Source organism: Streptomyces sp. NPDC048338 (assembly GCF_043201055.1).
Taxonomy (GTDB): Bacteria; Actinomycetota; Actinomycetes; order Streptomycetales; family Streptomycetaceae; genus Streptomyces.
Window position 1 is genome coordinate 285,676 of record NZ_JBICYQ010000008.1, and the last position, 57,671, is coordinate 343,346.

The following is a 57,671-nucleotide window of genomic DNA, read 5'->3' on the forward strand; positions in this document are numbered from 1 at the left end:
GGCCGGTCTGGTCGACATGGCCGAGGTCGAGCGGCTCGCCAAGGAGCACCGCCCCAAGGTGATCATCGCGGGCTGGTCCGCCTACCCGCGCCAGCTGGACTTCGCCGAGTTCCGCCGGATCGCCGACGAGGTCGAGGCGTACCTGTGGGTCGACATGGCCCACTTCGCGGGCCTCGTCGCGGCGGGTCTGCACCCGAACCCGGTCGAGTACGCGGACGTGGTGACCTCCACCACGCACAAGACGCTCGGCGGCCCGCGCGGCGGCATCATCCTGGCGAAGAAGGAGTTCGCCAAGAAGCTGAACTCCTCGGTCTTCCCCGGCTTCCAGGGCGGCCCGCTGGAGCACGTGATCGCGGCCAAGGCCGTCTCCTTCAAGATCGCGGCCTCGGAGGAGTTCAAGGAGCGCCAGCAGCGCACGCTGGACGGCGCCCGGATCCTGGCCGAGCGTCTGGTCCAGGACGACGTCACCGCGCACGGTGTCTCCGTCCTCTCCGGCGGCACGGACGTGCACCTGGTCCTGGTCGACCTGCGCAACTCCGAGCTGGACGGCCAGCAGGCCGAGGACCGTCTCCACGAGGTCGGCATCACGGTCAACCGGAACGCGATCCCGAACGACCCGCGTCCGCCGATGGTCACCTCGGGTCTGCGCATCGGCACGCCGGCGCTCGCGACCCGCGGTTTCGGCGACGAGGACTTCCGTGAGGTGGCCGACATCATCGCGGAGACCCTGAAGCCCGGCTTCGACGCCGTGGCGCTGAAGGCCCGGGTGACCGCGCTCGCGGACAAGCACCCGCTGTACCCCGGCCTGAAGTAGTTTCGTACCCTTTTGTTCGTACGAATCTCCGGGGCACCGCGCACACTGGACTGTGAGCGCGGTGCCCCGACCCGTGTGCCTCCCGCGCGCGATGTACCTGCTCTGTTCTGCACCACCCCGGCAGACAACGGCGTCTACCACCCACAAGGAGTCCCCCCGTGGCCATCTCGGTCTTCGACCTGTTCTCGATCGGCATCGGGCCGTCCAGCTCCCACACGGTGGGCCCGATGCGCGCCGCCCGGATGTTCGCGCGCCGCCTGAAGAACGAGGGTCTGCTCGCCCACACCGCCGCGATACGCGCCGAGCTGTACGGCTCGCTGGGAGCGACCGGCCACGGCCACGGCACCCCGAAGGCGGTCCTGCTGGGCCTGGAGGGCGACTCGCCGCGGACGGTCGACGTGGAGACCGCGGACGACCAGGTCGAGCGGATCAAGTCGAGCGGCCGGATCAACCTCCTCGGCGCGCACGAGATCCCCTTCGACTTCGACGAGGACCTGGTCCTGCACCGCCGCAAGGCGCTCCCGTACCACGCCAACGGCATGACGATCTTCGCCTACGACGCCGAGGGCGCGCCGGTCCTGGAGAAGACGTACTACTCCGTCGGCGGCGGCTTCGTGGTGGACGAGGACGCGGTCCAGGGCGAGAACCCGATCGTGCCGGAGGACACCGTCCTGAAGTACCCCTTCCGCACCGGTGACGAGCTGCTGCGGCTGGCCAGGGAGACCGGCCTGTCGATCTCCGCGCTGATGCTGGAGAACGAGAAGGCCTGGCGCACCGAGGAGGAGATCCGGGCGGGCCTCCTGGAGATCTGGCGGGTCATGCAGGCCTGCGTCTCGCGCGGCATGTCCCGCGAGGGCATCCTGCCCGGCGGCCTGAAGGTCCGCCGCCGCGCCGCGAACACGGCCCGCAAGCTCCGCTCCGAGGGCGACCCGGCGGCGCTCGCGATGGAGTGGATCACGCTCTACGCGATGGCCGTGAACGAGGAGAACGCGGCCGGCGGCCGGGTGGTCACCGCCCCGACGAACGGCGCGGCGGGCATCATCCCGGCGGTCCTGCACTACTACATCAACTTCGCGGCCCGCGGCTCCTCGCAGGAGGAGAAGGACGACGACGTGGTCCGCTTCCTCCTCGCGGCGGGCGCGGTCGGCATGCTGTTCAAGGAGAACGCCTCGATCTCCGGCGCCGAGGTCGGCTGCCAGGGCGAGGTCGGCTCGGCCTGCTCGATGGCGGCCGGCGCGCTGGCGGAGGTGCTGGGCGGCTCCCCCGAGCAGGTGGAGAACGCGGCCGAGATCGGCATGGAGCACAACCTGGGCCTGACCTGCGACCCGGTCGGCGGCCTGGTCCAGATCCCGTGCATCGAGCGCAACGGCATGGCGGCGGTCAAGGCCGTCACGGCGGCCCGCATGGCGATGCGGGGCGACGGCAACCACCTGGTCTCCCTGGACAAGGTCATCAAGACGATGAAGGAGACCGGCGCGGACATGTCGGTCAAGTACAAGGAGACGGCGCGCGGCGGCCTCGCGGTGAACATCATCGAGTGCTGAGGCGGTAGGCCCTGACCAGCGCGTCCACTTCCTTCAGCGCTGTCAGGGCCTTCCCTGCTCGTACGGCGGAGCAGCAACCGCGGCCCGCATTAACAAGAGTCTTGTTAAGCTCGCTTCATGGCTACCTCCCCGGCTCCCGGCGAAGGACCCGTCCGGCCCGTATCCGTCTCGCTCCACGAGGGCACCATCGCCGCCCTCAAGGCACGCACGGGCAAGCGAGGCATGTCCGCCTACGTCGAAGCCCTCATCCAGCGCCAACTGGAGCGGGACAGACTGCGCGAACTCATCGAAGACGCGGAAGCCGAACACGGCCCGGTCGATCAGACGGCAGTCGACGCCAAGCGAGCGCTCCTGCGCGGTGATACGGCCGACCCGGCAGACGCCGCGTGAGCGGCACGCTCGTCCTCGACTGCGAAGGTCTGTCGGCACTGGTGCGCCGCACACCCGAGATCACCGAGTGGCTGGCCGCAGCCGAAGCCGAGGACATCCGCGTCGTCATCAGCTCCGTCACCCTCGTCGAAGCCCGCGACCCCAGGATCAGCCAGGCCCGCTTCGACTACGCCGTCTCCCGCGTGAACATCATCCCGCCCACCGAAGCCATCGCCCGCCGCGCCGGCGAGCTCCTCGCCGCAGCAGGACTGCACGGCCACAAGTACGCCCTCGACGCCATCGTGGCTGCCACCGCACTCGCCTCGCCCGCCCCGGTGACGGTCCTCACGTCGGACCCCGAGGACCTCCTGATGCTCTGCGGCCCGGGCGTCCGCGTGATCAAGGTCTGACGCGCACGCCGCAGACTTCGAGAGGTCCGGCACATCGTGCATCGGGTACCTCGCCGCCCGCTCGGTCGAGCAGCCGGAGGGCGGCGTTTCGCCCGCTCGCGCCGACGAGCGGCTGCCCCGGCTCCGTTCAGACAGCCGGTCCCGGTGCGGGGCCTCCACCAGCGGCCTACAGCGTGAGCAGCGCCTCCCGGACCGGGGGGCCGAGGTCCGTCAGGGGACGGACCGCAGCGGAGCAGGGCGAGGGGGTCGTCGTCGCCCGCGATGCGGTTCGCGCTCAGCTCGCCGCAGGACAGGCACGAGTGGATGATCATCCACTCGCCGTCCGTGCGGACGGACATGCTCAGCGCCGTCATCCGCCCCCGGCACTCCGCCGCCCGGTCGCCCGGCGGCGCGACGGTACCGGGGCGGGCGCGGCCGGGGCCACCGGTTTTCGGGCGGGCCCCGGCCCGGGGTCACGCCGGGCTGAGCCAGTGCGGGTCCGGCACCACTGTGAGGACGGCGGAGACGAGCACGACGGCGGCGAGCACGCCGAGTTCCGTCCGCGCCGGCGCCTGCGCGTTCCCGCCCCGCAGCATCCGGCGCCGTGCCGTCGTCGCGAGCAGGCTGGCCAGCCCGACCAGGCCCAGCTTGACCAGCAGCACCCTGCCGTACGCCGTGCTCAGGACGAGGTCCGGCGGCAGGCGGCGCAGGGCCGAACAGGTGCCGGTGACCACGAGCGCGGCGTAGAGCCAGGCCGCCGTGCGGGCGTAGCGCGCGAGGACGGCGCGCCCGCCGCCGCGCACCCGCATGGTCCGCAGCACGTGCAGCAGGGCGCCGAACCAGAGCGAGGCGGCGGTCAGGTGCACCACGGTGAGGGCGGCGCCGATCGCCGGGCCGGTCGCCTCGGGGTGGGCGCGCAGCGCCTCGGCGAGGACGGCGACGCCGAGGGGGCCGAGCGCGAGGGCGGGCCGGCGGCCGGCGGCGCAGAGGGCGGCGAGGACGAAGGCGTTGGCCGTGACGAGCAGCAGCCGTCCTTCGCGCATGGCGTACACGGTCGTGAGGCCGAGGCCGCTGACGGCGGCGAACAGCAGCAGGAGGCCGGCCGTGGCGGCGGCGCCGAGCAGGGCGGCGGCCGGGGACCAGCGGCGTGGCAGGGGGCCTTCGCCGGCGATCCGGGCGCCGGCGAGTTCGCCGAGGTGGATCGCGAACGCGGCGAGGACGAACAGCCTCAGCAGGGTGGTGGTGCCCGCCGCGGGGATGCGCAGCTCGCCGGTGCCCGCCTGCGCCAGCGCGGCGCCGAGAACGGCGAGCGCGAGCCCGGCGAGCGCGGCGAGCGTCGCCGCGGTCAGGCGGGCCGGGGTGACCACGGGTCCGGGGGACGTCACCGGACGATCGTCACCGAGGGCCGGACGGGCGGCAACTCAACGGCGTACGCACGTGGAGCGGCGCCCGTCCTCGCCCGGCGGCTCAGGCCTTGTCGAGGTGCGCCCAGAACTCGTCCCAGGACAGCTTTCCGTCGCCGTTGGAGTCACGCTGGTTGATGAGGGCCTCGGCGACCGTCTCGGTGACGTGGAAGTCACCCAGCTGCGCCATGACGCTCTTGTACTCCGTGGCGGTGATGAGGCCGTCCCCGTCCACGTCGAACCGCTCGAATGCCTTGCGTGCCGACTCGATGTCCGCCACTGTTTCCGCCCCTTCTCGGTGCTTCTCTGACGGGGGTCAGATTAACCGGCCGCGGGGCGGCCTCCGCCCTCGCCCCATACCGGATCATGGAGGCATGAGCAGCGACGTGGCAGACATACTGGCCGACGCGGCGCGCGGGGTGTTCCCGGCGCCGGACGGGTCGACGGCCGTGGTCCCCCCGCCCAACCTGCGGGACGCCGGGGTTCTCGCCTTCACCGCTCATTCGGTGGTCTTCACGGACGAGGACCCGGACTGGGTGCGGGCGGAGCTGGCGGCGACTCCGGGGGATCCGCTGGCCGCGTCGATGAACCCGCGGTTCCTGGCCGCGCTGCTCACGCGCACGGGCCGGCACATGAACACCATCGACCTGCTGACGGTCGCCGACGCCCTCCCCGGCGCACCGGGGCTGCCGCTGCGGGCGATCGAGGACCAGGACCATCCCCGGGTGGTGCGGGCGAGGAAGTACCGGGACGACGTCCGGGTGTGGGCGGCGGACGGCGGGGTCCTGATCCTGGGCCGGGGTGTGGCCGGCCGCTGGGAGGCGGCGATCGAGGTCGACGAGGAGGTCCGTCACCGCGGCCTGGGACGCGCCCTGGCGCGGGCCGCCCGGCATCTGACGCCGGACGGGGTCGTCTGGGCCCAGCAGTCGCCGGGCAACGCCCGCAGCGTCCGGGCGTTCCAGGCGGCGGGCTACCGTCCGGTGGCCTCGGAGGCGCTGCTGATCGCCGGCTGAGGCCCGGCGTCGCCGCGCCCCGCGAAGACCGGTGCCCCGGGAGGGCCCGCGGCGGGGGCGGGCCGGGGGGCCGCCCTCGCCGCCGCGGCCTCTCAGCGGAAGACGCCGGTGTGCCCCAGGGAGTAGCGGCCCGGCTGGGGGTAGACGGCCAGGCCGTGCGGGCCGCCGCCGACCGGGATGCGGGCCAGCTGCTTTCCGGTGCGGGTGTCGATCGCGTAGACCTCGGAGTCGTAACGGCCCGACAGCCAGAGCACCTTGCCGTCCGCGGAGACGCCGCCCATGTCCGGGGATCCGCCGTCCGGCAGCCACCACTTCTTGGTCAGCTTGTTCTGCCCGAAGTCGAAGACGGAGACGGAGCCCTCTCCGCGGTTGGGCACGTACATCTCCTTGGAGTCGCGGGAGACGTAGAGGCCGTGGGCGCCCTTGCCGGTGGGCAGGAGGGTCGGCTGGGTGAAGGCGTCGCCGTCCAGGACCCACATGCCGTGGGCCATCATGTCGGCGATGTAGAAGGTCCTGCCGTCCGGGGAGATCTTCACGTCCTGGGGCATCGCGCCCTGGAAGGGCAGCTTCTGCTGTCCGATGACCTCCATCTTCTCCGTGTCGACCTTCAGCAGTTCGCCGGAGAACTCGCAGGAGACGACGAAGTAGCGCCCGTCGGCGGAGAAGTCGGCGTGGTTGACGCCGTAGCAGGAGACCGGGACGGTCTTCCTCTTCTCCATCGTGTGCGGGTCGCGGAAGACGAGTTCGCGGTCGAGGGACGCCATGACGACGGCGTACCGGCCGTTGGGCGTGAAGTAGAGGTTGTACGGGTCGTGGACCTCGACCGGCTTGCCGGCGACACCGGTGGCCGGGTCGATCGGGGTGAGGGTGTGGCCGCGGTTGTTGTTGACCCAGAGCGTCTTCAGGTCCCAGGAGGGGACGACGTGCTGCGGCTGGACGCCGACCGGGATCGTCTCGACGACCTTGTAGGTCGCCGGGTCGATGACGGAGACCGTGTTGGAGTTGGTGTTGGGCACGTAGACCCGGCTGGGGAAGTCCTTGACCACCGGCGAGAGCCGGTTCGGCCGGTCGGCGGCGTAGACGTCCTGGGCGTCGAGGACCGGCGGCATGCCCGGGAGCCCGGCCGGGGCGGTCTTCTTCGGTGCGGCCGGGGGTGGGGCGGCCTCCTTGCGGGGCCCGCCGTGGGCTTCCTCCGACGTCTTGCCGGGGGTGCCGCAGCCGGCGAGCGCGGCCAGCAGGGCGGCGGCGAGGAGGCACGTCGATCGTGTGGTGAGAGGCGGCATCAGGTCAGCAGCTCCGTGGTCGTCACCGCACGCAGGCCGCGGCGGTCGAGGTCGGCGAGGAGTCCCGGCAGCGCGGCGACGGTGTCCGCGTAGCCGAAGTGGAGGCTCACCACGGATCCGTTGCGGATCCGCCCGGCGACCTGCGCGACGACGGCGGCGGCTCCGGGCGAGGTGAAGTCGAGGGAGTCGACGTCGTACGACAGGACGTGCGGGTAGCCGGCCCGGCGGGCGGCCCGCTGGACGGCCGGGGCGGCGTGCCGGGTGCGGGAGGGGCGGAACCAGGTGCCGACGGAGCCGGTGAGCCGGCGCAGCCGCTCGGCGCAGGCGGCGATCTCCCCGTATGCCTGCTGTTCGGTCATCGCGTTGACGTCGAGGTGGCGCTGGGTGTGGTTGCCGAGGTCGTGGCCGCCGTCGAGGATCCGCCGGGCCATGTCGGGATGCCGGTCGAGCCATTCGCCGACGGCGAGGACGGTGACGCGGGCGCCGGCCCTCTCGGCCTCGGCGAGCAGGGAGCGCGCGACGGCGGGGTCGCCCTGCCCGTGGAACGTGAGGGCGACCCGGGGACGGTCGCGGGGGCCGGTGGCGATCTCGGCGGGCAGTCCCGGGAAGCGGCGGGGCGCGGGGGCGGCGGCGGGCGCGGCGGCGGGGCTCCGGCCGGGGGCCGAGAGCTCGGGGGACCCGGAGGGCCCGGGGCGGGGGGCGTCCGTACCGCAGGCGGTGGTGAGCGCTCCCGTGAGGGCGACGGCCGCACCCGCCCGCAGTGCGCCGCGGCGGTCGGTCAGATGCACGAGACCATTTAAGAGGCGTTCTGTCCGAATTATTACGATTGAGCCAATTCAGGACGTTTGCAGGTCGCGATCATGAGCGGCTCGAACCGTGTCGCTCATGGAAACAACCGATGAACACCATACTTATTCACCATTTACAAGGTGAGTGCTCAGCATCACCAACGATTCACCGTCGAAACGTCCCTATAGTGCCCGATTTATCCGGGTAGGGACTTTTGGCGGTACGGCTCCCCGTCTGCCATAGTCGGGGACACGACCCCCATTGACCCGGGCCAGGTCGCCTCAGCCGCCGTGGATACACACCCCTCCGATCCACGGCGCTCCTCACAGAAGCCCCCACGCGCCCCACCACGGCGGCCGGGGGCTTTTGTGCGTCCGGGGCGGGCGGCCGCACCGGCGGCGGTCGAGGCGTCGGACGGGGCGCAGGCGGCCGGAACGGTGTCAGCGGTCGGCGACGCGCATCTCGAACCACGTGGTCTTGCCGCGCGGCTGCAGGTCCACACCCCAGCGGTCGGAGAGCTTGTCGACCAGGAAGAGCCCGCGGCCGCTGACGTCCAGCTCGTGCACGGGCATGAGGCACGGCAGCCCGCGCGAGGGGTCGCGCACCTCGATCCGGATCCAGCCGCGGCGGCGCAGCAGGCGAAGTCCGAAGACGCGCGCGCCGGTGTGCCGGACGGCGTTGCCGACGAGTTCGGAGACGAGGAGGACGGCGTGCTCGGCGATCTGCGGGGTCAGTCCCCAGTGACGCAGGACGACGCACTGCGTGAGCCTGCGGGCGATGGCGGCGGACTCGGGGCGGGACGGCAGCCGGACATCCTCCTCGGCCGGATTGCCGTACAACTCCATTGCCTTCAGGGCCCGTTCGTCCTCGACGGCCGGGACCCACCGAGCGGCGGTCGCACCCCCGTGCTGCCGCGGTTGTTCCGTACCCTCCAGGCCCGCCATGCCCCCCATCATGGCCGGACCGGGCCCGGCGCGGGGGCCGTTCCGGCGTAATCGCTCGTCCGGAATCGACAATCACGGGGATTTCGATCGGCATGTGCCAGAGGCAGGCGGGGGCGCATGAGGGGCGCGCGAAGCATGTGCGCCGCGCGCCCCCCACCGGGTCGAACTCAGACGAACTTGGCCTTGCCCGGGCCCTCTTCGACGAAGCTGCGCATGCCGCGCTCGCGGTCCTCGGTCGCGAAGAGGCCGGCGAACCAGGTGCGCTCGATGGCCAGGCCGGTGTCGATGTCCGCCTCCAGGCCCTGGTCGATCGACTCCTTGGCGGCGCGCAGCGCGATCGCCGGACCCTGGGCGAGCTTCGCGGCCCAGGCGTACGCCTGCTCGTAGACCTCGGCGGCCGGGACGACGCGGTCGACCAGACCGAGTCCGAGCGCCTCGTCCGCCTTGACCATCCGGCCGGTGAAGATGAGGTCCTTGGCCTTCGAGGGGCCGACGAGACGGGACAGCCGCTGGGTGCCGCCCGCGCCCGGGATCAGGCCGAGCAGGATCTCGGGCTGGCCGAGCTTGGCGTTGTCGGCGGCGATCCGGTAGTCGGCGCACAGGGCCAGCTCGCAGCCGCCGCCCAGGGCGTAGCCGGTGATGGCGGCGACGACCGGCTTGGGGATGCGGGCGATCGCGGTGAAGGAGTCCTGGAGGGCACGGGACCGCTTGACCATGGCCGCGTGGTCCATGACCTGCATCTCCTTGATGTCCGCACCGGCCGCGAACACCTTCTCGCCGCCGTACAGCACCACGGCCCGCACGTCGTCGCGGTCGGTCGCCTCCTGGGCGAGCTCGCGCAGCCGGTCCTGGGTGGCGATGTCCAGGGCGTTCATCGGAGGGCGGTCGAGGCGGATGACACCGACGCCTTCGGCGACTTCGAGGTTCACAGTCATGGAGGGAAGGTTAGCGGCCGTTAACGACGCGGGACCCGGTGCCGTTGGTCACAGCACCGGGTCCCGCGGTCGGCTGACGCCGTCGGTGGACTACGCGGTCCACTCCGACCAGGCCAGGTTCCAGCCGTTGAGGCCGTTCTCCGGCTGGATCTGCTTGTCCTTCGAGTTCTTCACGATCACGACGTCGCCGATGATCGAGCTGTCGAAGAACCAGGCCGCCGGCGTGGAGCTGTCGCCCGCGCCGCGCGCGTCGCGCAGGCCGACGCAGCCGTGGCTGACGTTGGCCGAGCCGAAGGTACCGGCCGAGGCCCAGTAGTTGCCGTGGACGAAGGTGCCCGAGGTGGACAGGCGCATCGCGTGCGGCACGTCCTTGATGTCGTACTCGCCACCGAAACCGACGGTGGCACCGTTCATCCGGGTCACCTTGTACTTCTCGCTGATGACCATCTGACCGTTGTACGTGGTCGTCGACGGGGCGCCGGCGGTGATCGGCAGGGTCTTGATGATCCGGCCGTCGCGCTCGACCTTCATCGTCTTGGCACTCGCGTCGACCGTGGACACCTGACGGCGGCCGATGGTGAAGGTGATCTTCTTCTTCTGCTTGCCGTAGACGCCCGGGCGGCCCTCGACACCGTCGAGGTTGAACTCGACGGTCACCTTGGTGCCCGCGGCCCAGTACTTCTCCGGGCGGAAGTCCAGCCGGTCGTTCCCGAACCAGTGACCCTCGATCTCCACCGCCGGCTCGGCCGTCACCTTGACGGCCTTCTCGACGGCCTCGGGGTTGGTGATGCCCCGGGTGAAGTTGATCGAGACCGGCATGCCGACGCCGACGGTCGAGCCGTCCTCGGGCGTGTAGTGGCCGATGAAGGTGTTCTTGGGGACCAGCGTGGTGAAGGAGGTGTCCTTCGCCGACTCGCGGCCCTCGGAGTCCTTCGCGACGGCGTGGACCTTGTACTGGGTCGAGGCGGCCAGGTGGCCGACCGGCTGCCAGCTGGCACCGTCGGCGGCGATCTTGCCCTCGACCTCGGTGCCCTTGGAGTCGGCGACCGTCACGGTGGTCAGCTTGCCCTGCTCCGCCGTCACCTTGAGGACGCCGCTGGTGGCGACCGCGTCGGCGCCGTCCTTCGGAACGATCGTCACGACCGCCTGCGAGGCCGCGTTCCCCTGCTTGCCACCGCCCTGCGAGCCCGCGTCCTCCCCGCCCTTGCCGCCGGCGGGGTCACCGCCGCCGCACGCCGTCAGCGCGAGCAGCAACGCCCCCACCGCCAGCGCCTGCAGGCGTCCCCCACGCCGCCGGGCCGGCGGCCGTCCCGCGGTTCCGGCCGATGCCCCCGATATCGGCTGCCCGTTCAATGGTCGTCTCCCCTCGCACGGCCTGGCCACGCCACGCCCGCACCCCCGCGCGCATCGTTCCGCGCGCACGGCGCTAGATAACCACACCGTCGGACACGAAAGATCCTCGTGAATGTCACCGTTCAGTCCCAGTTGTGCCCGGAGGACCGTACGGAAGGCGCAGGTCGGCGAGGGGAGAGTGGCTCAGCGCAGGGTGGAGCCAGCCCTCCACTCCGCCCAGTCCATGTTCCATCCGCCCAGGCCGTTGTCGGGAGCCACCTTCCGGTCACGGGAGTTGACCACCTCGACCACGTCGCCGATCAGCGTCCGGTCGAAGAACCAGCCCGCCGGGGAGTCGGGGCTGCCACCCTTGTCGTCCCGCAGGCCCACACAGCCGTGGCTCACGTTGGCCGAACCGAACGTGGACTCGTCGGCCCAGTAGTTGCCGTGCAGGAAGGTGCCGGAGTCGGTGAGCCGGATCGCGTGCGGCACGTCCTTGATGTCGTACTCGCCGCCGAAGCCGACCGTCCGTCCGTCCATCCGCGTCACGTCGTACAGCTCCGTGACCACCATCTTCCCGTTGTAGGTCGTGGTCTTCGGCGCCCCCGCCGTGATGGGCACCGTCGCCAGCACCGCGCCGTCCCGGCGCACCACCATGGTGTGCTCGGCCGCGTCGACCACGGAGACCTGGGACCGCCCGATCGTGAAGCCGACCGTCTTGTCCTGGATCCCGTACACCCCCGGCGCGCCCTCGACGTCCCGCAGGCGCAGGTCGACGGTCACCTCGGTGCCGGGCTTCCAGTACTCGGCGGGCCGGAAGTCGAGTCGCTCCTTGCCGAACCAGTGCCCGACCACCTCCACCGGCGGGTCGGAGGTGATGCGGATGGCCCGTTCGACCGCCTGCCGGTTCTCGACCGGCCGGTTGAAGCCGAAGGAGACGATCATCCCGGTGCCGACCGTGGACCGGTTCTCCGGCTTGAAGTAGCCGATGAAGCGCCGCTCGGGGACGACCGTGGTGAAGGTGGTGTGCCGGGCCGAGCGCCGGCCCTGCCCGTCGACCGCCACCGCGTCCACGCTGTACTTGGCGGACAGCGTGAGCCGGGCACCACTGCTGGGCCGCCAGCGCAGCCCGTCCGCGCTGATCTCACCGGGCACCTCCGCCCGCTGGGCGTCCTCGACCTGAACGACACTCACCCGTTCGAGCCGGCCGCTGTCCACCTTCACCTCGATGGGCCCGTCCGCCGGTACGGCCCGGCTGCCGTCCTCCGGGCTGATCCGGATGACGTCACCGGGCGCCCGCGCCTTCCCCGGCACGGACACACCCGTGCCCCCACCGCCGCCTCCACCACGGCCGTCGCCGTCCGTCTCGGTGCAGCCCACCAGCCCGGCCACCAGTCCTGCCGCCGCCAGGGCGAGCACCGTACCGGCCCTCGCCCGCTTCAGTACGTGTTTCACGCCCGGCCCAACGACGGCCACCCTCCAGGGGAAACGTGCGTGCGGGTCATGTTGGGAGTGCGGCACTTCGGGCAGAACAGGTGGGAGGACCACGTGCGGGAAGCCGCGGCCGGGACGCCGCATGCCTTCTCGGACACGGGGCCCGACGAGCCGCGGGAGGCCGGACAGGTGTCGAGCGCAGCCGAGCAGGAGGCGGTACGGGACGGGGCGCGCGCCGAAGCGCGGCCCGCTGCCGTCGTGGAACGGCGCGGGCCGTCGGTGTGGCCGGGCACACCGACACCGCTGGGGGCCCGCTGCCGGGTCGGCCCGGACGGGGTGGCGGGCACGAACTTCGCCCTGTGGGCCGGCGGGGCGGAGGCCGTCGAGCTCTGTCTCTTCGACGCCGACGGCACCGAACGGCGGCTGCCGCTGACCGAGCTCACCCACGAGATCTGGCACGGCTTCGTGCCCGGGGTGGGCGCGGGCCAGCGGTACGGCTACCGGGTGCACGGCCGCTGGGACCCGTGGACGGGTGCCCGCTGGAACCCCGCGAAGCTGCTCCTGGACCCCTACGCGCGGGCGGTGGACGGCGACTTCGCGCTGCCGCCGGAGGTGTACGGGCACGTACGGGACTGGCCCCAGCAGCAGGTGGCCGACACCGTGCGGGACGAACGCGATTCGGCGCCGCACGTGCCGAAGGGGGTCGTCGTCCACGACGACGGTCCCGACGACGAGTGGCGGGACGACCGCAGGCCCAAGACCCCGTGGCCGGACTCGGTCATCTACGAGCTGCACGTGAAGGGCTTCACCCGGCTCCATCCGGGCATCCCGGAGAAGCTGCGGGGCACCTACGCCGGGCTGGCGCACCCGGCCGCGATCGAGCACCTCGTCCGGCTGGGGGTGACGGCGGTCGAGCTGCTGCCGGTGCACCAGTTCGCGCACGAGGACCATCTGCTGAGACGCGGGCTGCGGAACTACTGGGGCTACAACTCCATCGGCTACTTCGCCCCGCACGCGGGCTACTCGTCCTCCGGGTCGGCGGGCGGTCAGGTCGGCGAGTTCAAACGGATGGTGCGGGCGCTGCACGAGGCCGGCATCGAGGTCATCCTCGACGTGGTCTACAACCACACCGCGGAGGCCGGCGAGCTGGGCCCGACGCTGTCGCTGAAGGGCATCGACAACCGCGGCTACTACCGGCTCCAGTCCGACGCCCGCCGCTACGCCGACTACACCGGCTGCGGCAACACCCTGCACGTGGTGCAGCCGCAGGTGCTGCGGCTGATCACCGACTCGCTGCGGTACTGGGTGACGGAGATGGGGGTCGACGGCTTCCGCTTCGATCTGGCGGCGGCGCTCGCCCGCTCGATGCACGACGTCGACATGCTGTCCCCGTTCCTCGCGGTCATCGCCCAGGACCCGGTGCTGCGCCGGGTCAAGCTCATCGCGGAACCCTGGGACGTGGGGAACGGCGGCTACCAGGTGGGCGCCTTCCCGCCGCTGTGGACGGAGTGGAACGACCGCTACCGCGACGCCGTGCGCGACTTCTGGCGCGGCGCCCTGCCGGACGTCCGCGACCTCGGCTACCGGCTGTCCGGATCCAGCGACCTGTACGCCTGGGGCGGGCGCCGGCCGTACGCGTCCGTCAACTTCATCACGGCCCACGACGGCTTCACGCTGCGCGACCTGGTGACCTACGAGCACAAGCACAACGAGGCCAACGGTGAGGGCAACCGGGACGGCACGAACGACAACCGGGCCTGGAACTGCGGGACCGAGGGCGAGACGGACGATCCGGAGACCGGCGCCCTGCGGCTGCGTCAGCTGCGCAACCTGCTGACGACGCTGCTGCTGTCGACCGGGGTGCCGATGCTGGTCGCGGGCGACGAGATGGGCCGTACGCAGGGCGGCAACAACAACGCCTACTGCCAGGACAACGAGACGAGCTGGCTGGACTGGTCGCTGCCGGAGGACCCCGGGCGGCGGGGGCTCCTCGACCTGACCCGCCGGCTGCTCGCCCTGCGCCACCGCCATCCGGTGCTGCGCCGCCGCGCCTTCTTCTCCGGACGCCCGCAGGCCGCGGACGGGCTGCGGGACCTGGCCTGGTTCACGGTGGACGGCGAGGAGATGACGGAGGGCGACTGGTACGCCCCGGCCGCCACCCTCGGCCTGTACCTGTCGGGCCGCGACATCCCGGGCCGGGACGCGCGGGGCGCCCAGGTCACCGACGACAGCTTCCTGGCGATCCTGCACGCCGGGACCCGCCCGGTGGACCACCTCCTGCCGGGCCCGCCGTGGGCGGAGTCGTACGAGCTGGTCCTGGACACCTCCCTGGACGACCAGACCCGCGCCCCGGGCACGGTGCACCGGGGCGGCGAGCGGGTGCGGGTGGAGGGCAGGTCGGTGGTGCTGCTGCGGGTCGGGGCGTGAAGCGGGTCAGGACCCGGCGGTGCGCGCCGGCCTCGTGGAGGGCGTCGAGGATCGGGGCGCAGGGATCCTACGGGCCGGTCACGACACGGCCGCCCCCGTACCGGCCACCGCGGCGCGACGGCGGTGGCCGGTACGGGGGTGGGGTGGTGCTTCCCCCTGCGGGCCGGGAGCCGGTCCGCACGCCTGGGGCACCCGCACGCGAACCGCTCGACCGTCCCCCGTGGACGGACCGCGTGCCCGACCAGTGTCGGCGGCCTCGTCCGCCGCCGTCGTTGGCCGGGAGCGCACACCTCATTGACGCTGGGCGCACTCCCGGTACTCGCTCGGCGAGCAGCCGTAGGCGGCCCGGAACGCGCGGCTGAAGGCGGCGGGGTGGCGGAAACCCCAGCGGGCCGCGATGTCGTGGACCGGGGTCCGCCGCTGGGCCGGATCGGCGAGGTCGCGGCGGGTGCGGTCCAGACGCCGGTCGCGGATCCATCCGGAGACGGTGACCCCCTGCTCCTGGCAGAGGCGGTGCAGGTAGCGCACCGAGATGTGGTGGGCGGCGGCGATCGTGCGCGGGGTGAGGTCGGGGTCGGCGAGGTGCCGGTGCGCGAAGTCCTGGACGCGCAGGAAGAGGGCCCGTCGGCGGCTCTCCGGCTCGGGGGCCGCCCGCGCGTCCAGCCGCTGGGCGGCGGTCCCGGCCAGCAGGTCGAGGAGCACGGTCGTCAGGCGGGGCGCGTCGGACGGGCCGAAGGAGGCGCCGTCGGTGGCGAGGCGGACCAGGAACTGGGCCAGCATCGCGCCGAAGCCGGAGTCCGCGGCCATCCGCAGGGCGACGAGCCGTTCGGCCTCGCGCGGGGGCAGCGGCAGCAGCGCCTTGGGGAACTGGGCGACGATGTGCCCGAGCCGGCCGTCGTCGATCCGCGTCACGCCGTGGAAGGGCTGCGAGGAGTCGTAGACCAGCAGGTCCCCCGCGGTCAGGGCGGTGTCCCGGCCCGCCTGGGACAGCCACATCTCGCCGCTGAGGGTCAGCGAGAGCTGGAAGTAGCCGGGGTCGGCGCGGCGGATGAGCCGGCTGGTGCGGTCGATCGTCATCGACGGGTACCGCATCGCGGTGACCTGGACGTCTCCCAGGTCGAGGACGTGCGCCTCGGCGTGGAAGTCCGCCGCGTGGTCGCTGCGCATGACGGTCGGGATGAGGGCCGCGGCCGTCATGTCGTGCCACCGGCCGAAGCGCTCGGCCGGGTCCAGTGCGTCGGTGCTGAAGTGGTGGACGTCCATGACTCCCCCGAGTCGCGTCGCACGTCGGTCAGTTGCGGCCCAGGATCCCTCGGTCGTACGCCACGGCCACCGCGGCCGCCCGGTCCTTGGCCCCCAACTTGCCATAGATGTGCGTCAGATGGGTCTTCACAGTGGCTTCGCTGATGAAGAGTTCGGCGGCGATCTCCCGGTTGGAGGTGCCCTTGGCGACGAGTTCGAGCACCTCACGTTCCCGTCCGGAGAGGGTCTCGTCGACGGGGGCGACGGGGGTGCGGACCCGGGAGATCAGCCGGGAGGCGACGGCCGGCGAGAGGACGGTGCGGCCCTCGGCGGCGGCTCGGACGGCGGCGAACAGCTCGTCGCGCGGCGCGTCCTTGAGGAGGTAGCCGGTGGCGCCCGCCTCGATCGCGGGGAGGGTGTCGGTGTCGGTGTCGTACGTGGTGAGCACCAGGACCCGGGCGCGGGATCCGCGCGCGGCGAGGGCGGCGATGGCGTCCACGCCGCTGCCGCCGGGCATGCGCAGGTCCATCAGGACGACGTCGGGGTCGAGGCGCAGGGCGAGGTCGACGGCCTCGACCCCGCCGGACGCCTCGCCGAGGACGTCGAAGCCGGGGGCGGCGGTGAACATGCCGCGCAGGCCGTCGCGGACGACGGGGTGGTCGTCGACGATGAGGAGGGTGATGGTGTCAGCCATGGCGCACCAACGGTACGCGGGCGGAGAGCGCGGTCCCCTCGCCGGGACGGGTTTCCAACGACAGTGATCCGGCCAGGCGTTCGGTGCGGGCGCGCATCCCGTCCAGTCCGAAGCCGCCCGTCCCGCCGCGGGCGGGCAGGGCCGCCGGGTCGAACCCTCGGCCGTCGTCGCGTACGTCGAGGGTGATCTCGTCGCCCATGTAGGAGAGGGTGACGCCGGCCCGCGAGGCGGCGGAGTGGCGTTCGGCGTTGGCGAGGGCCTCCTGCGCGATCCGCAGCAGGGTGGCGGCGACCTCCTCGTGCAGAGGTTCCTCGGTGCCGGTGACGGTGAATCGGGTGGTGATGCCGGTGCGTTCGGACCAGCCGGCGACGGTCTTCCTCAGTGCCTCGGGGAGCGGGTCGTGTTCCAGGGCGACCGGTCCGAGGTTCTGCACGGAGCGGCGGGCCTCGCCGAGGCTGTGCCGTGCCAGGTCGGCGGCGCGCTGGAGGTGGACGCGGGCGACGTCCGGGTCGGGTGCGGCGGTGACGACCTGGAGCTGGGTGATGATGCCGGTGAGTCCCTGGGCGATGGTGTCGTGGATCTCGGCGGCCAGCCTGCGCCGCTCGTCGGCGACCCCGGCCTCGCGGGCCTGGAGCAGCAACTGGGCCTGGAGGGCGGCGTTCTCGGCCAGGGCCTGTTCCAGGCGGGCGTTGGTCCGGGCGAGTTCGGTGATGGTGGCGGCGCGTTCGGCTGCCTTCTCGGCCTCCTTCTCGCCGAGGTGGGCGAAGACCAGGACGAGGCAGGCGTTGAGCGCGAACAGCCCTCCGAAGGCGACCCAGTTGAGGAGGGAGGCCGGCGGCAGGCCGCCGGACTGGGAGCCGGCCATGATGACGGCGGTGGCGAGGAACCCCGCCCGGTGCAGCCGGTGGGGCAGGAGGTGGGCGGCGTCGAAGTAGCCGATGCAGGCGTAGACCGCGAAGAAGGGGTTGAGCCAGGTCAGCGCGAACGCGAGGGCGGTGCGCAGCACGAAGTACCCGAGGGCGGCGGCACCGGGGACGACCGCCGGGGCGGCGGCGTCGGCTTCGGGTGCCTGCGCGGCGGGCGCCTCGGCCGGGGCGGCGGGACCGGCCGTTTCGGGACCCGCCGCGCGGCCGGCGCGCCGCCGGTGGGCGTCCCAGCCGAGCTGGAGGACCGCGGCGGCGACCACGAGCACGGCGGCCACGGCCGCCTCCGTACCGCTCATGACGGCCTCGGCCGCGGCCCCGGAGAGGACCGTGGCCACCGCCAGCAGGCCGTACGGGCCCCAGCGGAAGAACTGCTGCCAGCGTTCCTCGACCGTCGTCGGCATCACCGCTCCCTCCCCACCGCCCGTCACTCCCAGCGGAACCGGCGGACCGCCGTGGCGATCAGCACGACCGCCCACACGGCCATGACCCCGAGCGCGGCGCCGCCGGGCCCGCCGCCGGCCGTGGCGGCGTCGAGCGCCTGAGAGGCGGCCCCGTACGGGGTGAACTGGACGATCCGTTGCAGGGTATCCGGCATGGCCTGGACCGGGACCCAGACGCCGGCCGTGAACATCGTCGGGAAGAAGACGACCGAGCCGATCGCGGTGGCGATCTTCTGGTTCCGCGAGACCGCGCAGACGGCGGTGCCGAGGGCGAGGCCGCATGCGACGGCCGACAGGAGCGCGAGGGCGTAGCCGGCCGGGTTCTCCGGCAGCCGGACGCCGAAGGCGAGCCGGCCGACCGCGATGACGAGGAGGGCGGAGACGAGCGCGGCGACGGCGTGCAGCACGATCTGGGCGGTCAGGAGCGCCGCGGGGCGGACCGGGGTGGTGGACATCCGGCGCAGGACGCCGCGTTCGCGGTAGCCGGCGAGTACCGGCGGCATGGCCTGGAGGCCCGACATGATCAGGGCGAAGAGGACGGAGACGGGGACGTAGAGGTCGATGACGCGGCGGCCGCCGAGGTCGGCGGACGCCTCGCGGAAGGAGGGGATCAGGCCGAGGATGACCAGCAGGACGGTGGGCGACACCATCACCCAGAACAGCGCGCCGGGTTCGCGGGCGAACAGCCGGGCCTCGGTCTTCAGCACCATGGTGGTGGCGCGGGTGCTCATCGGTCGTCGGCTCCTGTCAGGTCGAGGAAGGCGTCGTCGAGGGTGGCGTCGGCGACGCGCAGCTGGTGGGCGGTGACGGCACGGCGGGCGAGCAGCGAGACGAAGGCGGCGACGGTGGCCTCGGTGCCGCTCACGACGGTCCGGCCGTCGCGGGTCTCCACGGTGGCGGCCTGCGGCAGGGCGTGGAGCTCGGCGGGGTCGAGCGGGGTCTCGGCGGCGAAGGAGATCTCCTTCGAGACGGCGGCCCGGCCGATCAGTCCGGCGGGGGTGTCGAGGGCGGCGACCCGGCCCTTGTCGATGACGGCGATCCGGTCGCAGAGGCGCTGGGCCTCCTCCATGAAGTGGGTGACGAGCAGGACGGTCACCCCGCCCGCCCGGACGTCCTCGATCAGGGACCAGGTGTCGCGGCGGGCCCGGGGGTCGAGCCCGGTGGTCAGCTCGTCGAGGACGACGGCCCGGGGGTTGCCGACCAGGGCGAGCGCGATGGAGAGTCGCTGCTTCTGGCCGCCGGAGAGCTTCCCGAACCGTGCGGTCAGCTGACCTTCGAGGTCCAGCCGCTCGACAAGCCCGCGCCAGTCGGCGGGCCGCTCGTAGAAGGACGCGTACAGCTCCAGGGCCTCGCGGACGGTCAGTTTGGGCTGGAGTTCGCTCTCCTGGAGCTGCACCCCGAGGATCCGGGTGACGTCGGCGTGCTGGGCGACGGGGTCGAACCCGCCGACCCGCACGGTCCCGGCGTCGGGGACCCGGAGCCCCTCGACGCACTCGACCGTCGTGGTCTTGCCCGCCCCGTTGGGGCCGAGGATTCCGAAGATCTCCCCCTCGGCGACCTCGAACGAGACGCCGTCGACGACCTTCCGGCCGCCGTAGGCCTTGCGCAGGCCCCGAACTTCGATCGTTGGCATGCCCCCAGCGTGGCCGGGGGCGTGCCCGGCGGGCATCGGCCGTCCCGCTCGAATCGCGGTCAACCGATCGGTTGACCGCGCCTACGACTCCGGGGCGCCGCGGGCCGGGCGGGGGCGGGGGGCGGACAGCGCGCCGGGCGAGAAAAACCGGATGAGTGTTGTCAGTGGTGAACCCTAGGCTCGGACCTGATGCCCGGAGAAGATGCAGTTGCCAAGGATTCCCCCGACCGATCGGCCGTGCGGACGCTGTCGCGTCTGTGGCCCTATGTGCGACCGGTGCGGGTGCGCTGGTTCGCCGCCGCCGTCGTCGCGATAGTCGCCTCCTGTCTGTCGCTGGTCATCCCGCTCGTCCTGAAGTGGATGGTGGACGGGCCCGTGGCGGAGGGCGATCCGGGCGGCGTGTGGCTCGGCGCGCTGTACCTGCTCCTCCTCGGGATCGCGGAGGCGGTGCTCTTCGGCTTCCGGCGCTGGCTGGTGGCCCGGCCGCTGGCCGGGGTCGAGGCGGGGATGCGGGCCGACCTGTACCGGCACCTGCAACGGCTGCCGATCGCCTTCCACGACCGGTGGGCCTCGGGGCAGCTGCTCTCCCGCGGTACCACCGACCTGATGCTGGTCCGGATGTTCCTGGCCTTCCCGCTGACCTTCCTGCTGGTCAACGGCGTGACGATCCTGGCCGGCTACGTCCTGCTGCTGGGCCAGGACTGGACCCTGGGCCTGGTGCTGCTCACCCCCGTCGTCCCGCTCGTGATCCTCTGCTCGCTCTTCGAGAACCGGTACGCGGTCGTCGCCCGCCGGTCCCAGGACCAGGTCGGCGATCTCACCACGGTCGTGGAGGAGAGCGTGCTCGGCATCCGGATCGTCAAGGGCTTCGGCCGCCACCGCAGCCAGGCGCTGGCCTTCCGGGACCTGGCCGAGCGGCTGCGCGGAACGGAGCTGGTCAAGGCCCGGCTGCTGGCCGGGATCTGGGCGCTCATCACCGTCATCCCCGAACTCGCCATCGGCGCCGCCCTCGTCCTGGGCGTCGTCCAGGTCGCGGACGGCGAGCTGTCGGCGGGCACGCTGGTGGCCTTCCTGTCGACCGCGCTCGCGCTCCGCTGGCCGGTGGAGTCGATCGGCTTCCTGCTGGCGATGAGCCAGGAGGCGGCGACCGCGACCGAGCGGTACTTCGAGGTGATGGACGAGCCCGAGGAGACCTCGCCGACGGCGGACGCCATGGCGCGGGCCGCGACGGCCGCCAGGGAGGCGTCCCCGCCCCGTGACGGGGTGCGGTTCGAGAACGTCTCCTTCCGTTACCCGGACGCCCCGGCCGACGCGCCCGCCGTGCTCGACGGGATCGACCTGCACATCCGGCCCGGCGAGACCCTCGCCCTGGTCGGCGGCACCGGCTGCGGAAAGACGACGCTCACCGCGCTCGTACCGCGCCTGCACGACGCCACCGGGGGCCGCATCCTCCTCGACGGCGAGGACATCACGCTCATGCCGCGCGAACGGCTGCGCGAACTGGTCTCGGTGGCCTTCGAGGAGCCGACCCTCTTCTCGGCGAGCGTCGGCGAGAACGTCCTGATGGGAGCGGGGAACGCGGCCGGCGGACCGGAGCTGCGGCGGGCGCTCGGCGTGGCCCAGGCCGAGGGCTTCGTCGACGCGCTGCCCGAGGGCGCCGCGACCCAGGTCGGCGAACAGGGTCTGAGCCTGTCGGGCGGTCAGCGCCAGCGCCTCGCCCTGGCCCGCGCCGTGGTCGGCAGGCCCCGCTTCCTGGTGCTGGACGACCCGCTCTCCGCGCTGGACGTGCACACCGAGGCCCTGGTGGAGGCGGCGCTGCGCGAGGTCCTGCGCGACACGACGGCGCTGGTCGTGGCGCACCGCCCGTCGACGGTCATGCTCGCCGACCGGGTGGCGCTCCTGTCGGAGGGCCGGATCGCGGCGGTGGGCACCCATCAGGAACTGCTGCGCGCACACGCCGAGTACGCCTGGCTGATGTCCGGCGCGGAGCCCGGGCCGGGCGCGTTCGGCCCGCCCGACATGCACGACGATCACGACGACGGCGCCGGCGACCGGAACGCGGGCGGCCGGCACGCGGAAGGGAGCACGCGGCGATGACGGAGCCGACGACCGCGACGCCGGAGACGGCCACCCCGGGCACCGGGACTCCCGGCGCCCCGACGCCGCCGGAGCCCGGTCCGCCGGCGGGCCGGGCGGCCGGGACCGCGGCGCCTCCCGGGACCACCCCGGCCACCGGTACCACCTCGACCACCGGGACCCCGCCATCCGGCGCCGGGGGCGAGGACGGCGACCCGTTCGACCGGGACGACCTGCCCTCGGCCGCCGGCGCGACCGGGGCGCTGCTGCGCTCCCTGCTGGCCGCCCACCGGGCCCGGGTGGCCGTCGCCGCGCTGGTCCTGCTCCTCCAGCAGGCCGCCGTGCAGGCCGGACCCCTGCTCGTCGCGTACGCCATCGACCGCGGCGTGCCCGCCTTCCGCGCGGGCGACCACGGCCCGGTCGTGGCCGTCGCCGTCGGCTACCTGCTCTGCGCGGCCGGGGCGGGGCTGCTCCAGTACGTCTTCGTCCGCGCCGCCGCCCGGATCAACCAGGACGTGCTGCTGGACCTGCGCGGGCGGATCTTCCGTCACGCCCAGGCGCTGAGCGTCGACTTCCACGAGCGGTACACCTCGGGCCGGCTCATCTCCCGCTCCACCACGGACGTGGAGTCGCTGCGCGAGCTGCTGTCCGAGGGACTGCAGGAACTGATCGCCGTCGTCCTCGCCTTCGTCTACATCTCGGCGATGCTGCTCTGGCTGGATCTGGGCATCGGAGCGGTGGCCGTCGCCTCCTTCGTGCCGCTGTACCTGCTCGTTCGGCTCTACCAGCGGCGCGCGGCCCTCGTGTTCGACGAGCGGTCGACGGCCATCGCCGGGGTGATCGTCAAGTTCGCCGAGACGATGAACGGCATCCGGCCGGTCCGTGCCTTCCGGCGGGAGCGGGCCAACGACGGCGAGTTCGCGGTCCTCAACCACCGGCACGAGCGGAGCAACGGCGACGCGCTCCTGGAGATGGCCCGGTACGTCGTCGGCTCGCGGCTCGTCGCGAACACGGCGGTGGCCGGAATGTGTCTCTGGGGGGCCTACCGGGTCGCCGGGGGGACCCTGGCGCTCGGCGTGCTCGCGGCGGCCGTACTGTACATGCGCCGGCTGTACGACCCGATCGACCGGCTCGGCATGTTCCTGAACTCCTACCAGTCGGCCGCCGCCTCCCTCGGCAAGATCGCCGGGCTGCTGGCCCAGGAGCCCGGCGTGCCCGAGGCCGTGGCGCCGCGCGCGCTGCCGGCCGCCCGGGCCGGGACCCCGGGCCGGGAAGTCGTCTTCGAGGGCGTGCGGTTCGCCTACCGGACGGGTGGCGAGGTGCTGCCACGCTTCGACCTTACGATCCCGGCGGGGCAGACGGTCGCCGTGGTCGGGTCCACGGGCGCGGGCAAGTCCACGCTCGCCAAGCTCCTCGCCCGCTTCTACGACCCGACCGAGGGCCGGGTGCTGCTCGACGGGGTCGACCTCACCGAGCTGGCCACGCCCGAACTGCGGCGGGGCGTCGTGATGGTGACCCAGGAGGCGTTCCTGTTCTCCGGGACGGTCGCCGAGAACATCGCGATCGGGCGGCCGGACGCGACGCGGGAGGAGATCGAGCAGGCGGCGAAGGCGATCGGCGCGCACGACTTCATCGCGGGACTGCCGGACGGCTACGACACGGACGTCCGCAAGCGGGGCGGCCGGATCTCGGCGGGCCAGCGCCAGTTGGTGGCCTTCGCGCGGGCGCTGCTCGCCGACCCGGCCGTGCTGATCCTGGACGAGGCGACCAGTTCGCTGGACGTGCCGGGGGAACGGGCCGTGCAGCGGGCGATGGACACCGTCCTCGCCGGCCGGACGGCGGTGGTCATCGCCCACCGCCTGTCCACGGTCGAGATCGCGGACCGGGTGCTCGTGATGGAGTCGGGACGGGTGGTGGAGGACGGCACGCCGGCCGCGCTGGTGGGGGGCGAGGGCCGCTTCGCGACCCTCCACCGCGCCTGGCGCGACAGCCTGGTGGGCTGAGGTAGGGCACCCGTCCCCGGGCGCCCGGGTCCGCGTGCTCCGGGAGGCCGCTCCGGGACGCCCGCCCGGACCCGGTGCCCGGCGCACTGCCGCGCTGTCACGGGGCCTGCCGGCCCCGCAGCAGCGTCAGGGCGACCGCCGCCGCCGCGACCGCGACCACCGCCGCGCCCGTCGCGGCCCCGTTCAGCGCCGATGCGAAGGCGGACCGCGCCGCCTCCAGGACGGGCCCCGGTGAGGCCACGGCGCCGCCGAGGGTCTCGCGCGCGGCGGCCGGGGCGGAGGACGGCATGGCGTTCGTGTAGATCGCCGCGCCGATCGATCCCAGGATCGCCATCCCGAGTGCGCCGCCGAGCTCCTGTCCGGATTCGAGTACCGCCGCCGCCGAGCCCGCGCGCTCCGGCGGAGCCGCGCCCAGGGCGAGTTCGTTGGCCAGCGTCATGGCGGTGACGAGCCCGGCCGCGTAGACCGCGGACGCGACGAGCAGGACCCACAGGGGGGTGGCGCGGCCGATCACCGCGAGCCCTCCGAAGCCCGCCGCCGCGACGAGGAAACCGCCGCCCATCACGAAGGCCCGGTCCACGCTCCGGGCCAGCGCGGCGCCCGTCGGCGCGGCGACCATGACGCCCAGCGAGGGCACCAGACTCCACAGGGCCGCCTCGAACGGGCTCTGGCCGAGGACGGACTGGAGGTACTGGGTGAGGAAGACGGCGAAGCCGACGATCGCGACCATGGCGAGCAGGTTGGCCAGCACCGAGCCGCCGTACGCGCGCCGGCGGACCAGCTTCAGGTCGACCATGGGGTGTTCGAGGCGGGCCTGGCGGCGGACGAAGACCAGCGCGAGCAGCAGTCCGAGCACGATCCCGGCCGCCGGCAGGGGCTGCCGCACGTCCTTGGCGAGCTCCTTGACGCCGTGGATCAGCGGCAGCAGCGCGGCCAGCGACAGCAGGGCGCTGACCAGGTCGAAGCGGCCGTGCGCCGTACCCCTGGAGCTCGGCAGCAGCAGCGGTCCGAGAACCAGCAGCAGCGCCATCGCGGGCAGGTTGACCAGGAAGACCGAGCCCCACCAGAAGTGCTCGACGAGTGCCCCGCTGACGACGGGACCGAGCGAGATCCCGCTCGCCATCACGGCCGTCCACAGGGTGACCGCCTTGGCCCGCTGCGCCGCGTCGCGGAAGAGGGTGCGGATCAGGGCGAGCGTGGACGGCATCAGGCAGGCGCCGGCGACGCCGAGGAGAGCGCGGGCAGCGATGAGGGTGGCCGGGCTGTGGGCGTACGCGGCGGCCAGCGAGGCGACACCGAAGAGCGCCGCGCCCGCGAGGAGCAGCCGGCGGCGGCCGACGCGGTCCCCCAGGGCGCCCATGGTGATGAGGAGTCCGGCGAGCACGAAGCCGTACATGTCGAGGATCCACAGCTGGGCGGTGGCTCCGGGCCGCAGGTCGGCGCTGATGGCGGGGATGGCGAAGTAGAGGACGGAGACGTCCATGGAGACCAGGAGCAGGGGCAGCATCAGCACGCCGAGGGCGGTCCATTCGCGGCGGCCGGCGCGGTCGCCGGTCGTGTCGGGACCGGTGGCCGGGGTGGGGTCGGTGGGCTCGGCGGGCTCGGTGGTCCGAGGCGGGGTGAGCGTCATACGGGGAGCGAAGCAGCCCTCTCGCGTACACCGCCCTCCCCGCCCTAGTGCACCCCTGCCACACCTCGCATCGGCGCAGCTCAGGAGGGTGTACGGGGCATCAGCCGCACTAGTACACTCGCCGCCCGTGACGACGCCGCCGCCCTACCTCGCCATCGCCGCCGAACTCCGCCGCCGGATCCGGTCCGGCGCCCTCGGCCCGGGTGACCGCGTCCCGTCCACCCGGGCGATCACCCGCGAGTGGGGGGTGGCGATGGCGACGGCCACGAAGGCGCTGGCCGTGCTGCGCCAGGAGGGCCTGGTCCGTCCGGAGCCGGGCGTGGGGACGGTCGTGACCTCGCCCGCCGCGCCACCGGCCGCGCTCAGCCGCGAACGGATCGTCCGGGCGGCCCTCGAACTCGCCGACGTCGAGGGGCTGTCGGCGCTGAGCATGCGCCGGGTGGCGACCGCCCTGTCGACGTCGACGATGGCGCTGTACCGCCATGTCCCGGGCAAGGGCGAGCTGGTGCGGCTGATGAGCGACGCGGCCTGCGCCGAGGTGCCGTTGGGGCCGGTTCCGGACGACTGGCGTACGGGCCTGGAGAGGGCGGCCCGCTGGATGTGGCAGGTCCACACCCGGCACCGCTGGATGGCGCCGGCGATGGCCGCCATCACCAGGCCGATCGCCTCGCCGCACGCGATGGCCTACACGGAGTGGGTGCTGACCGCGCTGCGCCCGACGCCGCTGAGCCCCTTCGACAAGCTGCACGTCCACCTGATGATCTTCTCGTTCGTCCAGGGGCTGGCCATGGCGGCGGACCTGGAGGAACAGGCGCAGCAGGACAGCGGGATCTCGGACGGCGAGTGGATGGCTCGGAACGAGCCACGCTTCGAGGCGATCTCGGCGGCCGGTTCGTACCCTCTGCTCGACGGACTGACCGGGAGCGCGGATTTCGAGTTGAGCCTCGACACCCTCTTCGAATTCGGGCTCGGGCGAACGCTGGACGGCATCGCGATCATGATCGGGGAAACGTCCGCTTAACGAACACGACTCTGCGGGCACCGGACGATTTCCGGCCAACTTGTTGACGCGCTCCTGACAGGTGCCCGCCACTCCTGCGACTCTCTCACCGGTTGTTCGCACCATCGTTCGTGCCTCACAAGTACGCGTACCGAAGCTCTGTTTGCTCTGCCCGGTCGAGCCCACCCAGTCGGCCGGTACCCCCCTCGCAAAAGGAGTTCGCGTGAGATCCACGCCCAGCCGTCGCGCCACCGCGACCGGCGCTCTGATAGCCGCCGCAGCCATGCTCGCCGCCGGCGTGCAGACCGGCTCCGCCACCGCGGCGAACACCCCCTGGACCGTCGCGCCGAAGGCCCAGGCCGTCGGCAAGGCCAACCCCGGTGAGCTTCCGGCCGACCTCTCCCCCGCCCAGCGCACCGCGCTGATCAAGGCGGCCGACGCCGACAAGGCGGCGACCGCCAAGGCCCTCGGCCTCGGCGCCCAGGAGAAGCTCGTCGTCCGTGACGTGGTCCAGGACCGGGACGGCACGACCCACACGCGCTACGAGCGCACCTACGCGGGTCTTCCCGTCCTCGGTGGCGACCTGATCGTCGAGGAGACCAAGGCCGGCGCCACCCAGGGCGTCACCAAGGCCTCCCGCGCGGAGCTGAAGAACGTCGACACGACCGCGACGGTCGCCCCGGCCGCCGCCACCCGGCAGGCCCTCGGCGCCGCGAAGGCCGAAGGCGCCGGCAAGGCCGAGACCAACCGCGCCCCGCGCAAGGTCGTCTGGATGGCCCAGGGCGCGCCCGTCCTCGCGTACGAGACCGTCGTCGGCGGCCTCCAGCACGACGGCACCCCGAACGAGCTGCACGTCGTCACCGACGCCAAGACCGGCGGCAAGCTGTACGAGTGGCAGGCCATCGAGACCGGCACCGGCAACACGATGTACAGCGGCCAGGTGACCCTCGGCACCGCGCCCTCGTACACGCTGACCGACACCGGCCGCGGCAACCACAAGACGTACAACCTCAACGGCGGTACGTCGGGCACCGGCACGCTCTTCAGCAACACCACGGACGTGTGGGGCAACGGGACCCCGTCGAACAAGGAGACCGCGGGTGCCGACGCGCACTACGGCGCCGCGCTCACCTGGGACTACTACAAGAACGTGCACGGCCGCAGCGGCATCCGCGGTGACGGCGTCGGCGCGTACTCCCGCGTCCACTACGGCAACGCGTACGTCAACGCGTTCTGGTCGGACAGCTGCTTCTGCATGACGTACGGCGACGGCTCGGGCAACTCCAAGCCGCTGACGTCCATCGACGTGGCCGCGCACGAGATGACGCACGGCGTCACCTCCAACACCGCCGGCCTGCAGTACAGCGGCGAGTCCGGCGGCCTGAACGAGGCCACCTCGGACATCTTCGCGGCGGCCGTCGAGTTCTACGCCAACAACGCCCAGGACAAGGGCGACTACCTGGTCGGCGAGAAGATCGACATCCGCGGCAACGGCACCCCGCTGCGCTACATGGACAAGCCCAGCAAGGACGGCTCGTCCAAGGACGCCTGGTACTCCGGCATCGGCTCGATCGACGTCCACTACTCCTCGGGCCCGGCGAACCACTGGTTCTACCTGCTCTCCGAGGGCAGCGGCGCGAAGACGGTCAACGGCGTCAACTACGACTCGCCGACCTCCGACGGCCTGCCCGTCACCGGCATCGGCCGGGACAAGGCCGCGCTGATCTGGTTCAAGGCGCTCACCACCAAGTTCGGTACGACCACGAACTACGCGGGTGCCCGCACCGGCACGGTCGACGTCGCCAAGGCGCTGTACGGTGCGACCAGCCCCGAGGTCACGGCCGTCGAGAACGCCTGGGCCGCCATCAACGTGGGCACCCGTCCCGGCGGTGGCAACCCCGGCGGCACGGTCTTCGAGAACACCGCCGACGTGTCCATCCCGGACAACGGCGCCGCGGTGACCTCGACGGTCAACGTCACCGGTGTCACCGGCAACGCCCCGAGCAACCTCGCGGTCGGCGTGGACATCGTCCACACCTACCGCGGTGACCTGGTCGTCGACCTGGTCGCGCCGGACGGATCGGTCTACAGCCTGAGCAACCGCTCCGGCGGCAGCGCCGACAACATCAACCAGACCTTCACCGTGAACGCCTCCAGCGAGGTCGCCAACGGCGCCTGGAAGCTGCGCGTCCAGGACAAGGCCTCGATCGACACCGGCTACATCAACAGCTTCAAGCTGACCTTCCCGTAACCCCGGCCACGGAGTGACGGCGGTCTGACGGACGCCCGGAGGGACTCGGTCCCTCCGGGCGTCCGTGCGTGCCGGCGCCGATCGGCGCCGGCCTGCCGTCAGCGCAGCAGCACGCCCGCGTCCGGGCTCCTCGTGTCCGCCGGCAGCGTCACCAGGCCCAGCTCCGCGGACGAGGCCAGCAGCCGGTGGGCCGGCAGGACGCGGACCGTGCAGCCGAACGGGCCCGTACGGTCCAGGGTCAGCGTGCCCTCGTAGGGCCAGTGGCCCTCCAGGTCCGGGCCGCCGGCCGGCTTCAGGGCGCAGGTGCGGGCGTCGCCGATGGCGTCGTCCGCGTCGACGCGGCCCGCGACCGCCTGCACCTCGACGTCCTCCGGGCGGAGGTCGCCGAGCGCCACCCTGACCCGGACCGCGAGCGTCGCGCCGAGTTCCGCGTCACCCAGGTCCTCGCCCGCCTCGACGTGGTCGACGGCGACCTTCGGCCAGCCGGCGCGCACCCGCGCCTTCCAGTCGGCCAGGTCGCGCGCGGTGTCCGGTGCGAGGGCCCGGTGGGCCCGGGCAGCGGGCGCGTAGAGCCGCTCCACGTACTCCCGCACCATCCGGTCGGCCAGCACCTTCGGCCCGAGGCCGGAGAGGGTGCCGCGGACCATGGCCGTCCAGCGGGCCGGGACGCCGTCCGCGCCGCGGTCGTAGAAGCGGGGGGCGACCCGGCGCTCGATCAGTTCGTAGAGCGCCGCGGCCTCCACGTCGTCGCGCCGCTCCTCGTCCGCGGCCGCCGCGCCGTCCGCGGTGGGGATGGCCCAGCCGAAGTCGGGATCGAACCACTCGTCCCACCAGCCGTCCAGGACGGAGAGGTTGAGGCAGCCGTTCAGGGCGGCCTTCATCCCGCTGGTGCCGCAGGCCTCCAGGGGGCGCAGCGGGTTGTTGAGCCAGACGTCGCAGCCCGGGTACAGCCGGCGGGCCATGCCCATCCCGTAGTCGGGCAGGAAGACGATGCGGTGCCGGACCCGCGGGTCGTCGGAGAACCGCACGAGCTCCTGCACGAGCCGCTTGCCGCCGTCGTCGGCGGGGTGCGCCTTGCCGGCCACCACGAGCTGAACGGGCCGTTCCGGGTGGAGCAGCAGCGACCGCAGCCGGTCCTGGTCGCGGAGCATCAGCGTGAGCCGCTTGTACGAGGGGACGCGGCGGGCGAAGCCGATGGTGAGCACGTCCGGGTCGAGCACCGAGTCGGTCCAGCCGAGTTCGGCGTCCACGGCGCCCCGCTGGCGCCACGAGGCCCGGACCCGGTCCCGCACCTCGGCCACGAGCTGTTCGCGCAGGGTGCGGCGCAGCTCCCACAGGGCCCGGTCGTCGGGCTCGTCCCCGTCGCGGCCCGGCCCGTGCCGGCCGACCTCGGGCGCGGTCCAGGTCGGCGCGTGGACGCCGTTGGTGATCGAGGTGATCGGCACTTCGTCGGCGTCGAAGCCGGGCCACAGCCCGGCGAACATCGCCCGGCTGACGGCCCCGTGGAGGGTGGAGACGCCGTTGGCCCGCTGGGCCAGGCGCAGCCCCATGGCGGCCATGTTGAACAGGCCGGGTTCGCCGCCGAGCGGGGTCTCGTCGCCGAGGGCGAGGATCCGGCCCACGTCGACGCCGGGGAGCTCGCCGTCCTCGCCGAAGTGGCGGGCGACCTGCCCGCGGTCGAAGCGGTCGATGCCGGCGGGCACGGGGGTGTGCGTGGTGAAGACCGTCCCGGCGCGGACGGTCTCCAGTGCGGCGTCGAAGGCGAGCCCGTCGCCCGCCAGTTCGCGGATGCGTTCCAGGCCGAGGAAGCCGGCGTGGCCCTCGTTGGTGTGGAAGACCTCGGGGTCGGGGGTGCCGGTGAGCCGGCAGTAGGTGCGGACGGCGCGGACGCCGCCGATGCCGAGGAGCATCTCCTGGAGCAGCCGGTGCTCGCTGCCGCCGCCGTACAGCCGGTCGGTGACCTCGCGCTCGCCGGGCGCGTTCTCCTCGACGTCGGAGTCGAGCATGAGCAGCGGGACGCGGCCCACCTGCGCGATCCAGATGTGGGCGTGCAGGCTCCGGCCGCCGGGCAGTGCGAGGGTGACGCGGGCGGGGGTGCCGTCGGTCTCGCGCAGCAGCTCGACGGGCAGCTCGCCGGGGTCGAGGACGGGGTAGTGCTCCTGCTGCCAGCCCTCCCGGGAGAGGGACTGGCGGAAGTAGCCGTGACGGTAGAGCAGGCCGACGCCGATGAGCGGGACGCCGAGGTCGCTGGCGGCCTTGAGGTGGTCTCCGGCGAGGATGCCGAGACCGCCGGAGTACTGGGGCAGGGCGGCGGTGACGCCGAACTCGGGTGAGAAGTAGGCGAGGGAGGAGGGCAGCTCGCCGCCGGGCTCCTGGTGGAGCTGGTACCAGCGGGGAGCGTGCAGGTAGTGGTCGAGGTCCTCGGCGGCGGCCCGCAGCCGGGCCAGGAAGTCCTGGTCCGCGGCGAGGGCGGCGAGGCGGGCGGCGGAGACGGAGCCGAGCAGCCGGACGGGGTCGGTGTCCTCGCTGCGGCGACCCGGCGCGGTGCCGGGGTCGACGGAGGCGAAGAGTTCCCGGGTGGGCTCGTGCCAGGACCAGCGCAGGTTCCGCGCCAGATCGCTGAGGGGTCGAAGGGTGTCGGGGAGGACGGGGCGCACGGTGAATCGACGGATTGCCTTCACGTGTTCCACCTTCGCAGGGGAGTACGGAGCGGAGTGGACGCACCACGCTGTGCATCCGGCTGTGCACCCCACAGACGGTAGGTCACGTCGTCCTTCCGGGCCACGGCGCGCGGGGGTCGTGCCGTGGCCCGGACGGGGCGTCAGCGAGTCACGCCGACCGGGATATCGCCCGTTCGGGTGTCGTAGGGCGAGCCCTGGTTGACGGCGACGGGGTCGAAGGCGCCGGTCGCCGCGTACCGCGCGGCGATCTCGGCCAGCTCCGGGGCGGGAATCACCTGGTGGATGTCGGTGAAGCCGTGCGGGGCCCGCTGGTGCGCCAGATTGATGACGACCTCGGGGCCGAGGCGCCGGTTGGCCTGCTGGAGCGCGGTCATGGCGGGCCTGCGGGCCGCCTCGTACGCGGCGAGTCCCTCCGTGGGGTCCCGGTGCAGGGCCAGGGCGTGGGCGAGCGCGCGGGCGTCGACGACGGACTGCGTGGCCCCGTTGGAGCCGATCGGGTACATGGCGTGGGCCGCGTCGCCGATGAGGGTGGTGCGGCCGTGGCTCCACCGGTCGAGGGGGTCGCGGTCGACCATGGGGTACGCGTGGGCGGTGTCGGCGGCGCGCAGGACCTCGGGGACACTGACGCCGCCGAACTCCCAGCCCTCGTAGTGGTGCAGGAAGGAGTCGACGTCGACCGGCCGGTTCCAGTCCCCGCGGTGCCGTTCCTCCGCGCTCTCGGCGGGCCGGGCGAGGGCCCAGTTGACGAGGACCTCGTCGTCCGGGCCGGAGGGGCTGGTCATCGGGTAGACGACGGCCTTCTGGCGGTCGTCGCCGGCGATGAACATGAAGGATCCGACGGCGCGGGCCGGCAGGCGCGAGACGCCGCGCCAGACCAGCGTGCCGTTCCAGGGCGGGCTGCCCTCAGCGGGGTTGAGCGCGGCGCGGACGGTGGAGCGGATGCCGTCGGCGCCGATCAGCACGTCGGGTTCGAGGGAGGCCCGGCCGCGGGTGGCGCCGTCGCGGTGCTCCAGCTGGATGCGCGGGCGGCCGTCGGGCAGGATCTCGACTCCGGTCACCCGGACGCCGGTGACCAGGGCCGCCGGGCCGAGCCGTTCGCGTACCGCGTCGGCGAGGACCTGCTGGAGCCGGCCGCGGTGGACGGACAGCTGGGGCCAGCGGTAGCCGGCGCCGAGTCCGCGCGGTTCGCGGGAGATCAGGGCTCCGCAGCGGTGGTAGTAGCGCAGTTCCCGGGTGCGCAGGGCGCCGGCTTCGAGGCGGCTCTGGAGGCCCAGCGCGTCGAGTTCGCGGACGGCGTTCGGCATGAGGTTGAGGCCGGCGCCGACCGGGAGGCTGGTGCGGACCGACTCGACGACGGTGACCCGGCCGAATCCCGCGGCGTGCAGGGCGAGCGCGGCGGTCAGGCCGGCTATGCCGCCGCCGGCCACGACGATGTGCAGGAGTCCGAGGCCGGGCAGGTCGCGCCCGCCGTCCGGCAGGACGTCGTGCAGCCCGTCGTGGATCACGTCGTGCGGTCCGCCGCGCAGGACGTCGTGCGGTCCGCCGCGCAGGACACCGTGCAGCCCGTCGTCCGGTCCTCCGTGCGGCCCGTCCGCCGTGCGGATCGGGTCCGTCGGGCCGGGCAGGTCTGTCAGGTCGATCGCGGCGGGACCCGGCACATCTGTCAGGTCCGGCAGCAGACGCGGGTAGGGGGTGCGGAGGTTCATCGGGTTCTCCTTCAGACCGCCGACGAGCCGGCACGGGCAGCGGGCGCGCCGGACCGGGGCCCTGGGCGCCCGCTCGTGGCCTGGCGCACCAGGGTCTCGTTGTCGCGGGTCAGGTCCAGGATGGAGCGGAGCAGGGCGACGGGCGCACCACCGCTGCCCTCCTCGTACAGCCGGAGGTCGTCGCTGTACGCCTTGCGGGCGATGACGATGTGGCGGGCGCGGAAGGTCTTGAGGATCTTCAGGACCCGGCCGAGCGCGAGCGCGGAGGCGGCCAGCTCCCGGGGCAGCCGTTCGGCGTTCTCCCAACTGAGGGCCGCCGAGAGCTTGCTGACGGCGGAGACACCACCGGCGTACTGCTCGTGGAACTCGCGCCAGGACGGCAGGCTGTACGGCAGCGACTCAGCGAGGAAGGTGTCGTAGGCGGCGTCCGAGCGGTCGCACTGCCACAGCGTCAGGTCGACCAGCCAGAGCGGGACCTGGGCGGCGGCGGGACCGAGGTAGGAGCGCCCGGCGACGTCGACCTCCTCGAAGTAGGGGCGCAGGGTCAGCGCGAAGAACTCCGGGGAGATGTTCGAGGCGGTGAAGTCGATGGAGTCGACGATCGACCGGACGTGGTGGGCGGTCCGGTCGAGGGCGGTGGCGAAGCCGGGGTCGTACGGTTCGAGGCAGGCGACCCGCGCGCAGGTGTCGAGGGCGGCGACGAGGCCGGGGAACGCCATCCGGACGGCTTCCTGGAGGTCCGTCTCCATGGGGTGGCCGGTGTAGGTCCGCCGGCGCGGGCCGGCCGGGTTCCAGGTGGTGTAGTGGTGCACGGTGTCACGGGGCACCATGTCGGTCCGCCGGCCGAGCAGTTCGAGGATCGGCACGACGTCGGGGACGGCCTCGGCGGGCTGGACGCCGTGACGTTTCAGCGAACCGAGCACGATGCCGAGGTCGCGCATGGCGGCGAGCGCGGCCACCACGTTCCACTCGGCGGCCCGGTCGTGGTCCGGCAGGAGGGTGCGCAGCGCCACCGTGAGCGCGGCGACGTCGGCGTCGGCGTTCATCGCGGGCAGCGCGGCCAGGAGGGCGTCGGCGCCCAGCGGGTCGGCGGCGCATATGTCGGCGATGCGGTAACGCGGGTCCCCACGTTCTTCGAGACCGGGCGCGACGAGGTCGTACAGGGTCAACGGAATGCCCCTCTGTGTTTTGTTGGACTCGGTCCGCCGCGGGGGCGCCCGGTGGGTGCGGCGACGCTCGGTCTCCGCACCCGCGCGCCCCGCGGCTCACGCGCCGAGGTCACATGCGGTCACCCACGTGGTCACCGTGGGTCGGACACCCTGTCCCGGGGCCTGGGCGCCGGGGCGGGGGCGGGCAGGCGGAGCCGTGCCGCGAGCAGCGCGGCCGACGCGGCGAAGGCGGCGCCGACGAGCAGCGCGGCCCGGAATCCGGGGGTCTGGGCCGCGGCGGCTTCGGTGCGGCCGGCGGCGATCGCCACCAGGACGGCGAGACCGAGCACCGCGCCGAACTGCTGGCTGGTGTTGACCAGCCCGGAGGCGATTCCGGTCTCCTCGGGGCCGGCCTCGGCGGTGGCGGCCACGTTGGTGGTGACCATGACCAGCGGCAGCGCGACGCCGAGAAGCAGGCTCGGTGCGAGGACGGTGGTGGCGAAGGTGCCGTCGGGGTCCAGCGCGAGGGCCAGCCACAGGGTGCCGGCGCACAGCAGCACGAAGCCGAGCACCATGGTCCGGGTCAGGCCGATCCGGAAGATGAGCCGGCCGGTCTGCGGGGCGACCGCGACGACGACCACCGACAGGGGCAGCAGGCCGAGCCCGCCGCCCAGCGGCCCGTACCCGAGGACGCTCTGCAGGTAGAGGCTGACCAGGAAGAACATCGGGAACATCGCCATCTGGCCGAGGGCACCGAGGGTGTTGGCCAGACGCAGGGCCGGGCGGGTGAGCACGGCCGGTGGGACGAGCGGGACGGCGGTGCGCGCCTCGATGACGGCGAAGGCGGCGAGCAGGGCGAGGCCCGCGCCGCCCGTGCCGAGGGTCCGGCCGGAGAGCCATCCGGAGTCGCCGGCGCCGACGAGCGCGTACGCGACGAAGCCGAGCCCGGCGGTGGCCGTCAGGGCCCCGGCGAGATCGAAGCCACCGGGAGCGGGCACGCGCGGGCGGGCGGCGGCCGGGGGCAGGACGCGCGGCGCCAGCACGCCGAGCAGGACGGCGACGCCCACGTTGAGCCAGAACGTGGAGCGCCAGCCGAGGAGGTCGGTGAGGACCCCGCCGAGCACGGTCCCGAGCACGCCGCCGAGCCCGCCCATCGCGGCGAAGGCGCCGAGCGCCCGGTGGCGGGCGGGTCCGTCGGGGAAGAGGACGAGGAGCAGGGCGAACGCGGCCGAGGCGGCGAGGGCGGCCCCGGCCCCCTGGACGGCCCGGGCGGCGACCAGCACGTCCGGGTGCGGGGCGAGGGCGCCGGCGGCGGAGGCCGCGGCGAGCAGCCCGAGGCCGGCGAGGTGGAGCGTGCGGTGGCCGAGCAGGTCGGCGGCCCGTCCGCCGAGCAGCAGGAGCCCGCCGAAGGTGATGAGGTACGCGTTGGCCACCCACGACAGGCCGGCCGAGCCCGCGCCGAGGTCGTCCCCGACGGAGGGCAGCGCGACGTTGACGATCGCGGTGTCCAGGATCAGCAGCAACTGCGTGGCGGCGAGCAGGACGAGCGCGCCGCGCGAGGATCGCCCGCCGCTCACCGCGCGCCTCCGCGGACCGGCGGGCGGGGGCCGGGGCCGGCGGTGGTCTCGGGCCGGCGCGGCCGCCCGCGGGCCGGCCGGTCCCCGGGGGTCCCGGTGGCGGGGCGCCGGGCGCCGGCGGGACCGGCCCGCCGGGTGGCCCGCCGCCCCGCCCGGGGCGCCCGTGGCCTCACCGCGTGGTCCCGAGGTCGTAGCCGTCCAGACAGGCCTGGGCGAGCGACGTGCAGTCGTCGGCCGCGCCCGCCCAGGTCTGCATCGTGAGGTAGACGTGCGGGGCGCCCTGGTAGAAGCGCTCGTACTGCTCGTGGCGGCCGGCGAACTCCGAGCCGAGCGCGTCCCAGGCGAGCTTGAGCAGCTTGAGGCGGTCCTCCGCCGGGTGGCCGGGGGTACGGAAGTACCGGTGGACGAGGGGTCCCAGTTCGGGGTGGAGCAGATCGCGGCCGGAGGCGGGCTGCTGGATGATCGCCCCGCCCGCGAGCAGCTTGATGTCCTGGACGGCCCGGGGATACAGCTCGCCCGCCATGATCCGCTGGGCGAAGGAGATCTCCTGCCCGGGCCGGACGCCGCCCCGCCCCTCGTCGACCGGCTCCCACGACGCCTCCGCCGCGAGCACGAAGGCCTTGGCCTGGGCGACCATGCCGAGGAGCCGGCCGATCGCCTGGGTGACGGCCGGCACCCCGTCGGTGCCGTTCGAGCGTGCGACGAGGATGGCCAGGCCGGTGAGGAACTCCAGTTTGGTCCAGAAGCGGGTCGCCGACTGGTGCACGAAGTTCAGGTACGCGGGGGTGCGCCACCACATCGCGGCGGTCGCGTCCACGTCCCGGTACGTCAGCACCCGCTCCCAGGGGACGAACACGTCCTCGCACACGAGCATCGCGTCGTTCTCGTCGTAGCGGGCGGACAGCGGCTGGTCGAAGACGGAGCGCGCGCCCGCCTCGTAGGAGGTCCGCGAGATCAGCCGGAGTCCGGGCGTGTCCGCCCTGATCGAGAAGCTCAGCGCGCGTGCGGTGTGCTCGGGGGCGAGTGGTTCGATCGTGCCGACGAGGATCTCGTCGGCGAACACCGCACCGGTGCCGATGGTCTTGGCCCCGCGGACGACGATGCCGTCGTCGCGCTCCGCCACGACCCGCACCGTCAGGTCGTCCTCGCCCTGTCCGGAGGCCGGGTCGGTGAGGGTGAAGGCGCAGTGGAGGTCGCCCTCGGCGAGCCTGCGGTGGTACGCGAGGGCGTTCGCGGCCCCGTCGAAGCCGTCGGTGGTGAAGACCCCGGGCAGGGCGGCGAACCCGGCCGCGCCGGAGGCCATGTAGTCGGGGGTGCGGCCCAGGAAGCCGTAACCGGCCTCCGCCCACACCTTGTACGCCCGTCGGCGGGCGACCAGGTCCTCGTACGAGCGGGGCACGGCGTACGCCCGGTGCACCCCGCCCTGGACGAGCAGCGGGGTGTGCGGGGAGTCGTGGGCGAGGTCGTAGAGCCCGGCGAAGGAGGCCGCGGTGGCCCGGAAGGCGGGATGCGTGGTGACGTCCTTGATCCGCTCGCCGTCGAGCCAGATCTCGCGCCCGTCACGCAGCGCCTCCAGATACTCGTGCCCGGACCTCGTCACCGCTTGTCGCCTCTCATCCTGTGCCGCCGCTGTTGCCGTCCCGAGCCTGTCCGGCCCGGGGCACCCGGGCAATGAACGTCCGTCCAGCGGTCCTTAAGAACCGGCCAGCCGAATGCGGCGAATGCGGTTTTCGTACCGCATCGGGCGTGGCCGGACGGGGCGGCGGCCGTCAGGCGGCGTGGTCGTAGCCGGAGCGGTACTCCCCCGGAGTCATCCCGAACCACTTGCGGAAGGCCAGGTGGAAGCCGACCGCGCTCTGGTAGCCGACGCGCGGCGGCACGGCGGACTGCGGGATCGAGGTCTCGGTGAGCAGCCGGGCCGCCTCCTGCATCCGCCGTCCGGTGAGGTGCCGGGCGGGGGCCTCGCCGACGAGCTCACGGAAGGCCGCGGTGAAGGCCGAGCGGGACATGCCGACCTCGCGGGCCAGGGACTCGATCGTCCACGGTTCGGCGTACCGGGTGGCGATCATCACCATCGCGCGGCTGATGCCGGGATGGCGCAGCACGGGCAGGGTGGCGGGGTTGTCGGCGAGTTCGCGCAGCAGCGGGCGGAGCGCGAGCACCAGGGCCATCTCGAAGGCGCGCAGGGTGATGAGACGGTCCCCGGGGCCGACGGGCCGGTCGGGCGCGGCCAGCAGCCGCAGGGTGTCGCGCAGCAGCGGTTCGCGGTCGACCTGCGCGCCGTCGAGGACGAGTGCCCAGGGCAGCGAGGTGTAGAGGCCGGTGGCGGCGCTGGCGTCGTAGTGGAGTCCGGCGCAGAGCAGCCGGCTGACGGCCCCGTCGCCCGATATGACGATCTCGCCCGAGGTGCCGGGCTGGCGCTCGGGGAGGACGGCCTTGAGCGGCACGCCCTGGCGGTCGGGCCGGTCGGAGAGCCGGTGGGCGATGCCGGTGGGAAAGACGATCAGGTCGCCGGCGTGCAGCTCCAGCGGCGCCTGGCCGTCGCCGGTGATCCAGCAGCCGCCCTCGACGATGTAGTGCAGGACGGCACAGCTCTGCTCGGCGTCGCCCTCGATGGCCCACGGGGCACGGACGTGCCAGCGGCTGTCGAAGACCCCGGTGAGCCGGAGCGGTTTCAGCAGTTCGCTGAGCAGGTCGTCCCGTTCTTCGTCGCAGCGGTCCCCGCGCCGTTCCTCGCACGGGGTGCGGCGGCGTTCCCGGCCCTGCTCGCGGGGCTGGTCGGTGCCCCACTCGTCGCGCTGGTCCTCACGTCGGTCGTCACGATCGGTTCGCACGTTTTCCATGGACGATCCTTCAACTTCCGCCCCGGTTTGTTAATTGAACGGCCGAAGCCGCCGCCGCCAGCCTGAGAGTGCCGTCACGGCAGCCGTCACAGCCTATCGAAGGGCCCTTCACACACATGTCCAGTCACATTCCGATGCGGGTCGCCGTCGTGGGAGCGACCGGTTTCCAGGGCGGCGCGGTGGCTCGCCTGCTGACCGAGCGGCACCACAAGGTGCGTACCCTGACCCGGCGTCCGGCCGGCGACCGTCCGCCGCTGCCGGGCGCCTCCTTCGTCGCGGGCGACCTGGCGAGGCCCGCCGACGTCCGCCGGCTCTTCGACGGCATGACGCACGCCTCGGTCGTGCTGCCGCTGGTGTACGAGCCGGAACGCGTCCGCCTGTACGCCCGGAACATCGCGCACGCGGCCGTCGAGGCGGGCGTCGTGCGGATGGTCTACAACTCCAACACCCGTATCCCGCAGGGCCCGACGTCCGTGGCCGCGTTCGAGACGCGGCGGATCGCCGAGGAGGTGTTCCGGGAGAGCGGGATCCCGCTGGTCGTCGTCCGGCCGCCGGTGTACCTGGACAACCTCTTCTCGCCGTGGAACGGCCCCGCCCTGGTCGACGAGGGCGTCCTCGCCTATCCGCTGCCGGCGTCCGCGCCGACGGCCTGGCTCTCGCACCGGGACCTGGCGGGGGCGGTGCTCGCCGCGCTGACCACGGACGGCCTGGAGGGGCGGACGTTCGACATCGGCGGCGCGCACTCGCTGACGGGCGCGGAGCTGGCCGCCGCGTTCGGCCGGGGGCTCGGCAGGTCGGTGCAGTACCTGCCGCTGCCGCCCGACGTCTTCGAGCGCGGCCTGGCCCGGCTCCTGGGGCCGGCCGCGGCGGCCGGAGTCGCGGGGATCTACCACTACATGGCGACGGGCGCCGACCCGCTGCTGCTCGCGGACGACGACGGGGTCTCCGCTGAGGTCCTCGCGGTGGAGCCGGCCCCGGTGGACGAGTGGGTCATGCGTCAGCCGTGGCAGGTGTGGTCCAGCGACACGGAGGAGCAGTCGGCCTCCCCGCAGGGCTGACGCGGACGCGCCGGAACGCCGCGACCCGGTACACCCCGCGCGCCGGACACCGCGCGCCGCACCCGCACTTCCGCGCGCCCCCGGCCCACCGGCCCCGCCCCACAAGGACGGGGCCGGTTTCTTGTGGGCGCCGTGTGCTTGTCCGCACGGCTACGTCCTAGTAGTTAACAAAGCGCCGGATTGCCCACCCGAATCCAGTGGAAGGCTCCTCCGGTACAGCCCGTAGATCCGCCATCCGAGTGAACGCGGACAGGAGCGGCCATGCCCGCAACCCGCCAGCCGTCCACGGAGCTACAAAGAGCGCACAACCACCCGCACCCCCGTAACCCCTCAGGTGATGCTGTGAATCCGCTCATGGGACGTATTCCCGTACTGGACGTCCGCCCGCTGGTCGACTGCGGTCGCCGGCCCGCGAAGGCGGTGGTCGGAGAGACCTTCGAAGTGTCGGCCACCGTCTTCCGCGAGGGCCACGACGCCGTCGCCGCCAACGTCGTCCTGCGCGGCCCCTCGGGCCGCCCCGGACCCTGGACCCCGATGCGCGAGCTCGCGCCCGGCACCGACCGGTGGGGCGCCGAGGTCACGCCGGACGCCGAGGGCCCGTGGACGTACACCGTCGAGGCGTGGAGCGATCCGCTCGCGACCTGGCGCCACCACGCGAAGATCAAGATTCCGGCCGGGATCGACACCGAACTGGTCCTCTCCGAGGGCGCGGAGCTCCACGAGCGCGCCGCCAAGGGCGTCCCCAAGAAGGGCGGCGGACGGGAGGCCGTGCTCGCCGCGGCCGACGCGCTGCGCGACGGGTCCCGGCCCGCCGCGGCCCGCCTGGCCGCCGCGCTCGCCCCGCGCGTGACCGGGACGCTCGACCGTCACCCGCTGCGCGAACTGCTCAGCGCCTCGCCCGCGTTGCCGGTCCAGGTGGAGCGCGAGCGGGCGCTGTTCGGCAGTTGGTACGAGTTCTTCCCGCGCTCGGAGGGCGTGAAGAAGGTCCGGGGCCGGACCGTTCCGGGGACGTTCCGCACCGCGGCCGAACGGCTGCCCGCGATCGCGGCGATGGGCTTCGACGTCGTCTACCTGCCGCCCATCCACCCGATCGGCACCACCCATCGCAAGGGCCCCAACAACTCGCTCTCCGCGAGCCCCCAGGACGTCGGCGTGCCGTGGGCGATCGGTTCGCCGGAGGGCGGCCACGACGCGGTCCACCCGGACCTGGGCACGATCGAGGACTTCGACGCCTTCGTGGCCCGGGCCCGCGAACTGCGGCTGGAGATCGCGCTGGACTTCGCGCTCCAGTGCTCGCCCGACCACCCGTGGGTGGAGAAGCACCCGGAATGGTTCCGCCATCGCCCGGACGGCTCGATCGCGTACGCCGAGAACCCGCCGAAGAAGTACCAGGACATCTACCCCATCGACTTCGACGCGGCCAGCGACGACATGGACGGGATCGTCGCCGAGACCGTGCGGGTCCTGCGGCACTGGATGGACCACGGCGTCCGGATCTTCCGCGTCGACAACCCGCACACCAAGCCGGTGGTGTTCTGGGAGCGGGTCATCGGCGAGATCAACCGGGCGGACCCGGACGTGATCTTCCTGGCCGAGGCGTTCACCCGGCCGGCGATGATGCGCACGCTCGGCGCGGTCGGCTTCCAGCAGTCCTACACGTACTTCACCTGGCGCAACACCAAGCAGGAGCTGACGGAGTACCTCACCGAGCTGTCCGGGGACGCGGCCGCGCACATGCGGCCCAACCTCTTCGTGAACACCCCCGACATCCTGCACGCCTACCTCCAGGGCGGCGGCCGGCCGGCCTTCGAGGTGCGTGCGGTGCTCGCCGCGACCCTCTCGCCCACCTGGGGCGTCTACGCCGGCTACGAGCTGTGCGAGAACACCGCGCTGCGGGACGGCAGCGAGGAGTACCTGGATTCGGAGAAGTACCAACTGCGGCCCCGTGACTGGGAGTCGGCGGAGCGGTCGGGGGCGTCGATCGCCCCGCTGATCACGACGCTGAACCGGGTCAGGCGCCGGCACCCGGCCCTGCGCCGGCTGCGCGGCCTGCACTTCCACGCCACCGACAACGACGCGGTGATCGCGTACAGCAAGCGCTCGGGCTCGAACACGGTTCTGGTGGTCGCAAATCTCGACCCTCACCACACCCAGGAGGCCACGGTCTCGTTGAACATGCCGGAACTCGGCCTCGACTGGCACGAGACCGTACCGGTGCGCGACGAGCTCACCGGCGAGACCTATCACTGGGGCAGGGCCAGCTATGTGCGCCTCGAGCCGGGTGTCACGCCCGCGCACGTCCTCGTCCTGCGACCGTCCCCGCAGACCGGAGGGTCACCCATCTCATGACTGTCAACGAGCCCGTCCCCGACACCTTCGAGGACACCCCCGCCAAGGACCGTGATCCCGACTGGTTCAAGCGGGCGGTGTTCTACGAGGTCCTCGTCCGTTCCTTCCAGGACAGCAACGGCGACGGCGTCGGCGATCTCAAGGGCATCACGTCCAAGCTGGACTACCTCCAGTGGCTGGGGGTGGACTGCCTCTGGCTGCCGCCGTTCTTCAAGTCCCCGCTCCGGGACGGCGGCTACGACGTCTCCGACTACACGTCGGTGCTGCCCGAGTTCGGCGACCTGGCCGACTTCGTGGAGTTCGTGGACGCGGCGCACCAGCGCGGCATGCGCGTCATCATCGACTTCGTCATGAACCACACCAGCGACCAGCACCCGTGGTTCCAGGAGTCCCGTTCCGACCCGGACGGGCCCTACGGCGACTACTACGTCTGGGCCGACGACGACAAGCAGTACCAGGACGCCCGGATCATCTTCGTCGACACCGAGACGTCGAACTGGACCTTCGACCCGGTGCGCAAGCAGTACTACTGGCACCGCTTCTTCTCGCACCAGCCGGACCTCAACTACGAGAACCCGGCCGTGCAGGAGGAGATCCTGTCCGCGCTGAAGTTCTGGCTGGACCTCGGGATCGACGGCTTCCGGCTGGACGCGGTCCCGTACCTGTACCAGCAGGAGGGCACCAACTGCGAGAACCTCCCGGCGACCCACGGCTTCCTCAAGCGGGTCCGCAAGGAGATCGACGACCACTACCCCGACACGGTGCTGCTCGCCGAGGCGAACCAGTGGCCGGAGGACGTCGTCGACTACTTCGGCGACTTCACCGCGGGCGGCGACGAGTGCCACATGGCGTTCCACTTCCCCGTGATGCCGCGCATCTTCATGGCCGTGCGGCGCGAGTCCCGTACCCCGGTCTCCGAGATCCTGGCCAAGACCCCGGCGATCCCGGACGGCTGCCAGTGGGGCATCTTCCTGCGCAACCACGACGAGCTGACGCTCGAGATGGTCACGGACGAAGAGCGCGACTACATGTACGCGGAGTACGCCAAGGACCCCCGGATGCGGGCCAACATCGGCATCCGCCGGAGGCTGGCACCCCTGCTCGACAACGACCGCAAGCAGATGGAGCTGTTCACCGCGCTGCTGTTCTCGCTCCCCGGTTCGCCGGTGCTGTACTACGGCGACGAGATCGGGATGGGCGACAACATCTGGCTCGGCGACCGCGACGGGGTGCGCACCCCGATGCAGTGGACACCCGACCGGAACGCAGGCTTCTCGTCCTGCGACCCGGGCCGGCTGACCCTGCCGGCCATCATGGATCCGGTCCACGGCTACCAGGTCACCAACGTGGAGTCGGGGATGGCCTCGCCGTCCTCGCTGCTGCACTGGACGAAGCGGATGATCGAGATCCGTAAGCAGAACCGGGCCTTCGGGCTCGGCTCCTACACGGAGCTGCCCTCGTCCAATCCGGCCGTGCTCGCCTTCCTGCGGGAGTCCGCCCCCGAGGAGGGGATGGACGCCGATCTGGTCCTGTGCGTGAACAACTTCTCGCGGTTCGCGCAGCCGACGGAGCTCGATCTCCGCCAGTTCGAGGGAATGCATCCGGTCGAACTGATCGGCCAGGTGCGCTTCCCGCCCATCGGCCAGTGGCCGTATCTGCTCACTCTCGCAGGTCACGGCTTCTACTGGTTCCGCCTGAAGAAGAGCCGCCGCGCGATCGGCTGATCACCGACCGTCAACTGACCGGGGTGGGGCGGGTTTCCCCCGCGCCACCCTGGGCACTGTGTCCCACACACGGTCGATTCAGGTCCATACGGGCCTTCTTGTCGGGCCCATACGGATCTTCCCCACCCGACACGTCCCGCACAGCCGGACAGTTCATGCTGCAATCCGGGACACTCTGCGCATTTGAACTCCCACGTGCGCCCCCCGGGGAAAGGACGCGATGCCATGCCGGAGACCGCATCCACCACCCGGGCCCCGGCCGCCCTCCTTCCGTCACTCGCTCCCCTGCTCCATGAATGGCTGCCACGGCAGCGCTGGTTCGCGGGCAAGGGCCGCCGGGTCACCGGATTCACCTTGGAAGCGGCCACCGAGCTGCTGCCGCTGGACGGCGCGGGACCCGGTCTACTGCACCTGCTGCTACGGGTCGAACAGCCCGGACGCCCGGCCGGTCAACCCGCCGACTGCTATCAACTGCTGCTCGGTGTCAGGACCCAACTGCCGCCACGCCTGGCCCCCGCCCTGATCGGGCGGATCCGGCAGGGGCCCCTGGCCGGCCGGGCCGTCTACGAAGGGCTGCGCGACCCGCGGCTCGCCGGACTGCTCTACGAACGACTGCGCACCCCGGGCCGGATCGGTCCGCTGCGCTTCTGCGGCACCGCCGCCCTGCCCGCCTCGCCGGCCCCCCGGGTGCTGGACGCGGAGCAGTCCAACTCCTCCCTGGTGTACGGCGACTCGTACATCCTGAAGATCTTCCGCCGGGTCAGTCCCGGCGCCAACCCCGACCTGGAGCTGCCGCTCGCGCTGGCCCGGGCGGGCTGCGAGCGGGTGCCCGAGCCGGTCGCCTGGTTCGAGTCGGGCGCCAGCACGCTCGGGGTGCTCCAGCCGTACCTGCGGGACTCCCGCGACGGCTGGCGGCTGGCGCTGGACGCGCTGGCCGAGGAGCGCGAGTTCACCGAGGAGGCGCACGCGCTCGGCCGGGCCACGGCCGAGGTGCACCTCGCCCTGGCGACCGCGCTGCCCACCGAGCGGCTGCGTCGGACCGAGACCGAGCACCTGGCCCGGGAGATGGACCAGCGCCTGGCCTCCGCCGCCCAGGCGGTGCCGGCGCTGCTGCCGTACGTCCCGGGGCTCCGGGCCGTCTTCGCGGCGGCCGGCGGCACGGTCGGGGCCGGGCAGCTCCAGCGGATCCACGGCGACCTCCACCTGGGGCAGACGCTGCGGTCCGCGGACGGCGGCTGGGCGGTGATCGACTTCGAGGGGGAGCCCGCGAAGCCGCTCACCGAGCGCTGCCGCCCGCAGCCCGCGGTCCGGGACGTCGCGGGCATGCTCCGCTCCTTCGACTACGCGGCCCGCACCCACCGGCCGTGGAACGCGGACTGGGCGGCCCGCTGCCGGGACGCGTACTGCGCGGGCTACGCGGCCGCCTCCGGGACCGACCCCCGCGCGGATCCGGCGCTGCTGCGCGCCTACGAGACGGACAAGGCGGTCTACGAGGTCCTCTACGAGGCCCGCAACCGGCCGGACTGGCTGCCGGTGCCGATGGCCGCCATCCATCGTCTGGCGGGGGCGGAGTGACGGCGCACCCGCGTCACCTCCCGACCGTGCCGCCCGGCCGGGCGGGACGGCCCCGCACCCCGCGGCCGGTTCCCTCCCCCGGCCGGTCCGCGCCGCCCCCGAGGATCCCCCGTTCGGCGCACCGCACGGCGCGGCGCCGGGCGGACCGGGGCCCGGACCGGGACGCGATGCCCATTCGGCGGAGTGTCCTGTGCGGCGCGGCCGCCGTTGCGGTTGCGTGGGAACCGCCGCATCTCCCTCACCCCATCCTTCCGATTCCGCTGCTGGAGGCATACCCGTGACCGCCCGATCCGCACGCAAGACGGCCCGAACGACGACCGACGAGGTGCCCCCGGCGAAGAAGGCGGCCGCCCGGACGCCCGCGCCACGGGCGGAGGCCGAGCCGGACCGGACGGTCGCGCGGCCGGCGCCGCCGCTCGACGCGGGCGACCGTGCCCGGCTGCTCGCGGGCGAGCACCACGACCCGCACGGCGTGCTCGGCGCCCACCCCGTCCGCGGCGGCGTCGTGGTCCGGGTGCTGCGCCCGTTCGCCCGTGAGGTCGCGGTCCTCGCGAAGGGCCGGCGGACCGTGCTGCACGACGACGGGGACGGCTTCTTCTCCGGGGTCCTGCCGCTGCTGCGCAAGGTCCCCGCGTACGAGCTGCGGGTGCGCTACGACGGGGACGAGCTCGCGGTCCAGGACCCGTACCGCTTCCTGCCCTCCCTCGGCGAGCTCGACCTGCACCTGATCGGCGAGGGCCGGCACGAGGAGCTGTGGAAGGCGCTCGGCGCCCGGCCGATGACGCACCAGGGCGTGACCGGCACCCGCTTCACCGTCTGGGCCCCGAACGCCCGCGGCGTGCGGGTCACCGGCGACTTCGTCCACTGGGACGGCACCGGCCTGCCGATGCGCTCGCTGGGCTCCACCGGGGTGTGGGAGCTGTTCGTGCCCGGTATCGCCGTGGGCGCGGTCTACAAGTACGACATCACGCGTCCCGACGGCTCCCACACGGTCCGCGCCGACCCGATGGCCCGCCGGACCGAGTGCCCGCCGAACACGGCCTCGATCGTGACCGACTCGGCCTACGCCTGGGACGACGCCGAGTGGATGGCGAGCCGCGGTGCCCGGCCGCACCACGAGGCCCCGCTGTCCGTCTACGAGGTGCACCTGGCCTCCTGGCGGCCCGGTCTGACGTACCGGCAGCTGGCCGAGCAGCTGCCCGCGTACGTCAGCGACCTCGGCTTCACCCACGTCGAGCTCATGCCCGTCACCGAGCACCCGTTCGGCGGCTCGTGGGGCTACCAGGTGACCGGCTTCTACGCGCCGACGGCCCGGATGGGCACGCCCGACGACTTCCGGTTCCTGGTCGACGCGCTGCACCGGGCGGGGATCGGGGTCCTGATGGACTGGGTCCCGGCGCACTTCCCGCGCGACGACTGGGCGCTCGCCGAGTTCGACGGACGCCCGCTGTACGAGCACGAGGACCCGCGGCGCTCGGCGCACCCCGACTGGGGAACGCTGGAGTTCGACTACGGCCGCAAGGAGGTGCGGAACTTCCTGGTCGCCAACGCGGTGTACTGGTGCGAGGAGTTCCACATCGACGGGCTGCGGGTGGACGCCGTCGCGTCGATGCTCTACCTCGACTACTCGCGCGAGCACGGGGAGTGGCTGCCGAACGAGTTCGGAGGCCGGGAGAACCTGGACGCGGTCGCGTTCCTCCAGGAGATGAACGCCACGGTGTACCGGCGCTGCCCGGGGATCATCACCTTCGCCGAGGAGTCGACGGCCTGGGACGGGGTGACCCGGGCGACCGACCAGGTCGGTCCGGGCGGCTTCGGCGGCCTGGGCTTCGGCATGAAGTGGAACATGGGCTGGATGCACGACTCGCTGGGGTACGTGTCCAAGGAGCCGGTGCACCGCAAGTACCACCACCACGAGATGACGTTCTCGATGGTGTACGCGTACAGCGAGAACTACATCCTGCCGATCTCGCACGACGAGGTCGTGCACGGCAAGCAGGCCCTGGTCTCCAAGATGCCCGGTGACTGGTGGCAGCAGCGTGCCAACCACCGCGCCTACCTCGGCTTCATGTGGGCCCACCCGGGCAAGCAACTGCTCTACATGGGTCAGGAGTTCGCGCAGGGAGCGGAGTGGTCGGTGGACCACGGCCCGGACTGGTGGCTGCTGGACCCCTCGTACGGCGCGGAGGCGGACCACCGCGGCGTGCGCGATCTCGTGCGCGAGCTGAACACCGTGTACGGGCGGACCCCGGCCCTGTGGGAGCGGGACACCTCGCCGGAGGGGTTCGCGTGGGTCGCGGGCGACGCCGCCGAGGACAACGTCTTCGCCTTCCTGCGCCACGACGCCGAGGGGGCGCCGCTGCTCGCGGTCTGCAACTTCTCGCCGGTGGTGCGCCACGACTACCGGCTGGGGGTGCCCGAGTCCGTGGCCGCCTGGGCGGAGGTCCTGAACACGGACGAGACGCGGTACGGCGGCGGCGGGGTGGGGAACCCGGACCCGGTGAAGACCGAGTCGGTGCCCTTCCACGGCCGTTCGGCGAGCGTCCGGATGACGCTGCCGCCGCTGGCGACGGTCTGGCTGCGGCCCGCCTGACCGCACGGGGGCCCCGCCCAGGGGCGGGGCCCCTCCGGACAGACCTCAGGCGGGCGTCGCGGCGTCCGCGCGGCGGATGACGCCGAGCCGCTGGGTGGCGCGGGTGAGCGCCACGTACAGGTCGTTGACGCCGTGCGGGGCGGCGGCCCGGATGGTGTCGGGATCGACGACCAGGACCGTGTCGAACTCCAGGCCCTTGGCCTGCCGGGGGTCGAGCAGCACCACCGGGCGGGTCAGGTCAGGCGCCGGCCCGTACGCGGCCTCCGGCAGCGCGGCCGTCAGCGCGGGGTGCAGGGCGGGCGGCGCGACGACGGCCAGGCGCCCCTCGGCACGCAGTTCCACCGCGACCGCGTCGGCGGTCTCCTTCACCGGGTCCTCCACGGTCCGCTCCCAGGGCTCGACGCCGGTGGAACGGACCGAGCGGGGCGGCTCGAACCCGGGGTCGGCCTCGCGCCGGACCGCGGTGGCGACGGCCATGATCTCGGCCGGGGTGCGGTAGTTGACGCCGAGCCGGACGAGTTCCCAGCGGTCCGCCACGTACGGGGAGAGGATGTCCTCCCACGAGCCGACACCCGCCGCGTCCCCGGTCTGGGCCGGGTCGCCGACCAGGGTCATGGAGCGGGTCGGGGTGCGGCGCATCAGCAACCGCCAGGCCATCGCGGACAGTTCCTGCGCCTCGTCGACGATGATGTGTCCGAAGGCCCAGGTGCGGTCGGCGGCGGCGCGTTCGGCGGCGCTGCGGTGGTCGGCCTCCTCGTGGCGTTCGGCGAAGCGCTCGGCGTCGATGATGTCGTGCGCGGACAGGACCTCGGAGGCGTCCTTGTCCTGCTCCTCCTTGTCCTCGAACTCGTAGGTGCGGGAGGCGTAGGAGACGTCGAGGACGCCCTGCGCGTACTGGATCTGCTTCTGGCGTTCGGCCTCCTCGGCCGCGCGGGCGGCCGAGTCGTCCTCGCCGAGGAGTTCGGCGGCCTCGTCGAGCAGGGGCACGTCGGCGGGGGTCCACGGGCCGGACGGGCGGCGGACCGCGGCGGCGTCCTCCTCGGGCAGGTGGGTCGGCTCGGCGAGGTAGTCGGCGAGGAACGCCTCGGGGGTGAGCGCCGGCCAGAGGGTGTCGACGGCGGCGTGCACCTCGGGATTGGCGGCGACGCCCTTGGCGAGCAGGGCGATGTCGTCGGGGCCGAGGAAGTTGGGGCCGCCGTAGGGGTCGGCGCCGATGCGGTCGGCGAGCTGCTCCGCCAGCGCGTCGAGGATCCGGAACACGAAGTAGGGCCGGGCGAGGTTGTGCGGCAGGCGGGTCTCGCGCGCCTTGTGACGGGCTTCGAGGGCCATGTCCCAGTCGATGACGAGGTCGCCGTCGTCGTGCGGGACGATCAGCGGCTCGCCCCGCTCGGGGACCTGCTGGCGGTCCCGTACGGCGGCGGCCAGCGCGTCGGCCATCGTGGCGGCGCCCTTGACCGCGGCGGCGCGGGGGGTGTCCGTGCCGGTGGCGCGGACACCCGGGTACAGCTCGCCCGGTGTGGCGAGCAGGACGCCGGTCTCGCCGAGGGACGGCAGGACGTTGCCGATGTAGCCGAGGAAGGCGGGGTTGGGGCCGACGATCAGCACGGCGCGCTTGGCGAGCTGCTCGCGGTGCGCGTAGAGGAGGTACGCGGCGCGGTGCAGGGCGACGGCGGTCTTGCCGGTGCCGGGGCCGCCCTCGACGACGAGGATGCCGCGGTGCGGGGAGCGGATGAGTCGGTCCTGCTCGGCCTGGATGGTCTGCACGATGTCGTGCATGCGTCCGGTGCGGGCGGCGTCGAGCGCGGCGAGCAGCACCTCGTCGGCGTCCCGGTTCTCGTGGCCGGTGCGGGTGCGGTCGGCGAGGTCCAGGACCTCGTCGTGGAGGGCGGTGACCTCGCGTCCCCGGGTCGTGATGTGGCGGCGGCGGCTGAGCCCCATCGGCTCGTGGCCGGTGGCGAGGTAGAACGGGCGGGCGACGTCGGCTCGCCAGTCGACGACCAGGGGGGTGCGGTTCGGGTCGTCCTCCCGGATGCCGATGCGCCCGATGTGGTGGTCCCGCCCGTCCTGGAAGACCAGTCGCCCGAAACAGAGCCCGGTCTCCCCCGCGTCGAAGGCGGCGAGGAGCCCGGACTGCTCGGCGACCGTGACGTCCCGTTCGAGGCGCGCCTGGGCACTGCCCTCGCCGGGGGTGGCGAGGGCGCGGGCGACGCCCGCCTCGGCCTGGTCCCTCAGGTCGTCGAGTCGTGCGTAGAGCTGAGTGATGAATTCCTGCTCATTCCGAAATTCCTCGGTTGACAATTCGACTCCCGGCGCGATACAGTGCGTTTATTGAACTTCCCCGCGTCTTCCTTTATGTGCAGACACGGAATCCAAGAATATACGCGAAGCAATACCCCGACTGTCAATTTACCCGTCGGGGTATTTTTGTGCGCCCGTGAGGACGATCCGGGCGCGGGGACACACGGATCGGAACCTGGTGCCGGGACCGGGCGGCGAGCACCGCATAATCCCGTGCGGCCCGGACACGGCGCTGCTAGCGTCCCCTCCATGAAGCGCGCTGCCGTCCTCACGACGACGCCGGAGAGTGTCCCGGCGCGCTGACTGCTGACCAGCGACGAAGCCCCGGGGCGAGTGCCCCGGGGCTTCGTCGTACGCGCCGGGCGCTCGCTCCTCCCGCAATCCAGAGGAGACCGCCATGAACGCGCCCGCACCCCACGACCACCGCCGGCTCGGCCGCGAGCTGGGCCTGTTCGACACCGACCCGCTGATCGGAGCCGGGCTGCCGTACTGGCTGCCCGACGGCGCCGTCGTCCGGCACGCCCTGGAGGAGTACGTCCGCGACGTCGAGCGGCGGGCCGGGTACCGCCACGTGTACTCGCCGGTGCTCGGAAAACGCGAGCTGTACGAGATCTCGGGGCACTGGGAGCACTACAGCGACGACATGTTCCCGCCGATGGAAGTCGGCGGCGAGCAGGTCGTCCTGCGGCCCAGCCTCTGCCCGCACCACGCGGTGGTCTACCGCTCGCGGTCCCGCAGCCACCGCGAACTCCCCCTGCGCGTCGCCGAACTGGGCGGCATGTTCCGCTCCGAACCGTCCGGCGTGGTCGGCGGGCTGACCCGCGTGCGGGCCATCCAGCTCAACGACGCACACGTCTTCTGCACCCTCGACCAGGTCGCGGACGAGGCCGCGGCCGCGCTGGAGCTGATCCGGCGGGCGTACGAGGTGCTCGGCATCGAGCCCGTCCGCCACCGGCTCTCCCTGCCGGGCCCCGGCGGGAAGTACGTCGCCGCCCCCGAGGCGTGGGAGCGGGCGACCGCCCTGCTGACCGAGGTGCTCGACCGCTCCGGGCTGCCCTACGAGGCGGCCGAGGGCGAGGCGGCCTTCTACGGGCCCAAGATCGACGTCCAGGTGGCCGACGCGGCGGGCCGTGAGTCCACCCTGTCCACCGTGCAGATCGACTTCCACCAGCCTGAACGCTTCGACCTGCGCTACGTCGGCGCGGACGGCGCCCGGCACCGGCCGGTGATGATCCACCGCAGTGTCGTCGGGAGCATCGAGCGGGCCGTCGCCCATCTCGTCGAGCGGCACGGCGGCGCCTTCCCCGCCTGGCTCGCCCCCGTCCAGCTGGCGATCCTGCCGGTCTCCGACGCCGAGTCGCCGGAGGCCGAGGAGCTCGCCGCGCGCTGTCTCCGGCTCGGCCTGCGGGCCGAGGTCGCCGAACCCGGCCGGGGAACCCTGGGGGCCCGGATCCGGGCGGCCCGCCTCGTCCCGTACCAGGCGGTCGTCGGCCCGAAGGAGGCCGCCGAAGGCCTGGTGGCGCTGCGGCTGCGCGACGGCCGCCGGCTCGACCCGCGGCCGGCCGGCGAGGTCCTGGCCCGGGTGGAGGACCTGGTGGCGGCCCGCAGCCCCGAGCTGTGGCCGGCGGGCTGAGGGCTGCCTGGTCGATCAGGGCGCCGGGAGCCCGGCAAGACCGGCAAGGCGCCCCCTGAAGCGTGTTGCGGAACGGCCGGTCCTCGGGTCCCGGGGACCGGCCGGGCGCTGCTCAGGACGTCAGCACGTCGTCCAGTTCCTGCAGGAGCCGCCGCTTCGGGCGGGCGCCGACGATCGACTTCACCGGTTCGCCGGCCCGGAACACCATCAGCGTCGGCGTGGCCAGGACGCCGTAGCGCACCGTGATGCCGGGGTTCCGGTCCACGTCCAGCTCCACGATCTTCAGCCGGTCCGCCTCCTCGCCGGCGATCGCGCCGAGGACCGGGCCCAGTTGCCGGCACGGCCCGCACCAGTCCGCGGTGAACTTCACCAGCACCGGCCGGTCCGCACCCAGGACCTCCGTGTCGAAGTCCGACTCCGTCACCTCGGTGACACCCTCACTTCGCATCGCTGCCTCCTCCTCCGAGTTCGCACGTGGGTTCCGGGCCGCCGGGCAGTTCCGCCTCGGCCCGCAGCAGCTGCGCGGCGACCTGTGCGCGCACCGCCTGGAGCTGCTCGACGAGCACGTCCAGCTCCGCGAGCTTCCTGCGGTACACGTCGAGCGACGCCGGGCAGGCGTCGCCCGCCGGGTGTCCCGCCTGCAGGCACTCGACGAACGGCCGTGTCTCCTCCAGCTCGAACCCGAAGTCCTGCAGGGTCCGGATCTGCCGGATCAGGCGCAGGTCGTCCTCGTCGTAGGTGCGGTAGCCGTTCTCCGTCCGCCGGGCGGCCAGGAGGCCACGGGACTCGTAGTACCGCAGAGTCCGCGTGGTGGTTCCCGCCCGCTCGGCCAGTTCGCCGATGCGCATGTCTCCGAACGTAAGCCTTGACGCCGACGTCAAGGCAAGCAGGGACGGCACGGCGCCCTCAGCCGACCGCTCGCGACGACGGGACGGCCGGCCCCTCCGGGTACGCGGCGTGCGTGGGCGGTTCGTCGCGGAGGCGGGCGCACGCGACGCGCGGCGCGCCGGGATCCGCCTCGACGGGGCGGTACGGGATGAGGGGTGCGGCATCCGGCCGGGCGCCCCCGGGGAGAGGGAGCGCCCGTTCCCCGGAGGGGTCGCCGGGCGGGCCGGCGTGGGCGCGGAAGCGATGGGTGGTTCGTGCGGTGGACTGGAGAGGCAAAGCCCGTCCCTACTGCTCTCGTGCCTCCATGCCTCCGCTTTCGAGCGCGGACCGGCACGCGACGTGAGTGCCTCCATCCGAACCGGACGGCCGCGCCGGTGTCAAGGGCGGTGGGCGTCGGGCGGCAGCAGCGGTTTCCGCTCCACCGGGGAGGAGAGCACGATGGACGTCGTGGTGCGGCCGAGGGCGGAGGTCTGCTCCAGGATCTCCTCGAGGTGGAGCGTGTCGGTGACGGCGACCTTGAGGAACCAGCAGTCCTCGCCCACCACGTGGTGGGCCTCCAGGATCTCGGGCCGGCCGGTCAGTTCGAGGGTCCGCGGGCTGCGCAGGGTGTAGCCGCCGTGCGGGTCGACCCGGATGAACGCCTGGATGCCGTAGCCGAGCCGGGCCGGGGAGACGTGCGCGCCGTAGCCGGTGATCGCGCCGCACGCCTCCAGCCGGCGCACCCGTTCGGTGACGGCCGCCGGGCTGAGCCGCACCCGGCGGCCGAGCTCGCTGAGCTTGATCCGGCCGTCGCTCTGCAGGAGGTCGAGGATCTGCCGGTCGATGGGGTCGAAGGCCGCTGCCGAGGTTCCGTCGGCAGCGGACCGCATGTGCCGTGGTTCCTTCGGTGCGGCGGCCGGTACTCCCATGATTCCCCCTTCAGGCGGCGCGCGGACAACGTAACACTTGTCCCATCGCACAAGGGAGTTGGAATTCGTGGACGTTCTGGTCATCGGTGGGAACCGCTATTTCGGAAAGCGGCTGATCACGCTTCTCCGGGAATCGGGGCATCGGGTCACGATGCTCAACCGGGGTTCTTCCCCGGCCCCGGACGGCGTCGGCAGGATCGTCGCCGACCGCGACGACGAGGCCGCCCTGGAGAACGCCTTGAAGGGGCTTTCCTTCGACGTGGTCGTGGACCAGGTCTGCTACACGCCACGCCAGGCGGAGATCGCCCGGCGGGTGTTCGCGGGGCGCACCGGGCGCTATGTGATGACGTCGACCGTGGAGGTGTACGCGTACGAGGACTCGGCCGCGCCGGTCGCCGAGGACGCCCTCGACCTGGACACGGTGGTCGTCGACACGGAGCTGCCGTGGCACGACCCGGAGTTCCGCGAGGCGCACTACGGAGAGGGGAAGCGGCAGGCCGAGGCGGTGTTCGCGGCCGGATCCGCCTTCGCCTGGACCTCGGTGCGGGTCGCCCACGTGCTGGGTGGCGCGGACGACTTCACCGGCCGGGTCGAGCACTACGCGCGGCGCGTCCGGGCGGGTGAGCCGATCCGGGTGCCGGTGCGGAACCGTCCGGCGACCTACGTGTACGTGGAGGAGATCGCCGCGTTCCTCGCCTGGGCGGCCGGGGCCGGCTTCACCGGACCGGTCAACGCCCATTCCCACGGCCCTCTCGGCACCGCGGACATCTGCGCCGAGATCGTCCGGCAGACGGGCGGGCGGGCCGTTTTCCAGGAGGTGGAGGTCGGCGAGGTGTCGCCGTTCTCCTTCGCCCGCTCGTACGGAATGGACAACGCCCGTGCGACCGGTCTGGGATTCACGTTCCGGCATTCCTCCGAGTGGCTTTCGCAGGCCCTTTCCGAGACCCTCGGGGCGCTCTGATGCGCTCCCTGACGCTGGGTGACGTACGGGTCGGCGCGGTGGGGTTCGGCACCATGCCGCTCTCCATCGAGGGCCGCCCCGAGGAGGCCCGGGCCGTGGCCACCGTGCACGCCGCCCTCGACGCGGGGGTCACCTTGCTGGACACCGCCGATTCCTACCATCCACCCGACGGCGAGCCGGGCGAGGGCGAGCGACTGGTGGCCCGGGCCCTGGCCGCGTACGGCGGCCGGACCGACGACGTACTGGTGGCGACGAAAGGCGGCCGCGGCCGTACCGGCGACGGAGGCTGGACGGTCGACGGCCGGCCGGGGCATCTGCGGCGGGCCGCAGAGGCCTCGCTGAGGCGCCTGGGGGGCGAGGCGATCGGGCTGTACCAGCTCCACAAGCCGGACCCCGCCGTCCCCTATGCCGAATCCCTGGGCGCGATACGCGAGTTGCTGGACGCCGGAACGGTCCGGCTGGCCGGGATCTCCAACGTGGACACCCACCGGATCCGCCTCGCGCGGGAGATCCTGGGCGAGCGGCTCGTCTCCGTGCAGAACCGGTACTCGCCCGCGGTGCGCTCGGGCGAGGCGGAGCTGCGGCTCTGCGCGGAACTCGGCCTCGCCTTCCTGCCGTGGAGTCCGCTGGGCGGGATCTCGCGCAGCGCGCTGGACGGCGCCTCGGGCCAGGCGGAGGACCCCGCCTTCGCGGCCTTCCACCGGGTGGCGCGGGCCCGTGGGGTGAGCCCGCAGCGGGTCGCGCTGGCCTGGCTGCTCGCGCGGCCGGGCACGGTGCTGCCGATCCCGGGGGCGAGCCGTCCGGAGACAGTGCGGGATTCGGCCGCGGCGGCCGAACTCGTTCTCACCGAGCAGGAGTTGGCCGAGCTGGGTGTTCAACAGCCGAAGACACCGGACCCATTGACGGGATCGGTGTCTCCAACTACAAAAGCTCCCTGAGAGCGCTCTCAGCACGCGGGCACCACCCGCGTGCCCCCCCTCGCACCCCCCGCGCACCATCCTTCCCGGAGGTGTTCTCCTTGAGCCGCGTCAGACCTACCCCCCGCACCCGCCGCACCCCGGTGCTCGCCTCGCTGCTGGCCGCCGCGCTGGCCGCCGGCGCCCTGCTGGGCCTGGGCGGCGGAGCCGGCAGCGCCAGCGGCGCCGTCCCGCCCGCCCCCGGCTGGTCGCTCCGCTGGAGCGACGACTTCGACGGCCCCGACCGCTCCCTCCCGAACGCCGCCGACTGGCAGATCGACACCGGTCACGGCTATCCCGGCGGCCCCGGCAACTGGGGCACCGGAGAGATCCAGAACTACACCGCAAGCCCCGACAACCTCCGCCTCGACGGCACCGGCAACCTGCGCATCACTCCGCTCCGGGACGGCGCGGGCAACTGGACCTCCGCCCGGATCGAGACCAAGCGCGCCGACTTCAAGGCCCCCGAGGGCGGCACCCTGCGCATCGAGGGCCGTATCCAGATGCCGAACGTCACGGGCGACGCCGCCCTCGGCTACTGGCCGGCCTTCTGGGCACTCGGCGCGCCGTACCGGGGCAACTACTGGAACTGGCCCGCCATCGGCGAGTTCGACATCATGGAGAACGTCAACGGGCTCAACTCCGTCTGGGGCGTGCTCCACTGCGGGGTGAACCCGGGCGGCCCGTGCGGCGAGACGACAGGCATCGGCGCCAGTCGCGCCTGCCCCGGGGCGACCTGCCAGTCGGCCTTCCACACCTACCGCTTCGAGTGGGACCGCTCGGTCTCGCCCAACGCGCTGCGCTGGTACGTGGACGACCAGCTCTTCCACAGCGTGGACGAGAACCGGGTGGGCGCCGCCGCCTGGGCCGACATGACCAGCCACGCCGGCTACTTCATCCTGCTCAACGTCGCGATGGGCGGGGCGTTCCCCGACGCCCTGGCCGGGAAGACGCCGACCGCGGCGACCGTGCCGGGCCGGCCGATGCTGGTCGACTACGTGGCGGTCTGGACCCGGGGCGGCACGACGACGCCGCCGACGACTCCCCCGACCACTCCGCCGCCGTCCGGCTCCTCCCAGCTGTACCTGCGGCCGGGCGGCGGGGCCGGGGACGCGACCACGGCTTCGACGGTGACCCTGGCGTCGGCGGGCGGAGCCAACCACGACGGGACCCCGGCCAGTCCGCAGGTCTTCACCTCGGGCCCGATCACGCGGACGTACAACGGCGGTTCCACGCAGTTCGACCTGTTCGTGGACGCCGGGACGGTGGTGGCCAACGGCCAGCAGGTGCGGGTGAGTTACGACCGCACCGGCGACGGGACCTGGGACCGTACGGAGACCTACCAGTACTTCGCCACCGATCCGGTGCCCGGCGACGAGCACTACACCCAGGCGCGCGGTCTGAAGTCGGCGACCGGGACGCACGGGAACCTGGTGAACGGCCGGGTCCGGGTCGAGGTGTGGAACGCGATCGGCAACGGGCCGAGCACGCTGGGGATCGGGAACCGCTCCCTGGTGACCGTCCCCTTCTCCTGACCCGCCCGCGACGCCCCGACACGGAGGGAGGACCCCGGCCCGCGAGCGGGCCGGGGTCCTCCCTCCGGGGCTGTCCCGTCATCCCCGGCGGGCGCACCAGGACCACGGAACAGCCCCTACCCGAGGCCCGGATCCGGCTCAAGGCCCGGGACCCGGGATCCTCAGACGCCGGCGCGCGCCTTCTCGTCGCCCTCGTCGGCCGCCTCGGCCCGCTGGTCCGGGACCTCCGCGACGGCGTGGTCGTCGACGAGCGTCTTCTCGTCGAACGGGACACGGCCGGCGAGCACCTCGGACACCCGGGCCTTGTCGATCTCCTTGGTCCAGGTGCCGACGAGAACGGTCGCGACCGCGTTGCCCGCGAAGTTGGTCAGGGCGCGGGCCTCGCTCATGAAACGGTCGATGCCGACGATCAGGCCGACGCCGTCGACCAGCTCGGGGCGGTGCGACTGCAGGCCGCCCGCGAGGGTCGCCAGACCGGCGCCGGTCACGCCCGCCGCGCCCTTCGAGGCGATCACCATGAAGACGAGGAGGGAGACCTGCTCGCCGAGCGAGAGCGGGTTGCCCATCGCCTCCGCGACGAAGAGCGAGGCCATCGTCAGGTAGATCGCCGTGCCGTCCAGGTTGAAGGAGTATCCGGTCGGCACGGTGATGCCGACGACGGGCTTGC

At 73.0% G+C, this 57,671-nt stretch carries 44 protein-coding genes and 1 pseudogene (2 of these 45 only partly in view); 19 read left to right on the forward strand and 26 right to left on the reverse strand.

Features of this window, described 5'->3' with window-relative positions:
- From glyA to ACGFZF_RS20620, 4 genes are all read left to right on the forward strand, one after another.
- Nucleotides 1-814, forward strand: the 3' portion of a protein-coding gene (glyA, locus tag ACGFZF_RS20605; protein ID WP_356775404.1) for a serine hydroxymethyltransferase. Its footprint begins 446 nt before the window's first position; only the last 814 of its 1,260 coding nucleotides appear in the window; its start codon lies off the left edge, out of view; the stop codon is at nucleotides 812-814.
- Nucleotides 815-972: 158 nt separating this feature from the next.
- Nucleotides 973-2,358, forward strand: coding sequence for an L-serine ammonia-lyase (locus tag ACGFZF_RS20610; protein WP_393556018.1), 1,386 nt, complete (start codon nucleotides 973-975; stop codon nucleotides 2,356-2,358).
- A gap of 117 nt (nucleotides 2,359-2,475) precedes the next feature.
- The gene (locus ACGFZF_RS20615) at nucleotides 2,476-2,748 is read left to right on the forward strand and encodes a hypothetical protein (RefSeq protein WP_393556020.1); all 273 of its coding nucleotides are present in this window, start codon (nucleotides 2,476-2,478) and stop codon (nucleotides 2,746-2,748) included.
- Nucleotides 2,745-3,137, forward strand: a complete 393-nt coding sequence (locus ACGFZF_RS20620; protein WP_393556022.1) for a type II toxin-antitoxin system VapC family toxin — start codon at nucleotides 2,745-2,747, stop codon at nucleotides 3,135-3,137. Before ACGFZF_RS20615 ends, ACGFZF_RS20620 begins: the two co-directional genes overlap by 4 nt.
- A 166-nt stretch (nucleotides 3,138-3,303) precedes the next feature.
- On the opposite strand, the pseudogene ACGFZF_RS20625 reads toward ACGFZF_RS20620, so the two are convergent.
- The 3 genes and pseudogenes from ACGFZF_RS20625 to ACGFZF_RS20635 form a co-directional block, all read right to left on the reverse strand.
- Nucleotides 3,304-3,523 (reverse strand): annotated as a pseudogene (locus ACGFZF_RS20625) (RNHCP domain-containing protein); the annotation flags it as partial.
- Nucleotides 3,524-3,589: 66 nt separating this feature from the next.
- Nucleotides 3,590-4,501, reverse strand: coding sequence for a CopD family protein (locus ACGFZF_RS20630; protein ID WP_393556024.1), 912 nt, complete (start codon nucleotides 4,499-4,501; stop codon nucleotides 3,590-3,592).
- Nucleotides 4,502-4,583: 82 nt separating this feature from the next.
- Entirely contained in the window at nucleotides 4,584-4,799 is a 216-nt protein-coding gene (locus ACGFZF_RS20635) for an EF-hand domain-containing protein (protein WP_393556026.1), read from the reverse strand.
- 94 nt (nucleotides 4,800-4,893) lie between these two features.
- Between ACGFZF_RS20635 and ACGFZF_RS20640 the strand changes: the two genes are divergently transcribed.
- Entirely contained in the window at nucleotides 4,894-5,532 is a 639-nt protein-coding gene (locus tag ACGFZF_RS20640) for a GNAT family N-acetyltransferase (RefSeq protein ID WP_393556028.1), read from the forward strand.
- A gap of 92 nt (nucleotides 5,533-5,624) precedes the next feature.
- On the opposite strand, the gene ACGFZF_RS20645 is transcribed toward ACGFZF_RS20640, so the two are convergent.
- From ACGFZF_RS20645 to ACGFZF_RS20670, 6 genes are all read right to left on the reverse strand, one after another.
- Nucleotides 5,625-6,815 carry a YncE family protein gene (locus tag ACGFZF_RS20645; RefSeq protein ID WP_393556030.1) on the reverse strand — a complete coding sequence of 397 codons (1,191 nt, stop codon included), beginning with the start codon at nucleotides 6,813-6,815 and terminating at the stop codon, nucleotides 5,625-5,627.
- Nucleotides 6,815-7,603, reverse strand: coding sequence for a polysaccharide deacetylase family protein (locus ACGFZF_RS20650; protein ID WP_393556032.1), 789 nt, complete (start codon nucleotides 7,601-7,603; stop codon nucleotides 6,815-6,817). Before ACGFZF_RS20650 ends, ACGFZF_RS20645 begins: the two co-directional genes overlap by 1 nt.
- A 441-nt stretch (nucleotides 7,604-8,044) precedes the next feature.
- On the reverse strand, nucleotides 8,045-8,548 hold the full coding sequence (locus tag ACGFZF_RS20655; RefSeq protein ID WP_393556034.1) for an ATP-binding protein: 504 nt from the start codon (nucleotides 8,546-8,548) through the stop codon (nucleotides 8,045-8,047).
- Nucleotides 8,549-8,715: 167 nt separating this feature from the next.
- Entirely contained in the window at nucleotides 8,716-9,483 is a 768-nt protein-coding gene (locus tag ACGFZF_RS20660) for an enoyl-CoA hydratase/isomerase family protein (RefSeq protein WP_147979749.1), read from the reverse strand.
- A gap of 90 nt (nucleotides 9,484-9,573) precedes the next feature.
- Nucleotides 9,574-10,836: an Ig-like domain-containing protein gene (locus ACGFZF_RS20665; RefSeq protein ID WP_356608555.1), complete on the reverse strand. Its 1,263-nt coding sequence runs from the start codon at nucleotides 10,834-10,836 to the stop codon at nucleotides 9,574-9,576.
- A gap of 183 nt (nucleotides 10,837-11,019) precedes the next feature.
- Nucleotides 11,020-12,270 (reverse strand): Ig-like domain-containing protein, encoded by a 1,251-nt coding sequence (locus ACGFZF_RS20670; protein ID WP_393556036.1) that lies wholly within the window; start codon nucleotides 12,268-12,270, stop codon nucleotides 11,020-11,022.
- Between the two features lie 168 nt (nucleotides 12,271-12,438).
- Between ACGFZF_RS20670 and glgX the strand changes: the two genes are divergently transcribed.
- Entirely contained in the window at nucleotides 12,439-14,676 is a 2,238-nt protein-coding gene (glgX, locus tag ACGFZF_RS20675; protein WP_393556038.1) for a glycogen debranching protein GlgX, read from the forward strand.
- Nucleotides 14,677-14,967: 291 nt separating this feature from the next.
- Here the strand turns inward: glgX and ACGFZF_RS20680 are convergent, their stop codons facing one another.
- From ACGFZF_RS20680 to ACGFZF_RS20700, 5 genes are read right to left on the reverse strand one after another with little or no spacing between them, the layout of a single operon-like run.
- Nucleotides 14,968-15,939, reverse strand: coding sequence for a helix-turn-helix domain-containing protein (locus tag ACGFZF_RS20680; RefSeq protein ID WP_393556040.1), 972 nt, complete (start codon nucleotides 15,937-15,939; stop codon nucleotides 14,968-14,970).
- Nucleotides 15,940-15,967: 28 nt separating this feature from the next.
- On the reverse strand, nucleotides 15,968-16,612 hold the full coding sequence (locus tag ACGFZF_RS20685) for a response regulator (protein ID WP_393556042.1): 645 nt from the start codon (nucleotides 16,610-16,612) through the stop codon (nucleotides 15,968-15,970).
- Complete coding sequence (locus ACGFZF_RS20690; protein WP_393556044.1) at nucleotides 16,605-17,939, reverse strand: sensor histidine kinase; 1,335 nt, start codon at nucleotides 17,937-17,939, stop codon at nucleotides 16,605-16,607. Before ACGFZF_RS20690 ends, ACGFZF_RS20685 begins: the two co-directional genes overlap by 8 nt.
- Before the next feature lie 23 nt (nucleotides 17,940-17,962).
- Nucleotides 17,963-18,709, reverse strand: a complete 747-nt coding sequence (locus ACGFZF_RS20695; protein WP_393556046.1) for an ABC transporter permease — start codon at nucleotides 18,707-18,709, stop codon at nucleotides 17,963-17,965.
- Nucleotides 18,706-19,611, reverse strand: a complete 906-nt coding sequence (locus tag ACGFZF_RS20700) for an ATP-binding cassette domain-containing protein (protein WP_393556048.1) — start codon at nucleotides 19,609-19,611, stop codon at nucleotides 18,706-18,708. The genes ACGFZF_RS20695 and ACGFZF_RS20700 overlap by 4 nt, the downstream gene beginning before the upstream one ends.
- Nucleotides 19,612-19,800: 189 nt before the next feature.
- Between ACGFZF_RS20700 and ACGFZF_RS20705 the strand changes: the two genes are divergently transcribed.
- On the forward strand, nucleotides 19,801-21,708 hold the full coding sequence (locus tag ACGFZF_RS20705; RefSeq protein WP_393556050.1) for an ABC transporter ATP-binding protein: 1,908 nt from the start codon (nucleotides 19,801-19,803) through the stop codon (nucleotides 21,706-21,708).
- Nucleotides 21,705-23,690, forward strand: a complete 1,986-nt coding sequence (locus ACGFZF_RS20710; protein WP_393556053.1) for an ABC transporter ATP-binding protein — start codon at nucleotides 21,705-21,707, stop codon at nucleotides 23,688-23,690. Before ACGFZF_RS20705 ends, ACGFZF_RS20710 begins: the two co-directional genes overlap by 4 nt.
- Nucleotides 23,691-23,787: 97 nt before the next feature.
- On the opposite strand, the gene ACGFZF_RS20715 is transcribed toward ACGFZF_RS20710, so the two are convergent.
- Nucleotides 23,788-25,320: an MFS transporter gene (locus ACGFZF_RS20715; protein WP_393556055.1), complete on the reverse strand. Its 1,533-nt coding sequence runs from the start codon at nucleotides 25,318-25,320 to the stop codon at nucleotides 23,788-23,790.
- A 127-nt stretch (nucleotides 25,321-25,447) separates the two neighbouring features.
- On the opposite strand from ACGFZF_RS20715, the gene ACGFZF_RS20720 reads away from it, so the two are divergent.
- Together ACGFZF_RS20720 and ACGFZF_RS20725 are read left to right on the forward strand one after the other, a co-directional pair.
- The gene (locus ACGFZF_RS20720; protein WP_393556057.1) at nucleotides 25,448-26,341 is read left to right on the forward strand and encodes a TetR/AcrR family transcriptional regulator C-terminal domain-containing protein; all 894 of its coding nucleotides are present in this window, start codon (nucleotides 25,448-25,450) and stop codon (nucleotides 26,339-26,341) included.
- Nucleotides 26,342-26,543: 202 nt separating this feature from the next.
- Nucleotides 26,544-28,571, forward strand: a complete 2,028-nt coding sequence (locus ACGFZF_RS20725; protein WP_393556059.1) for a M4 family metallopeptidase — start codon at nucleotides 26,544-26,546, stop codon at nucleotides 28,569-28,571.
- 98 nt (nucleotides 28,572-28,669) lie between these two features.
- On the opposite strand, the gene glgP is transcribed toward ACGFZF_RS20725, so the two are convergent.
- The 6 genes from glgP to ACGFZF_RS20755 all read right to left on the reverse strand — a co-directional run bounded on the left by glgP (nucleotide 28,670) and on the right by ACGFZF_RS20755 (nucleotide 38,526).
- Entirely contained in the window at nucleotides 28,670-31,252 is a 2,583-nt protein-coding gene (gene glgP, locus ACGFZF_RS20730) for an alpha-glucan family phosphorylase (RefSeq protein ID WP_393556061.1), read from the reverse strand.
- A gap of 140 nt (nucleotides 31,253-31,392) precedes the next feature.
- On the reverse strand, nucleotides 31,393-32,958 hold the full coding sequence (locus ACGFZF_RS20735) for an FAD-dependent monooxygenase (protein WP_393556062.1): 1,566 nt from the start codon (nucleotides 32,956-32,958) through the stop codon (nucleotides 31,393-31,395).
- 11 nt (nucleotides 32,959-32,969) lie between these two features.
- Nucleotides 32,970-34,127: a monodechloroaminopyrrolnitrin synthase PrnB family protein gene (locus ACGFZF_RS20740; protein ID WP_393556064.1), complete on the reverse strand. Its 1,158-nt coding sequence runs from the start codon at nucleotides 34,125-34,127 to the stop codon at nucleotides 32,970-32,972.
- A gap of 131 nt (nucleotides 34,128-34,258) precedes the next feature.
- A complete protein-coding gene (locus ACGFZF_RS20745) occupies nucleotides 34,259-35,683 on the reverse strand; it encodes an MFS transporter (protein ID WP_393556066.1) in 1,425 nt (474 codons plus the stop codon).
- Nucleotides 35,684-35,852: 169 nt separating this feature from the next.
- Nucleotides 35,853-37,283, reverse strand: a complete 1,431-nt coding sequence (locus tag ACGFZF_RS20750; protein ID WP_393556068.1) for a 4-hydroxyphenylacetate 3-hydroxylase family protein — start codon at nucleotides 37,281-37,283, stop codon at nucleotides 35,853-35,855.
- 169 nt (nucleotides 37,284-37,452) lie between these two features.
- Nucleotides 37,453-38,526, reverse strand: coding sequence for an AraC family transcriptional regulator (locus ACGFZF_RS20755; RefSeq protein WP_356608589.1), 1,074 nt, complete (start codon nucleotides 38,524-38,526; stop codon nucleotides 37,453-37,455).
- A gap of 116 nt (nucleotides 38,527-38,642) precedes the next feature.
- Between ACGFZF_RS20755 and ACGFZF_RS20760 the strand changes: the two genes are divergently transcribed.
- From ACGFZF_RS20760 to glgB, 5 genes are all read left to right on the forward strand, one after another.
- Entirely contained in the window at nucleotides 38,643-39,584 is a 942-nt protein-coding gene (locus ACGFZF_RS20760) for an SDR family oxidoreductase (RefSeq protein WP_393556071.1), read from the forward strand.
- A gap of 354 nt (nucleotides 39,585-39,938) precedes the next feature.
- Nucleotides 39,939-41,933, forward strand: a complete 1,995-nt coding sequence (locus ACGFZF_RS20765; RefSeq protein ID WP_393556073.1) for an alpha-1,4-glucan--maltose-1-phosphate maltosyltransferase — start codon at nucleotides 39,939-39,941, stop codon at nucleotides 41,931-41,933.
- Nucleotides 41,930-43,657 carry a maltose alpha-D-glucosyltransferase gene (treS, locus tag ACGFZF_RS20770; RefSeq protein WP_356608595.1) on the forward strand — a complete coding sequence of 576 codons (1,728 nt, stop codon included), beginning with the start codon at nucleotides 41,930-41,932 and terminating at the stop codon, nucleotides 43,655-43,657. Before ACGFZF_RS20765 ends, treS begins: the two co-directional genes overlap by 4 nt.
- Nucleotides 43,658-43,882: 225 nt before the next feature.
- On the forward strand, nucleotides 43,883-45,232 hold the full coding sequence (locus ACGFZF_RS20775; protein WP_393556075.1) for a maltokinase: 1,350 nt from the start codon (nucleotides 43,883-43,885) through the stop codon (nucleotides 45,230-45,232).
- A 277-nt stretch (nucleotides 45,233-45,509) separates the two neighbouring features.
- A complete protein-coding gene (glgB, locus tag ACGFZF_RS20780; RefSeq protein ID WP_393556077.1) occupies nucleotides 45,510-47,825 on the forward strand; it encodes a 1,4-alpha-glucan branching enzyme in 2,316 nt (771 codons plus the stop codon).
- Nucleotides 47,826-47,870: 45 nt separating this feature from the next.
- Here the strand turns inward: glgB and ACGFZF_RS20785 are convergent, their stop codons facing one another.
- Nucleotides 47,871-50,123, reverse strand: a complete 2,253-nt coding sequence (locus ACGFZF_RS20785) for a HelD family protein (protein ID WP_393556079.1) — start codon at nucleotides 50,121-50,123, stop codon at nucleotides 47,871-47,873.
- A gap of 397 nt (nucleotides 50,124-50,520) precedes the next feature.
- Here ACGFZF_RS20785 and thrS point away from each other — a divergent pair, with 397 nt between their 5' ends.
- The gene (thrS, locus tag ACGFZF_RS20790) at nucleotides 50,521-51,756 is read left to right on the forward strand and encodes a threonine--tRNA ligase (protein WP_393556081.1); all 1,236 of its coding nucleotides are present in this window, start codon (nucleotides 50,521-50,523) and stop codon (nucleotides 51,754-51,756) included.
- Between the two features lie 112 nt (nucleotides 51,757-51,868).
- Here the strand turns inward: thrS and ACGFZF_RS20795 are convergent, their stop codons facing one another.
- The 3 genes from ACGFZF_RS20795 to ACGFZF_RS20805 all read right to left on the reverse strand — a co-directional run bounded on the left by ACGFZF_RS20795 (nucleotide 51,869) and on the right by ACGFZF_RS20805 (nucleotide 53,513).
- A complete protein-coding gene (locus ACGFZF_RS20795) occupies nucleotides 51,869-52,204 on the reverse strand; it encodes a thioredoxin family protein (RefSeq protein WP_393556083.1) in 336 nt (111 codons plus the stop codon).
- Nucleotides 52,194-52,604 carry a MerR family transcriptional regulator gene (locus ACGFZF_RS20800; protein WP_393556085.1) on the reverse strand — a complete coding sequence of 137 codons (411 nt, stop codon included), beginning with the start codon at nucleotides 52,602-52,604 and terminating at the stop codon, nucleotides 52,194-52,196. The genes ACGFZF_RS20795 and ACGFZF_RS20800 overlap by 11 nt, the downstream gene beginning before the upstream one ends.
- Nucleotides 52,605-53,021: 417 nt before the next feature.
- Nucleotides 53,022-53,513, reverse strand: coding sequence for an Lrp/AsnC family transcriptional regulator (locus ACGFZF_RS20805; RefSeq protein ID WP_393556087.1), 492 nt, complete (start codon nucleotides 53,511-53,513; stop codon nucleotides 53,022-53,024).
- A 106-nt stretch (nucleotides 53,514-53,619) separates the two neighbouring features.
- On the opposite strand from ACGFZF_RS20805, the gene ACGFZF_RS20810 reads away from it, so the two are divergent.
- The 3 genes from ACGFZF_RS20810 (at nucleotide 53,620) to ACGFZF_RS20820 (ending at nucleotide 57,004) form a co-directional block, all read left to right on the forward strand.
- A complete protein-coding gene (locus tag ACGFZF_RS20810; protein WP_393556089.1) occupies nucleotides 53,620-54,513 on the forward strand; it encodes an NAD-dependent epimerase/dehydratase family protein in 894 nt (297 codons plus the stop codon).
- On the forward strand, nucleotides 54,513-55,451 hold the full coding sequence (locus ACGFZF_RS20815) for an aldo/keto reductase (protein ID WP_393556091.1): 939 nt from the start codon (nucleotides 54,513-54,515) through the stop codon (nucleotides 55,449-55,451). The genes ACGFZF_RS20810 and ACGFZF_RS20815 overlap by 1 nt, the downstream gene beginning before the upstream one ends.
- An 80-nt stretch (nucleotides 55,452-55,531) precedes the next feature.
- Nucleotides 55,532-57,004, forward strand: a complete 1,473-nt coding sequence (locus ACGFZF_RS20820; protein ID WP_393556093.1) for a glycoside hydrolase family 16 protein — start codon at nucleotides 55,532-55,534, stop codon at nucleotides 57,002-57,004.
- Between the two features lie 161 nt (nucleotides 57,005-57,165).
- Here ACGFZF_RS20820 and ACGFZF_RS20825 read toward each other — a convergent pair whose 3' ends face one another.
- Nucleotides 57,166-57,671, reverse strand: the end of a protein-coding gene (locus ACGFZF_RS20825; protein WP_393556095.1) for a cation:dicarboxylate symporter family transporter. Its footprint extends 856 nt past the window's final position; only the last 506 of its 1,362 coding nucleotides appear in the window; its start codon lies beyond the right edge, outside the window; its stop codon occupies nucleotides 57,166-57,168.

Coding starts and splice junctions, on each gene's coding strand:
- ACGFZF_RS20690 (WP_393556044.1), bottom strand. CDS start 17,939: ATGCCGACGACGGTCGAGGAACGCTGGCAGCAGTTCTTCCGCTGGGGC.
- ACGFZF_RS20755 (WP_356608589.1), bottom strand. CDS start 38,526: ATGGAAAACGTGCGAACCGATCGTGACGACCGACGTGAGGACCAGCGC.
- ACGFZF_RS20715 (WP_393556055.1), bottom strand. CDS start 25,320: ATGACGCTCACCCCGCCTCGGACCACCGAGCCCGCCGAGCCCACCGAC.
- ACGFZF_RS20700 (WP_393556048.1), bottom strand. CDS start 19,611: ATGCCAACGATCGAAGTTCGGGGCCTGCGCAAGGCCTACGGCGGCCGG.
- ACGFZF_RS20640 (WP_393556028.1), top strand. CDS start 4,894: ATGAGCAGCGACGTGGCAGACATACTGGCCGACGCGGCGCGCGGGGTG.
- ACGFZF_RS20660 (WP_147979749.1), bottom strand. CDS start 9,483: ATGACTGTGAACCTCGAAGTCGCCGAAGGCGTCGGTGTCATCCGCCTC.
- ACGFZF_RS20680 (WP_393556040.1), bottom strand. CDS start 15,939: ATGGACGTCCACCACTTCAGCACCGACGCACTGGACCCGGCCGAGCGC.
- ACGFZF_RS20615 (WP_393556020.1), top strand. CDS start 2,476: ATGGCTACCTCCCCGGCTCCCGGCGAAGGACCCGTCCGGCCCGTATCC.
- ACGFZF_RS20685 (WP_393556042.1), bottom strand. CDS start 16,612: ATGGCTGACACCATCACCCTCCTCATCGTCGACGACCACCCCGTCGTC.
- ACGFZF_RS20800 (WP_393556085.1), bottom strand. CDS start 52,604: ATGCGCATCGGCGAACTGGCCGAGCGGGCGGGAACCACCACGCGGACT.
- treS (WP_356608595.1), top strand. CDS start 41,930: ATGACTGTCAACGAGCCCGTCCCCGACACCTTCGAGGACACCCCCGCC.
- ACGFZF_RS20795 (WP_393556083.1), bottom strand. CDS start 52,204: ATGCGAAGTGAGGGTGTCACCGAGGTGACGGAGTCGGACTTCGACACG.
- ACGFZF_RS20695 (WP_393556046.1), bottom strand. CDS start 18,709: ATGAGCACCCGCGCCACCACCATGGTGCTGAAGACCGAGGCCCGGCTG.
- ACGFZF_RS20710 (WP_393556053.1), top strand. CDS start 21,705: ATGACGGAGCCGACGACCGCGACGCCGGAGACGGCCACCCCGGGCACC.
- ACGFZF_RS20760 (WP_393556071.1), top strand. CDS start 38,643: ATGTCCAGTCACATTCCGATGCGGGTCGCCGTCGTGGGAGCGACCGGT.
- ACGFZF_RS20705 (WP_393556050.1), top strand. CDS start 19,801: ATGCCCGGAGAAGATGCAGTTGCCAAGGATTCCCCCGACCGATCGGCC.
- ACGFZF_RS20775 (WP_393556075.1), top strand. CDS start 43,883: ATGCCGGAGACCGCATCCACCACCCGGGCCCCGGCCGCCCTCCTTCCG.
- ACGFZF_RS20765 (WP_393556073.1), top strand. CDS start 39,939: ATGGGACGTATTCCCGTACTGGACGTCCGCCCGCTGGTCGACTGCGGT.
- ACGFZF_RS20645 (WP_393556030.1), bottom strand. CDS start 6,815: ATGCCGCCTCTCACCACACGATCGACGTGCCTCCTCGCCGCCGCCCTG.
- ACGFZF_RS20815 (WP_393556091.1), top strand. CDS start 54,513: ATGCGCTCCCTGACGCTGGGTGACGTACGGGTCGGCGCGGTGGGGTTC.
- ACGFZF_RS20735 (WP_393556062.1), bottom strand. CDS start 32,958: ATGAACCTCCGCACCCCCTACCCGCGTCTGCTGCCGGACCTGACAGAT.
- ACGFZF_RS20655 (WP_393556034.1), bottom strand. CDS start 8,548: ATGGCGGGCCTGGAGGGTACGGAACAACCGCGGCAGCACGGGGGTGCG.
- ACGFZF_RS20805 (WP_393556087.1), bottom strand. CDS start 53,513: ATGCGGTCCGCTGCCGACGGAACCTCGGCAGCGGCCTTCGACCCCATC.
- thrS (WP_393556081.1), top strand. CDS start 50,521: ATGAACGCGCCCGCACCCCACGACCACCGCCGGCTCGGCCGCGAGCTG.